The sequence below is a fragment of the Leptospira jelokensis genome, assembly GCF_004769635.1.
Lineage (GTDB): Bacteria > Spirochaetota > Leptospiria > Leptospirales > Leptospiraceae > Leptospira_A > Leptospira_A jelokensis.
Genome location: NZ_RQGH01000011.1, coordinates 62,672 through 120,342 on the forward strand (window position 1 = coordinate 62,672; position 57,671 = coordinate 120,342).

The following is a 57,671-nucleotide window of genomic DNA, read 5'->3' on the forward strand; positions in this document are numbered from 1 at the left end:
ATTGGCATAAACCGGATTAAAACTCCGTAGGGGTTTTACGGTTCCATAGACACAAGGTTCTGTTTCTTCCCGAAAGGTTCCAAACATCCGATCAAAGATGATGAAGATCCCCCCATGGTTTTTGTCGATGTAGATGGGGTTAATCGCATGGTGGACGCGGTGGTGGGAAGGGGTGGAGAGGAGGAACTCTCCAATCTTACCAATTTTACCAACGGCTTTGGTGTGCACCCAGAATTGGTAAATCAAATTGATTTGCCCACTGGCCAGGTACATCCAAGGGTGGAACCCAACGAGTGCGAGTGGCACATAAAAAATCCAAGTCACAAGTCCACCAAGGCCCGTTTGCCTGAGGGCAACCACAAGGTTGTACTCTTCGCTATGGTGGTGGATGACATGGCCCGCCCAAAGGAAATTCACTTCGTGAGCCAATCGGTGGGACCAGTAATAACAAAAATCTTGACCGACGATGCAAAGCACCCATGCCCAAGGGTTTGTCAGAGCAAATTCAAAAAAACGAAAGTGTTCGTAGATATAAAAATAGGCATATAACCCGATCCCTTTTTGGAAAAGACCCCAAATCTGCGAAATGATCCCCGTACTCAGATCTGCAATGGAATCATTCAACCGGTAAAGGTCTTTGTTTTTTCGGTAACCGATGTAGACCTCAATCCCAATCAGCAAAAAGAAAACGGGGATGGCAAAGGTAACAATTTGAGGGGCTTTGAAATTCTCGAACATAGCGGTATAGATTTGACATCATTTTGACAAAATGTCAAGCAAATGTTGACCGAGATTCAGAAATTGTTCCTGGTTCAATTCTTCGGGACGTTTGGTCGGGGGGATGCCAGAACGTGAGATTGCCAGAGCCAATGCCTCCCGAAACTTTGGGTCATCGGAGAATGGGGATTCTCGTAAACTGACTTGGATTTGTTTTCGTTTCCCCCAAAAAAGGGTTCGTAACATCCGAGACCAAATTGCCACTTCGCTTTCTGATTGGGGGGACCAATGGCTCCTACCAGTTTCCGATTTGGGTGTCAGTAAAATCAAAGCGGAGTGGATTTTAGGAATGGGGAAAAAACAGTTTTTGTGGACTGTCTTCAGGTATTTTACATCACAGAATGCAGACAAAAACACTGATAAGGAAGATCTTTCTTTCACCAGGCGTTCGGCAAATTCCTTTTGCACCATAAAGATCCCACCTTGGAACTTTCGGCAATGGATGAGAAGGGTATTGATGATTTCGGTTGTGAGGTGGTAAGGTAAGTTACCGAAGACAAACACTTGTTTGGGAAAGATATGGAATAAATTCTCTAATGCATCCCCTGCATGTAGATGGGCATTGGGAAATTTTGGTAAAATCTCCTCTTTTGCCAGTTGGATGTATGCAAAATCGATTTCGAAGAGATCGGTTTCTTTTTGTAGGCTGAGGATGGGGTAGGTCAATGTCCCAAGCCCAATCCCAATCTCTGCAAGTGAAACTTCTTTATCGATAAACAAAGGTTTTGCGATGTTGACGATGTATTCCACAATATTTTGGTCGATCAGGAAATTTTGACCAAATTTTTTTTGGGCACGGATTCCTTTTTTTTCAAAGAAAGTTTGGATTTGTGAGATTGTGGAGTAAGGGGATTTCAAAATGATCCTCAACGATGAAGATTTCCCAGGCGTTAGAAATCCCAAGTAGTTTTTGGTAGGTGATCCATTCTTTCGCTTCCTTTTTTTTCCAGGGAGGGAAATCCAAAACCAAGATTCCTTTCCAGTTTTTTTTCTTATTTTTTCTTCCTGTTTCGTGTAAGGTACGTAACAAGGATTGGATTTCCTTGGGATTGCCATCAAAACGGAAAATGCTCCTTTCACTTGTAATGGAGTCGCCAAGGCGAGAGGAAGTTTGGATTTGGATCCCTTCTTTCTCCAAAACTGATTGGAATGGTGAAGAGGATTTGTCATACCAAATGGTGTTCTGGACATTATGTTTCTTTTTTAGCCGAAGTACGGTTTGCAAACAAGATTCGGATTCAAATAAAATGGTATTAATTTTATCTTTAGTGGTGGGTAAATCCAAACGTTTGTAAGGTGAACAATTTCCGTAAAGAAAAAATTGATTTTGAATTGTAAGAGAAAAGTATCCTTTTCCTTTTTGGAAGGGAACTGGTAAACTCCTTGATTGCGGATAAAAATAAACCAATGGAAAAAATGAAAACACAAGGATGGATAATGCCCACTTTATCATTGTTTTTTGGCATAGGTTGTAACGATACACGAACCATAAGAAAAAAATTAACAATAGTGAAGCGATCACAAACGATTCTGTGAACTCTTGCCAAATTTGATAACCCCTCCCTTGAGCCGAAAGGGATTGAAAGAGTTTCAAAAAAAGAGAGAGTAAATACGAAGTTGGCGTCCAAATCCAACTAGAAATCAAAACTTCCAAACCACTTGGTAGGAATGCTTGGAGAAACATGGTGAAATAAAGGCAAGGGAGTAAAATTCCGGCCAATGGTACCAAACAATAATTGATCCAAATCCCACCAAATGAATAGGAATGGAAGTAGTATACAAGGACAGGGAAACTGCAGAGGGAACAAACGAATGTTAATGTGAAATTTTCTTTAAATAAAGATTGAGAATTTGGCAGAAGTATTTGGTCTAAACTTGGTTTGAGATAAAAAATTCCAAATACAGCCCCAAACGAGAGTAAAAATCCAATACTTAAAAAATCAGAAAATAAAAAAAATGCAATGCCTGCCGAAGAAATGATGAGTAGATCGCTAACAGCGATTTTGCGATAGAGAATAGAAGACAATAAGGTGAAAAACGCAAAACAATATGCCCGAACAAAAGAAACAGGGAAGTTCAAAAGATACAAATAATACCATCCCAGGGCCAAAGAAAGGAGAATCGAAATCCATCTCTTTTGGGTAAAGATCAGATTTCCAAAAAATTGAAGGCTACCAATAAAAATGCCCAAATGCAACCCTGAAGCTGCAAAGAGGTGTAAGATCCCTGATTCCTTGGCAATCTCCTTAAAGTCCTTTGGGATCTCTTTTGTGGAACCGGTTACAAGACCTATGACAATCCTTTGTTCCAGAGGAGAAAGGGGAGATTGTTTACACGTATCGATGAGGAATAAACGAAACCACGGTTTTGGTTGTCTTGGCAAAGAAATTTGTCCTGTATCCGCAAACAAAACAAAAACAAACGAAGCAATGGCAAACGTTAACAATCGGCTCTCCCATGTTTTCGGAAATAGAGGAGGGAAAACTAGTATGATGGAAAGAGAAAGTGTAACAAGCGAAAATGTTAGTAGGTAAAATCCAGGGATTTGGGTTCCAAATTTGAAGAGTGATGCCGTGACACAAATCCCAAAACAAAACCAACCAAAGGAAGAATTCGGAAGTAGTTTTGCATTCACTTTCACAAGTGAATGAGGTAATGAATTTATGTTTTGGTCTCTAGGAAATTAGTAAGGGTAAATGCCGAGAGTGGAACGCACTTCATCCAATTTTTTTTCAGCAACTTCCACTGCTTTTTCCTTTCCCAACTTCAGAACTGAATGCACATAATCTAAGTTTTGTGTGAGTTCTTCTCGTTTGGATCGGAAAGGGGCAAAGTGAGAGAGGATCGATTCTAAAAGGTCTTTTTTGAGATCCCCGTATCCAAATCCACCTTTCGTATATTTTTCTTTTTGGGACTCTTTTTCCGAGTTGGTTAAAAATAAGGAATGGATTTGGAAGATCACCGATTCCTTGGGATCTTTGGGTTCTTCGATGGCTTTCGAATCACTCACGATTGACATGACTTTCTTTTTGATTTCTTTTTCAGTTCCAAAGAAGTCGATGGTATTGTTGTAAGACTTGGACATCTTGGCACCATCCACACCTGGAACAATGGCTGTGTTTTCATCGATGTCTGGTTCGGGGATGGTTAAAACGGATCCAAATTGTGTGTTGAACCTTTCTGCAATATCACGTGCAAATTCCAAATGTTGTTTTTGGTCTTTTCCCACAGGGACCTTTTCTGCAGAAAAAAGTAAGATGTCACTTGCCATAAGGATGGGATACGTAAAAAGCCCCGCTCCCGGGACAAACCCTTTTGCAACTTTGTCTTTAAAGGAATGGGCAAGTTGCAATTGTGAGACTGTGATGGATTGGGAGAGATACCAAGTGAGTTCTGTGACTTGTGGAACATCACTTTGAACCCAAAAAACAGTTTTATTGGGATCAACACCTAGCGCAAGTAAGTCGATTGCACATCCTAAGGTATATTCTTTTAGATCTTCCTTCGAACGGAATGTCGTGAGTGCATGAAGGTTAGCGATAAAAAGAAATAATTCTTCTTTAGATTGGTAATCCAATATTTTTTTGATCGCTGAAAAATAATTTCCTAAATGTAATTTGCCGGAAGGTTGTAATCCAGTAAGGACTCTCAAGATTCGTCCTCCGCACCTGAGCCATCTACTAATTCGGAATTTTCTGTTTCACCAGAAACTCCTGTGGTTTCTGGCTCTGGGTTCCCACTATCCTTGTGAAAGGTAGAATAAGTTAACCTTTCATACTCTTTATTGAGTTTGATGAGTTCTTGTTCAATTTTTCTGTGAGCAGTGAGTTTGGATGTAGTGGTTGGATCTTTAAAAATCACAGCATAATTATACAAATACTTTGTAAATTGCAGAAAGACATCTTCGACTTTCATTCCATTGATCCGTTCTTTTGCAACCACTGCTTTGTCATAATGAGGAATGAACCGTTGGGCAATTTTAACTTCTTCAATGACTTTGTCTTTTGTAGAAGCAATTTTATCACTCGCTTTACCTTTTGATTCGGTTACCTTTGCCATCAAATGGTTTTCAATGATGATATTGAGTTTGCCTGCAAAACTTCCAAAAAATTCGGATGCTTCCTGGAGTGCCTGAACAATTGGCCCAGCGATTTGGTCATTTGCCGCATTCCCTGTGCTGTAATCCATACCATACTGTTGGAAACTGTATTGGAAACTAGGGAACTTTTTATTAAAATTATCAATGGTTCGCACAAGGGAATTGAGCTCATCGATTTCATTGCGAAATAAACCAGGTTGGATGATTAGGAGTTCTTGGTTTTGGTTTTTGTCACCTAACCGCACATACCCTTCAATTAAATTCACATATACAGTTTGTAAGTCACGGAGTAATAAATAAACAAGCCTGTGAGGTTGTGATTTATAACTATTTTTTACGGTTTGGCTTTTTGACGATTCTGGCATGTGGTGGGCCATATAGTCGTCCACCACTTGGTTTAAAAAATCAAAACTGATTTTGCCTTTGTCATCAATGGAAAAGTAACGTGATCTTAAATTTTGCAGTTCTTCTTTTTTGAACGTTCTAGTATTGATATCGTCTGAAATTTTAGCGACAGTGATTTCTACTTCTTTTTGGATTTCACGTGCCGCTTGGAATTTATGTTCTTGGATGGGTGGGACACGTAGGTCAGTGACAATTTCAGGCCAAGTGAACATTTTCTTTTTGGCAACAATATAAAATGCTGTAATGGCATCGGATAACTTGGGTTTGTTGTTTTCGAGATTAAGGGCATAGTTCACACCTTCCATAATTTTGTTTAGCTTTGGTGTGAGTTTTTCATCCATTTTTACGATGTCTGGTAAATTGGATAAAATAATATCTTTTGCATCATCTCGTTGTAAAAACCGTACATAAAACATCTGCATCTTAAGTGATCTTTCTAAAAAGATATCTGCAGAAATTTTATCCAAGATAAGAGCATCGAGTGAGGCAAAGGCATTAAAGAATTTATTAAAATTATTGATGATGTTGTAAACAAGGGGAGTCCATATCCTCCAACCTTGTTGTTCCGAAACACGAAGGGCTTGGATGGTTGGGATGAGGACATCTTCTTTCAGCCCACGAAAAATCTTTTCTACGTTGTTGGAAATGGATGGGTTACGGCCAAACAATCCGATCTCAATCGTTCCCGTCTCTTTCGCAAATTTTCCGATGGAACTATTGGCACTATTTCCTCCCCCAAAAAGACCAGCGAGTAGTCCACCACCTTGTCTTTGTTCGATGGCTTTTTTTCGGCCAGGGTTTTGTTTTTGTTTGGCACTGTCGATTGTGACGAGGTCACTCGAACGTTTTGGTTTGGGGTCGGGAGTGGCGGGCCTTGAGATCACTTCCCTTCGTGGTTGTTCCCTTTCTGGCAAACCTCGGTCACGACTGTCTTCTTTTTTTGGTTTGTTTTTGTTTTCGTAGTCTTCGTCAACTTTACGGATGAGGTCGATGCGAATGAACACATCATTCGATTTTAAAATCGCTTCATCAATGAGTTGTTGGTGTTCGGGTGTCCGGGTTTTGCGGTACAAATCCGCAAACACACGATGGGCTTCTGTACGCGAAACTGGTGTCACAATCACTCCTTTTGGTTGAGAGGGTTCTCAACAATCTGTGAGCTTGTGGGAGGTTGGAAATTAAAAAGTCCTGTTCCGAGACCAATATTGGTCGCAATGCCAGAGAAGGCAATTTCAGTGATTTCATCATCGGAACGTTTCATTTTGAGTACACGTGGGAGGTCGTTATCTGAGACGACCAAAATGATTTCATTATAACGTTTGGTGTTAGAAGTGAGGCGAAAGGTTCTGCCACTCACAGTTACGTTTTCGTAACCTGAAAGCAGTCCGCCAAGTCCACCAGAGACACCTTTTAGGTCTTGTTTCCCTGCAATTGAGGAATCTGGGTTATAAAACCATAAAATACGGCCATTGGAAGAGATAATCCTTCCATCACTAAACCGAACATGGAGTTGGTTTGGGCTTTTGTAGGAAACGACACCCGTTAGGCCACCATTTAAGGTCACAGAGGCACGGAAACTTTCGAGGGAGTTCATTCTGCCGATGACGGCGTTGAGACGGTCTCGTCCATCCTCTGCCCAAAGGGAAACCAATGGGGCAGAGAAAAGGAGAACAATCTGGAATTTGAGAAGGAAATTTCTCAAAGTGAGATGGTTCGTATTGGGAATTAACCCAATACTTTTTTGAATTCAGAAGTGAGTGCAGGCACCACTTCAAACAAATCAGCGACAACACCGTAAGTTGCTACTTTGAAAATAGGAGCATCTCCATCTTTGTTGATCGCAACGATGTATTTGGAAGATCCCATACCCGCTAAGTGTTGGATCGCTCCAGAAATTCCACAAGCGATGTAACAGTTAGGGGAAACAGTTTTACCTGTTTGGCCCACTTGGTGTGAGTGAGAAATCCAACCAGCATCTACAGTCGCACGGGAAGCGCCAAGAGCAGCACCAAGAGTGTCTGCTAAGTCTTGGATGATAGGCCAGTTTTCTGGTCCTTTGATCCCACGACCACCAGATACAATGATAGAAGCATCAGCTAACTGCACTTTGTTTCCACCAGAAAGGTCTTTGGAAAGTGATTTTGTTCTCACTTCACCAGCAGAAGCTCCTGATTTTTCAACTGCACCAGCTCCATCTTTTGGAGTGACTTCTTGTGAGTTTGCACGCACAGTAAACATTTGGATGTCAGAAGAAACTTTAAAGTTTGCGTAAGCTTTACCAGAGTAAATTGGTTTTTTCGCTACTACTTTTCCACCGTCAACAGAAAGTGCCACTGCATCCGCAACGATTCCAGCATTTGCTTTGATCGCTACTCTTGCAGAGTATTCTTTTCCTTGTGCGGAGTGTGGCATAAGAACCACTGCAGGTTTTTTCTCTTGGATCACGGCAAAAATACCGTTTGCATAACCTTCTGGTGAGAATTCACCAAGGTTTGCACCAATCACTGCATCAGCACCAACTGCTTTCAAATCACCAGCATACGCGTCCACGTTGTCAGTGATGATGAGAGTATGAACTTTACCACCGATTGCATCCGCAATTTTGCGAGCTGCAGAAGTGAGTTCTTTTGAGATTTTTTTAAGTTCGCCGTTTTTTAATTCACCAACTACTAAAACATCAGCCATGTTCGTCTCCTTAGATGACCTTCGCTTCTTCGCGAAGAGCTTTTACAAGTTGAGATGCAAAACCTTGTGCATCTGCTGCTTCCAGTTTTCGACCAGCGATACGTGGAGGAGGTGGTTCGAGAGATACTACTTCGAGTTTGGAACCAGTTGCACCGAGTTCTTCTGGTTTTTTCACATCTACTGGTTTTTTCTTCGCAGACATGATTCCTTTTAAACTTGGGTATCTTGGTTCGTTCAAACCTTTTTGTGCAGTCACTGCGAGAGGAGCAGAAGTTTCAACCACTTCCGTTCCACCTTCGATTTCGCGAGTGGCAGTTACTTTTTTACCGTCAAACTCAAGTTTGAGGGCCATTGCTACGTGAGGGACATTCAATCTCTCTGCAATTTGAACCACAACTTGTGAACTGTCAGTATCGATTGATTGACGACCACCGATGATAACATCTGCATTTTCTGCTTTGATGAAATTAGCAAGGAGTTCGGAAGTGTATGTAGAGTCAAAAGTTACATAGTCATCCACTTTTACATGAACGGCTCTGTCTACACCCATTGCGTAGGCAGTGCGAAGTGCTTCTACGACACGGTCCGGACCGAGGGAAACAGCGATGACTTCTCCACCGCTCTTTTCACGAATTCTAATTCCCTCTTCGATAGCGAATTCATCATAAGGAGAGATGATCCATTTTACGCCAGCTTCGTTGATCGATTTGTCACCGACCTTGATATTGGTTTCCGTATCCGGAACCTGCTTTACTAGAACAACAATTTTCATTCCTTAACCCCGTTTTCGTGGATTACCTTAAGACCAGAAAACGAGAGGGAAGTCATAAGGGAAGTAATTTATTCTCGAAAGAAGCTGTATTTGGACCAATTATAAGCCCAAATGATGCCTACAATGACCACAAGGACGTTTGCATCGGACCTAAGGTAGAACTGGAACCCAAGGGTGAGCGGGAGGAGTAGGAACAGTACAAAGGCAAGGAGGAGGACGAGGTGGGGTGTTTTTTTCCAATCTTTACTGGCATTTTGGACTTCTATGAGGAGATTCCCTTTTGGACCCTCAGCTTGGGAACGAAATCGGAACCAGTAGAGTGAGCTAAGGAGTAAAAATAGAAAGAGATGTACGAAAAGGAAGAACATAAACCCATGCTTATTTTTTAGGGGAGTCCAGAGAAGAAAAAAATGATTTGGGGCAAAAACATCGGGAGGTAGGAAAGTTCTGCCAAAGATTTGAGGGTGGTGGTGTTCCTTACAAGGAAGGTCGTAACGAAAAGCCATAGGTAGGAAAGGCCAAGTGCCAATCCAAAGAGGAGTGGGGTTGTCATCGAGTATGTCGTAAGGCAAAGGAAAAAAAATCCTACCAGAAGGAAAAGCCGTAAGAAAAACTGCATGGCATCATAGGAAAAAAATCGGCTAAAAACCAATGCATTTTGCCTTTTGTCTAGGTCTCGGTCTAGGTTGTAAGTGAACAAAACATTGGAGAAAGCATGGAGGAAAAAGAGGAAGGTGATTTCTCTAAGGCCATTCTCCCAGGGAAAGGGAAGGAGGATCCCCCAAGTATAAAAAAAGGAAACCAAAAGTTCCTTTGGGATGGGCGAAAGTCCTTTCACAACGAGGAGGAGGCTTATGGCAAACGAAAGGAAATAGGTAAGGTTATCGAATAAAAAATCCAATTCCCAGAATATGCCAAGTGAAACAGAAAGGAGAAGGGAGATTCCGATCCCCCATTGGATCTTTGTTTGGTGGCCTAGGTAAACCTGAGACCTTTCTCTTTTTGGATCCAATTCTCTTTTGGCATCCCAAAGGTGGTCCAGAAGGTACAATCCCCAAACCGAAACAAAATAAAAAAGAAGCAGTGGTATCCGTAATGGAATTTGGAAAAGGGTAGAAAAAAAACTGAAATTGGCAAAAACAGAAACGACAACATCCAACGATCCATAAGAGATCAGAAATTGCGAAAGAGACGTTCCATGATTTTGTTTTGATTGGAACATAGTTCATCTATCCTTTTTTGGGAATCCTTTGGCAAAAAGAAAATTCCCTTGCCACAAAATCTTTTTTCGTCTGAAATGTATGCCAATGTTTCGTTCGATTCGCAATGCCATCCAATCTGTTTATTGTATCCGTGACCAATTCCCTAAATACATGTCGGAACTTCTTTTCGAAGAAGAAGCCATGGGAGCATTATTTGCAGTTCGGTTTCGTTATGTAATCGGATTTGCTCTGATTGCAAGTGCCATTGCGAATGTAAGTAATATTGAAACGATTTGGGGGCATTTAGTCAACTTCATTGCAATCGCAGTTTATTTTACCAATACATTTATACATTTGCATATTCTGAAAAAGAAGGAGAGCAAGTGGAAAACAAAATACGACTACATTAGTCTACTTGTGGATAATGTGTTGATTACCATGACGATTCTCAATTGGTATTGGATTAAGGGAGATGGGAATCCAAATTTTTTAGTGAAAACTCCACTTATGATCTTTTATTTATTACCTTTGTCGTTATGCCTCTTCCAATACCGGTTTTCACTCGTGGTTTTTTCTTTTGTTTGTTTTTTGATTAGCTACTATGGATTCATCGCCGTCGCCCTTCATGATCCTGATGCCATTGTGAGTTTGGATTGGCATAGTTATGTGTTAGGTGATGAAATCATCCTTTTGGATGCCCTAGTTTCAAAACCTGTCATTTATTTGATCCTTGTGTTTGCCATCTCTTATGCCATTTTTCGGTCCTTAAGGATGTTGCTTAAATTTGCGGCTTCCGAAACTCAGAAAACCACTTTATCTCGTTACTTTTCCCCTGATTTGGTTTCTGAAATTGTTTCGGACCCTGAGGTTTTAGGCAAAGGCAAACGACAAAAGGTAACTGTATTATTCAGTGATATCCGAGGTTTCACTCAGTTTTCAGAACTATTGGATCCGGAAGAATTGTCGATTTTTTTAACCGAATTTCGTCGGCGAATGGTACGAGTGATTTTCCAAAACAAAGGCAGTTTGGATAAATTCATCGGGGATGCTGTCATGGTAACCTTTGGAACACCAATGCCTTCTGAAATTTTTGGTGAAGATTCCCTAAATGCAGTGAATGCCGCCAAGTTGATGTTAGAAGAGCTTAAAAACTGGAATGAAGAGCGAAAAACATTAGGACAGGTGGAAATCAAAATCGGAATTGGAATCCATTCGGGAGAAGTATTCTGTGGGAGCATTGGTTCCGAAGAAAGAATGGAATACACTGTGATTGGTGATACCGTGAACACTGCATCAAGGATTGAGTCTGCTTGTAAAACCATCGGTTCACCGTTACTGATCTCTGAAGCAGTATGGAATGAGATTGGAAAACCAAATGATTGGGTAAAAAATGAAGGGATATTGTTACCAGGAAGGGAACAAAAAATCAATTTGTATTCGTATCAAAACGAAGTTTGATTAAGAGTTTAGATTTAATTTGTACACTGCTTCGTGTAAGGCGGGGTTTAACTCTGGGTCTATCGTATAAATCACACGAGTGGTCCCTGCTTGTAAGGCTAAATCCATAATTGCTTTTCTGCGATCAATTTTGATGCTCTTTAGATCAAAGTCAGCAATTTTAAATTTGATCCCTTTTTGGAAAACAGGATTGATGCTACAGATCCTTTGGAGTTTGGGTCTTGTTTGGTATCGGCCTACATCTAAGACCAAACAAATATCAAAATGGGCACGCCTCTCTGAATCCACCGAAGCCGTAATCACAAAGTCACCAAAGTTGATGATATTTTCGTTATTTGTGAGGGAACTACCAACATAATCGAGAAGGTGGCGAATGTTTTTGTTACTATAGGAAAAAAAGGAATCATTTAAAATCATCTTGAGAGCCGTAGATGATTTAAATGCTGGCCTCCAAGGTTGGTTGGATGTGAGAGACGCGTATTCGCTTGCTAGGGACAAAATTGCGATGTCTTCCTCAAAACTTGATGTTGTGACATTGTTTTCTTGTAAATGCAATTGTAATTCGATGTCTTGTGTGATCCTTTCTTTTCCCACCTCACGGTTGTATTTATCGCGCACTGACATGAGTTTGGTGAAAAGGGATCTTGGGTCCGGAAAATTATTATTCACCCCATTGCCACGATAGGGTCTGTGATGGTTTAAGATGAGAGTCCTGACATGCGATTCCACTTCAGGTGCAGGCAGTGTCATTAGGTAACTGATGATTGGATGTTGTTGGACAACAGCGTATTCTTCTTTGGTGAGTTTCGGAGTTTGTTTGACCTCAAGTCTCGAATACCCTACATCCATCAAATAACTTGCCATCATAAGGCTTAAGTGGTCTTTTTTGTTGGATTCTTCTTTGCCTTCGTTGACGATCTTTCGTGTCCGAACCTTCATTCCCATGGCGACAACAGTTCTTTTTGTCATGAGTTCTGATTCTACCGAAACTCCTGCCACACTTAAGATTTCTAATATATTAAAGATCCCAAGTTCAAAATCAGGGTTACTTGTGAAGTCTGTGAGCAGTTCATTGACCGAGTTTTGGACAAAAACGGCCTGGTCAGAGGAAAAGGAGGTTTTTCGTAACTCTTCGATGAGCGCCTGTGATTGTTTTGCGAAGCGGGCAGTTTTTTCTACATCAAATAATTTTGTGGTCCTTCCAGGTTCCAAATACGGTTTTTCATTCCCGTTGGGTTTATTTTTTTTAAGTTCGGAGATGAGAAAATAAACCCCTTGCATTTCAAACTTTAGAAGTTTACCAAAGTCTGCTTCGGTTGGGTTTCTTTTTTTATGAATTAAAATTTGGCCGTCTTTATTGTACAAATCGAGAGGGATATTTTGGTTTTTCCGAAAACTATTTAAGGATTCTTCGGTTAACTCAAATTTGGCGAGCTTTTCTCTAGGTACTATATTGGAATCGTTTGTGCTCATGATTCGATACTCATTTGGATAAAAAAAACTTTCCGAATGTTTATGCGATGTTGGAGTAGATTCAATAAATTGTAAATTCATTCCTAATTTTTTAATTTCATTTTTATTCTTTAGGGAATTGCCGTAGGTAGTAATCCTAAACTATAGTAGTAGATGTTTGCTTTCGTGAATGAAATGTAATAAGTTTTAAAAAGATGTGTCAGGAACCAAATATCTTCTAATAGACGTTAGTTTATCTCCTAAAAAAAATGATTGGGTGTCCATACTGCGATCATGATGGCGTTCGTTTTTGAAACAAAATGATGCAAGCGAGTGCAATTCCCTTTGATTTTTTCGTTTACAGTTTCAGGAAAAGTACGAGAAAATCTTCCCTATGAGTATTGTTACGACCAAAAAATCCTCTTATGATTTATTCAATCCAACAGAAGACCACTTAAGCCTAAGGCAATCCGTTGCTTCTTTTGCAGAACGTGAATTGGATGACCAGGCAAAAGAAAATGATGAAACAGAATCTTTTAATGAAATTCTATTCAAACGTTTGGGTTCGGAACTTGGAATTTTTGGTATCACTGTCCCCGAAGAAGATGGTGGGCATGGACTCGATCCATTGGCTTCTGTGATCATCCACGAGGAGATGAGTCGTTTTGATCCAGGGTTTACATTATCTTATTTGGCTCACGAAGTTTTGTTTGTGAATAATTTCTTTTATAGTTCCAATGCCTCGCAGCGCAGTCGTTACCTCAGTAAGGTCATCACTGGGGAGTGGATTGGTGGGATGGGCATGACAGAACCAGGAGCAGGTACTGATGTTTTGGGTATGGCGACCCACGCAGTGAAAAAGGGAGATCGTTATATCATCAATGGTGTGAAACAATACATTACCAATGGTTCCGTTGGCCAGGTCTTTGTTTTGTATACAAAGTTAGATAAAAACGCTAAAAAGATGACTTCTTTTGTGATTGAGTCGTCTTACAAAGGTTTTTCGGTTGGGAAAAAAGAAGAAAAAATGGGAATGCGTTCCTCTCCCACAACACAACTTGTTTTCGAAGATATGGAAGTCCCTGAAGAAAATTTATTAGGGGAAGAAAACGGTGCCATCACTCATATGATGCGGAATTTGGAAATTGAACGTGTGACACTGGCTGCCCAATCCCTTGGCATTGCCCGCCGCTGTGTGGACATTATGTGCGATTATACAGTCCGACATAGAGAAGCCTTCGGGAAAAAACTAATGGAATTTGGTCAAATCCAGAGGCTCGTCGCTGAGTCTTACGCGGATTACCAAGCAGCAAGGGCCCTTGTTTACCAAGTCGCAAGTGAACTGGGACCAGATGTAAGAAACTCACTTGGTGCCGCTTCTGCAAAACTTGTTGCCACACAGATGGCGGAGCGAGTGTCTCGAAACGCCATACAGGTATTAGGTGGGTATGGTTACTGCCGTGAGTATCCTGTCGAAAGGCTCCATAGAGATGCAATCCTTTTAAGCATTGGTGGTGGAACCAACGAAGCCATGCAAAAAAACATCGCCAGTGATTTAAAAAAACTTTGGTCAGAGTGATTTTTAGATAAACCCGTAACAAAACGTTTTCCCATTCGATTTTCATGAACAGTCTACAAGTTACATGGAAAAAGAGTGGGATGTGATTGTCCTTGGATCAGGACTAGGGGGGCTATGTGCTGCTCTTTCGTTTGCAAAAAAAGGCAAACGGGTACTCGTCCTCGAAAAAGGAATTTCTCCCGGCGGGTCTGCCTCCAGTTTCCTAAAAAAAGGATTTTTGTTTGAATCAGGTGCCACCACTCTCGTTGGCTTTGAAACGGGTTTGCCCATGGACCGACTCACCAAAGAATTTGGGATCCAGTTTCCCATCCTCCCCATCAAACGATCCATGCTCGTTCACCTCAATGGAAAAACCATTGAAAGGTACAAAGATCGAGATCGCTGGACAAAGGAAGCCTTGCGTGTGTTTGGTGGAGGGCGACGGATGGTTTTCTTTTGGAAAATCTGTTTTTTGATTTCGGATAGGCTTTGGGATTTGTCCAGCCGATACAAATTGTTTCCATTTCGTACGTTCCGTGATGTCTGGATGAGTTTCAAAAGCTTTCGGCTTTTTGACATTCTTGTTTTTTGTTTTTCATTGGTATCAGTCCGTTTTGTCCAAAGGATTTTATTTTTACATCGAAATGAGGAATGGAATCAGTTTTTAGACGAACAACTTCTCATCACGAACCAAACAACGGCAAAGGAAACTCCCTTCGCCATGGCGGCCGCAGGTCTTACCTATCCCAATTTACAAAATTATATCGTATTAGGTGGGATGGTGGAACTTTCGAATGTTCTGATCGCCAGATTACGTGAGTTAGGAGGTGAGTTTTTAACGAAACAAGAAGTAAATCAAATCACAAAAAAATATTACTCGGAACAAACTGAATTATCCGGTTCAAAACCAAAGGACGCTGGTGGATTTTTATACCAAACTGGACCAACCTACTGGGAAGTGAATTCCAAAAATCGGGAAAACTCTTCATTCAAAGCTCCCATCCTTGTCTCAAACCTTCCGATTTGGAACCTTGTGGAACTGACAGATTACTTACCTCACCTGAAAACAAAAGCAAAGTCTATGGAAACTGGAATCTGGGGTGCGTTTACGATGGGAATCGCTGTGCAAGTGGAGATGGATGGATTGACTTGGAAAGAAGAATGCCTCCACCACCAAATCCATTTGGACAAAGCACTCCCTTATGGAGGTGGCCATTCTGTTTTTGTATCCTTGTCCCATCCTGAAGATAAGATTCGGTCCAAGGATAAAACAAGGATCCTTTCCCTTTCGACCCATATTTCCCATCCTGAAACTTGGAAACGAGATGCAAATTACCCCAAACAAAAAAAAGAAATGGAATCCATTTTGATTTCCTGTTTGGAAAAAACCTTTCCTTGGTTTATACGAGAAAAGATTATTTTTACTCACTCAGCAACACCTGTTACATGGCAAACATGGACAGGGCGAAAATGGGGGAGAGTCGGAGGTATCCCTTCTTCTTATTTTTTCAATCCCTTTCAAATGGTATCCAATCGATCGGAAGATCCAAATCTCTTACTAACGGGTGACACCGTGTATCCTGGCCAAGGCATCCCTGCTGTCGTCCTTGGGGGATTGCATGCGGTAGAACAATTCTTTGTGAGAAAGAGAGGTTGATTTTCGAACCGAATCTAAGAGCCTGGGCGAAACGATGGTTCGCCTACCTAAGATTCTCATCCAAGTTCCAGGGACATCCGCCAATTTAGGACCTGGTTTTGACCTTATGGGTCTTGCCCTTGGCATTCATAATGAATTTGAATTCCAGTTTTCTAAAGAAATTACAGAAACCAAAACAGAATTGAAAAATGGGAATCCTCTTCCCTTTACCAAAAAAGAAGATTTGGTCGAAGAGGCGTATCGATCCTATTTTACTAAATTTGTTCCAAATTTGAATCCTCCACCTTATCATTGTAAGATGACACTTTCCTTACCTTTAAAAGGGGGACTTGGTTCGAGTGCTTCAGCCATTGTTGCCGGTCTCTCCCTTGCGAGGGAAGTTCATAAACGTTTGGAAAAAGAATCTGTACCTTCGGAACAGGAGTTCACCCAATTTTTAGCAGAGTTTGAAGGCCACCCCGATAATACTTTACCTGCCTACCTTGGTGGTTTTGTCTTCGCATATTCTACGTTTGGTGAGCCAATTCGTTATTTTCGAAAAAAATTCCCTTCTTCTGTTGCAATGTTTATCCTAACTCCCGAATTTGCAGTCTCAACGGAAGAATCAAGAAAAACCCTTCCAAAGAACTATGTGACTGCTGATGTGATTTTTAATTTGTCTCGCATTGGGGCTTGGATGCATTTTTTGGACAAACGTAAGTTCGGTGATCTTTTGGTTGGGCTTGAAGATAAAATGCACACTCCGTATCGGATCCCCAGTTCTTCTCCTCTATTTCCTTTAGCGGATACATTAAAACAAGAAGGGATTGGATACTGTTTGTCAGGATCGGGACCAAGTTTACTTATCTTTTTAGAAAGGAAAACGTTAAAATCCAAACAAATTGAATTGGAAAAAAAGGTAACACAGGTAATGACTGGTGCAGGAATTCCGTTTCAATTTCGCAGAGTGAAACCAGACGGAATTGGCGTAAGGATCCAATTCAAATAAAAATACGGAAAGCAGAGTATGGAGGGAACGAAACAAAAACACCGCTTTGTTTAGTCTTCGTCGGCTCCTTCCTCTTTTCCAAATCCATACACATCACCCCGAAAACGAACCTTTCGGTTGATCCCGGGTTGGATTTTTCCCACTTCAAATGTAAATTTCATCCTTTCTTTACCAGAACGATTGAAGTAAAAGGAAGAGGTCAGAGAGATTTCGATAAAGTTTACCATTCGATCTTTTGTAATTTTATCGGAAATACGAAATTCTGCAGGATGGCCAATGATTTCATAAGAATCAAAACTTTCTTTTGATTCCATTTTGCCATAATGTTCCATTCGAGGGGGTTTGTAGAAACTTGGCCCATTTTTTAAAACGGTGATTGTATAATCTTCACTATCTCTACTTTTTTTGAACTGAAAGATAAGATGGTCTTCCGTAATCGCATTACAACGAGTTGCAAGTTGCCCTGTTTTGCAACCCACATGAAAACTGGCGAAACGAGAAAGTTCATCAACGACCAAATCGTATTTATCACCGGTTTGTACTGGGATATACCGATCTGATTCCTTTCTCATAAAAATGGGATGGATGAATTGGTTGTACACAACAAATCCCAGTCCCATCATGGAGATGGTTAACACCCCGCTGAGGACCAGGACAAAACTATCTAAAATGGCAATGCTTAAATACAAAATTACCTTTTTGTATCAACCTTATGGGATTTAGATTCCGGAAGTGGGGTCCTTGTCACAAGGGAAAGTAGGTCCTTCACTTCTTCGGGGGAGATGATTTGGTTTAGTTTTTCCTCCAGGGAAGCAGGTGTCGGTTTTAAAACCAAATCCTCTGGTTTTACCTTTGGTTCGGATTTCAGTTTGGCAATTTGTACAGCCACTTCTTGGTTTGCTTTTTTCGGAAGAGAATCCTTTCCATCCTCCGACTGTTTCCCTGTTTGGGTGGGCAAAGTAGGTGGGATCGGTTGGTGGACGTTCCCTTGGGTATTGATAGTATTCATAATTCCCAAACCTCCGTGTTCAGGATCGATCTCTTGAGAAAAAACTTTCCTTTTCCCTCCCTCAGATTTTCGGTCTTTTCCTGGTTCGCTTTAGCGAAAATCAAAGAATTTTTTGGGATTTTTCCGTTTGATTGCCCGCTTTATGGCCGGGAAGCTGGCAGAGATGGAAAATTATTTTAAATCTTGGATGGCTCACCCCATCTCCAAAATCTTCATGGCTACCAATTTTATCTTTGCCGTGTTATTCATTGTCAGTGTTCCTTCCTTTGTGAAAGAACACATCACGCAAGATGCAGTGAGCATCGGTGGAAAAAAATACGACATTAGTGATGTCAAAGAGTCCTCTCCCATTGCGTATTCCAAATTCCAATCAGAATACAAATCCCTTCTCAAAAACACGTTTGGAGAATTTGCCCAAGACAAATTATTTGAATTGGTTGCCAAAGATAAAAACTTAAAACCATCTGAGGTATTAACCCAAGGATTGGTGGTAAAAGAACCATCTGAAGAAGAAATCATCAATGTGTATATGGCAAACAAAGCCCAGTTAGGTGGAAAATCGCTTTCCGAAACGAGAGACAAAATTGTTGGATTTTTAAAAAACCAACAAGAACAAGAATTTAGCCGAAATCGTTATAAAGAAATCATTACCAAATACCCAGTCGATTTTTTAATCAAAGAACCAGATATTGTCCGGGTTACAGTTGCAGAAAACAACAATCCAAGCATCGGACCTAAAGACGCTAAAATCACAATCATCGAATTTTCGGATTTTGAATGTCCATTTTGCAAGCGAAGCCAAGAGGTAAATCGACAACTCCGTGAAAAATACAAAGGCCAGATCCGTTGGGTATTCCGTGATTTCCCTCTTCCTTTCCACCAAGATGCTATGTATGCCCATATGGCTGCCAATTGTTCGATTGAGGAAGGAAAGTATTGGGATGTATTCAATGTATTATTTGAGAACACTGGAAACTTAAGTAAGGGAAACGTTGATGCCCTTGTATTAAATACAGGTATTTCAAAATCCAAGTACCAAAATTGTATGAAAAACCAAACGAAACTCAAAGCTGAAATTGAGGTCGATATCCAAGATGGGCAAAAGGTTGGGGTGAGTGGAACACCTGCATTTTTTATCAATGGGATCTTTGTTTCTGGTGCATTGCCTTTCGAAAACTTTGATGAAATCATCCAAAAAGAACTTAAACAATAAAGATTTATAAAAAAGGAAAAATATTATGAGCAAAAAAGTAAAAGTTGCTGTAACAGGTGCTGCCGGACAAATCGGATACGCACTCTTATTTCGTATCGCTTCAGGACAAATGTTTGGACCTGACACAGCTGTTGAACTCCAATTATTGGAACTCGAACAAGCACTCCCAGCAGCAAAAGGTGTTATTATGGAATTGGACGACTGTGCATTTCCATTGCTCGAAAAAGTAACTGTTTCATCAAACATTGATGAGGCGTTCCGAGACATCAACTGGGCACTGCTTGTCGGTTCTGTTCCAAGAAAAGCAGGTATGGAACGTGGAGACCTTTTAAAAATCAACGGTGGAATCTTCACCACTCAAGGTAAGGCGATTGAAAAAAATGCAGCAAGTGATGTAAGAGTTCTCGTAGTGGGTAACCCTTGTAATACAAACGCACTGATTGCAATGAACAATGCAAAAGGTGTTCCATCTGACAGATGGTTTGCGATGACAGGCCTTGATGAAAATCGTGCGAAAACACAATTGGCGCAGAAAGCTGGAGTCCTTGTAAAAGATGTATCCAATGTAGCCATTTGGGGGAACCACTCTGCGACCCAATACCCTGACTTTTTTAATGCAAAAATCAATGGAAAACCAGCAACGGATGTGATCAGTGACCATGATTGGTTAAAAGGTGATTTTATCTCTACTGTGCAAAAACGTGGGGCTGCCATCATTGCTGCAAGAGGTGCTTCTTCTGCGGCTTCCGCTGCGAATGCTGTTGTGGATACAGTGCGTAATATTGTGACCCCAACGAAACCTGGGGACTGGTTCAGTGCCGCTTGCCATTCCAATGGTGAATATGGTGTGGACAAAGGACTTATCTTTGGTTACCCTTTGAAGTCCGATGGGAAAAAAGTAGAGATCGTAACAGGCCTTGAAATCAATGCATTCGGTAAGGAAAAATTTGACATCACTCACAACGAGTTAAAAGAAGAAAGAAACGAAGTGAAAGACATGTTAGGTTAATCACCTTCCCAATCTTTCTAAATCAGTTTTCAGGACTTGTTCCTTAGCAAAAGCTCACATCCATTTGGGATGTGGGCTTTTTTTATGGGATCACAAAGAGGAATTCCTTTGGCCTTTCATAAAATGGCAAATGCCCACACTCTTCGATCACAAATTTCTTCACACCAGGGAAACTTTGTAAGATAGGATCCCAAGTATAATGAGGAGCCACTTGGAAGTCATACTTTCCGAGAACAATTGTGATTGGGCATTTGATTGCGGAGAGGTAGTCTTCCACTTTGATTTCGACAAAAAGTTTCCCAAACAAATGGTCGAATGCGAGTTTGTTTGTTTTCACTCCTTCCCAAAGGAGAGTGGAATCAATCGAAAGATTATAAAAACCCAAAGCGTCTTGGCTCACACAATACAAATTGAAAAAATCCTCCAATCCCTCGGGCTCTCTTTGTATTTGCCTTTGGAATTTGTATTGGAGCCTTTGGTGTTTTTCTTTTCGTTCCACACTTGCCATTGTTTCAAAATAAGATTCTCTCTCTTGTAAAGGGGCCCCGTGGCTTGGTCCAGTCGCAACGAGGAGAAGTTGTTTCACAAGTTCTGGGTATTTTTTGGCATAGGCAAGTGCCATATAACCATGCCCAGAATGGCCAAGCACGAGACAGGGTGGAATCTCTAGTTGTTTTTGGAAAAAGGAAAAATCAGAAAGCAGAAGATCCAAGTCGTAACTGCTTTCCTTTTCCACATCGGTTCCCAATCGTTTGGCAAACCCTCTTTGGTCGACAATTGTGATCTTAAATTTTTTTGACAATGCTTCGGGGATTACCCTTGGGTAATAGAGGGCACTTCCCAACCAAAAGAGATTGGGACCCTCTGTATTGTTTTCTGCAATGAGAAAGGAAAATCCTTCCCTTTCGATTGTTTTGTATCTCCATTCCATACCATTCCCTCGTTTTTCTTTTTATCTGTGATAACCAAAATCAAATATTCATTTAGTTGTAATATACAACCATATAGTTGTAATTTGCAACTAAAAAACTTGCCAAAACCAATATAAATTTAAAATGGGAAGGATGTTAGAGATCACTTCATTACTCGGAATCCATTTTAGCCAGACCTTACTCCTAATGAGGAGGTATCTTTCCAATCAGTTTGAATTGGAAAACGTTGGGATGAAGTTTGAGGAATGGATCCAACTTCTACCCTTACAATCAAAAGAAAGTACCAACCAAAAACAATTAAGTGAGATGTTAGCAAAGGACAAAACCACCGTATCAAGGTTAGTGGATGGATGGGTGAAAAAAGGTTGGGTGAAACGAATCCAAATGGCAGAGGACAAACGAGTTTTTGTTTTAATACTCACCACAAAAGGAAAAAACATTTGGGAAAAAGGAATTCCTGTTGTGATTGCCGCAGACCAAGTTTTTAAACAAAATTTGAATGAAGGGATGGAGAAAGAACTGTATATGACTTTATTTAAGATCCAAACTGCGATTCAGTTTTCAGAAACAAAAAACGTTCCTTCTTAGAGCTATCTAGGATTCGTTGCGAAGAAACAAAACCAAGTGATAGGGCCAAATTTTCTAATTCATGGATATAACCTGGATGGGTTTCCATTAAAAACCAACCACCTGGTTTTAATCTTTGTTTGGCGGATAAAAACAGAGCCCTATGGAATTCGAGGATATCATTTACAAATAAAGCAAGATGAGGTTCATATTCCAAAACATCTGGCATGATTTCTTTTTTTTCTGTTTCTGGTATATAAGGTGGATTGGAAACAATGATTTCAAATTGTAAATCAGAGGGGAGTGATTCGTCCAAATTGGACACATAAAACGATACATCTGTTAATTGGTATTTCTCGGCATTCCTTTTGCTTGTGCCAATTGCCTTTTCCGAAATGTCAGATAACACTACGTGATGGGGACGGAGGAGTTGAGAAAGGCTTAGGCCAATACAACCACTTCCAGAACACAAATCCCAAATTTGAAACCCACCCGGAAACTCTTGGTTCAGAGTTTCTTTCTGTTTGTAAAGGTAATCCACGAGTTCTTCTGTTTCCGGTCTTGGGATGAGGACATCTTCGGAAACTAAGTATTCAAATTGGTGGAAACCTTTTTTGCCAATGATGTATGCCACAGGTTTCCGTTTGCTGCGTTCGACGATGCGTTCCCGATACAAATCAATTTCCTTCGGAGAAAGGGGCATTTCAAATTGGGAGTAGAGTTTGATGCGAGGGAGATTTAAGAGATCAGAGAGGATCCATTCGGCATCGACACGAGGGTTTGGAATTTCCTTTTTCTCCAGAAATTCTGTGGAACGTTTGAGATAAAAAAGTAAGGTTCCTGGTTGTTCCGCCATAATCTTTGCCCCCAACAGGATTCGAACCTGTGTCCCCAGTTTAGGAAACTAGTGCTCTATCCACCTGAGCTATGGGAGCTTTACGTAGGTTTACGTTTCTGATTCACTATCCTTTGGAAATCGGAGATATTGTGAATAACAATTTTATCTGGATAGAGGTCAAGTTTGCCTGTTTTTACATATTGCATGAGGACTTTTTGGACTTCACCCACAGGTTGGGCACACCAATTGGCAATATCATCCACAGTCGCAGAAAGTATGATTTCATTATAAACATCATTATTGTACTGTTTTTCGTATAACATCACAAAGACGTCACATACCTTTCCGACAATATCATCCATAAGGAGGATCATAAGCCTTCTTTTTTGGTCATAAATCCGAAAGGAAAAGATATGGAGTAATTTCATCGCAAGAGCTGGGTTTTTTGTCATCAGCATTTCAAAATTGGCACGATTGAAATTAAGGGCTTTGACTTCCGTAACAGCAATGGCAGTGGCAGACCTGGGTTGTTCTTCTAAGATTGCCATCTCACCTAAAATATCCCCCGCTTCCAAAACATCTAAGGTTTTGATACTGGTCCCAATGGTTTTTGTGATTTTGACCTTTCCCTCTTTGATGAGGTAAAAATCATTTCCCGGTTCGTATTCACAAAATAAAACTTCGTTTGGTTGGAATACCTTTCCAAATTTCCCAAACATTGCTTCTAACATTTGGTCGTTCACGATCTACCTCCTTTGAGTTTGGATTTGGCATCTTCTGAAATGCTGTCATCCATAGGAGGCATTTGGGTTACCTTTTGGAAAAGTTGTTTTGCCTTTTCTTTATCCCCTGAAGCTTCTGTGGCAAGGGCTAAGTGGTAGAGGTTTTCTTTTAATAACAAACCTTTTGGGTAACGTTTGATAAAATTGGAAAAATGAGAAATGGCACTTGGGTAGTCTTTGGCCTTGAAACTGGATTTTCCCATATAAAAGAGGGAGTTTTCCACAAATTGTTCTTCTTCTTGGGTGACGGAATCGGTTCGGTCCGAAACTGTTTTGAACATATCAATTGCTTCTGCATACTTTCCTGCATTCATGAGGGTGGATGCTTTGTCATATTGGGAAAGGATGGAATTTGGATCCACACTGGATGTTGTGTTGGAAGCCGGAACTGCCATTGTTTTTAACATTTCTTGCAGTTTGCCAGTTTGGGATCCAGGTTCTGGTTTATAAACTAACTCTTGTATGGTGAGTGGGAATGGGGTTTTTTTACGAGCTAAATCGATGAGTTGTTTGGCTCGGTCGATGTACATTCCGTCCGGATAATGTTGGATGTATTTTTCGAATGCATAGGCTGCATGTTCAAAGTTTCCATTTTTGTAAAATACTTCGGCCACATTCATGAGCTCAAACGCTGGGTTCTTTGCTTCCCCTTGTCCGAGGATTTCCCTAACCTGTCTGTGGACCTGCCGCAGTTGGCTTGAGAATACTTTTAACATTTTGATGATGAGATGGGTTTTGTCTGAGACAAATTTTTCAAATTCAGGGACTTTGAAGACAAGGACAGTCGCGGCACCTATGACCTGCGCTGTTTCTTCTCTGGGATAGCGACCGATGGCACTCTTGACACCGAAGAACTCGCCAAGTTTGACATCTTCTTTGAGCTCTACACCGTTGATGTTCGTGTAAGTTAGTACAACTCTTCCTTTTTGTAGTACAAAGATATCCTCTGCCTTATCTTTCTCGAAGTAGACAATGGAACCACCTTTGTAATTGCGTACTATAGGACCTGACAACTCATGCCTCGCTTGGGCTTCATTTTCAAAAATTAGGTAAAAAAGCCAAACTCTTTTTGTAACCGACACTGTCAGAAACTTGTTTCATGAGTTTTTTTGGAGAACCGGCAACCAACATGTTTTTCCCTTCAATCGAAAATTCTTCTGTACCCAATCCAAACTCTTGGAAGAGTGACAAAAATTCACTCGATCCATAAATAGGATAACCATCAATCACAACCAAATCAATGTGTTTCCAATGCAAATCTGATACATTTAGTTCGGAAGATTTTTTCCCATCATTCACTACAACAAAATCACACTTGAGTCCTGGCATAAGAGCATTTGGATTTCCCAAACGAAAAGCCTTTCTTGGATTTTCTGTGATCATCTTGAGTAATGTTTCTTCTGGAAGTTCTTCGCCATACAATCCAAAATAAATGGACTTCGTTGTCCTTAGCTCTTCCAATAAATGATTGGAGCCACTTGGGGATGAGTCAGTCCCCAAACATACGTTAACTCCTCGTTCTAAAAAGAGTTTGATATTGGTAGTTTTTCCAAATACATGTAGATTGGAAGTAGGGCACCATACAACGGATGCTCCTTTTTCTGCGATTTTATCTGCTTCTTTTGGACCAAATGGCAAACAATGCACTAAAACAGAATGTGGGCCGAGAGCATCCATCTTCTCTAAGTAACGAAGTGACTGTTTGGAATCATCATCCAAGCCCTCTGCTAAATGAGTGACAAAAGGAAGGCCTGCATGTTCTGCCATTCGGTATTCTAAGGCAGGGCCTTCTCCCCAATCCAAACTATAATTCCCAACCGAATGGGCTAAGGTATAATCTGAAATCAATTTGACAGGTAAAATTCCACGGAATGGATTTTGAACAAAATGAGGGATGTGATCGAAAACAGAAGTCACTCCCGCAAATAAATTTTTATAAGCCCCTAAGTAATATAAAATTTCAGGATCAATTTGTTGGCGTTCGGCAAACACACCGGAACTTTTATACAAATTGTCATAAGACAACCAAGACAAATGTTTTTCCCCGCCACCAACTTTTGGAAGGTAACTTGCGAGTAAATGATCGTGTGAATTGATAAATCCTGGATAAAGTTTTTTCCCTTGTAAGGAAACTGTAAACAAATCTTTGTTAGATGGAATGGATGGTTCTAATTTTGAAATTTTTTCTCCAGAAAAAAGAAGGTCCATGGTTTCCATTTTCCCATTTTGAAAGAGTGAAGCTTGTTGTAATAGAATGGGTTTTGTCATTCAGGCCCCCTTTCCAATACAGATTCTGGATTTAAAATGGATTTGTTTTGGTTGATTTGAAAATACAAACCTTTGTCTTTTGATAGGATTCCCAATCGGTCTTTTGCGTTCACTTGTTGTCCTTCTGTGACTTGGATCCGTTCCAAATTCCCATACACCGAATACAGTCCGTTATTATGTTCTAAAATCACAAAATTTTCGTATCCATCCATATAATCCACATGAACGACCTTTCCCCCTGCACTTGCTCTCACAAGGGAAGAATTCCCCCGTTTGAATTGTACTCCCTTGTATGGATCATAGGTAAGTTCGGAGAATTTTTTTTGTACTTTTTCCCTTATGGTGAGGGGAAAGAGAAACCGTTCTTTCACCTTTGTTTCTTGTGTTATGGATTTGGTTTCCTTTCCACTTGGGATGCGTAATTTTTCGTTTTCGTATAAATTTTCGTGAATGGTGCGGCCATTTAACTTTGCCAAGGCTTCTGGAGAAACCTGCATTTTGCGAGCGATGCCATACCAAGAATCCCCTTTGGTGACCCTGTATGTGGAAGTTTGGTTTTCCTTTCCCTTGGTTTTGGAATTTTGTTTGGAGATGAGAGGGGAAAAGAGAAGGAAAAGTCCGAGAGAAAGGATGATACCGTGATTTCGCATAAATTCCCTATGGCAAGTATCGACCAGAAAAAGGGAGAGGGCAATAAAAAAGGCGGGAGAACCCGCCTTTTCCAAAATCAGTCTGATTGAAAACCGAAGTTTTAATCTTCTTCTTTGTTATTGACTTTGTATTTTTTCATCAATTCTTCCGCCACGTTTCTAGGAACTGGAGCATACTTGGAGAATTCCATCGCAAACTCAGCCTTTCCTTGGGTAGAAGAACGAAGCACTGTGGAGTATCCAAACATATCAGCTAGAGGGACTTCTGCTTCAATTTTAGCATAACCATTCTCTTCTGTTGTGTTTAGGATCATACCACGTCTTTGGTTTACAGAAGCAAGGATGGCTCCTTGGAATTCTGTAGGTCCTTCTACTTCCACACGCATGATTGGCTCAAGGATGATTGGAGCTGCTTTTGCGAAACCTTGGCGGAATCCGTAACGAGCACCAATTTGGAATGCCATATCGGAGGAATCCACATCATGGTAGGCACCGTCATTGATCACACAACGAACACCAATGATAGGGAAGCCGATGAGCGATCCTCTTTCCAAACAAGAGCGGAAACCCTTATCACAAGATCCGATGTATTCACGAGGGATGGAACCACCCACGATTTTATCCACGAATTCGTAATCTTTTCCTTCTTCTTGTGGGATTGGTTCAATGTAACCTGCCACACGAGAGAACTGACCTTGACCACCCGTTTGTTTTTTATGAGTGTAATCAAACTCAGCAGATTTTGTGATTGTCTCACGGTAAGCCACCTGAGGTGCACCAGTGACAAGATCCACACCATACTCACGTTTCATCCGTTCGATGTATACTTCGAGGTGGAGTTCTCCCATCCCTTTGATGATGGTTTGGCCAGACTCTTTATCAATTTCCGTTTGGAAGGTTGGATCTTCTTTTGTGAAACGGTTAAGGGCTTTGGCAAGGTTTGGAAGTTGTTTTGATTCTTTACATTCAATGGTAAGTGAGATCACCGGGTTTGGAACAAACATTGACTCCATTGTGAGTTTTGTTTTTCCATCAGTGAACGTATCCCCAGAAGCACAATCGATTCCGAAAAGGGCAACGATGTCACCCGCTTCTGCTTTGGAAATATCTTCCATTTCGTTAGAGTGCATACGAACAAGGCGTCCGATATTATGGCGTTTGTTGTTAGAGGAGTTGTAGATCGTCATCCCTTTTTCGAGTCTACCTTGGTAAACACGAACATAGGTTAACTGACCGTAACGACCGTCTTCTAGTTTGAACGCTAAACAAACGAGTGGTTTTTCTGGATCGGAGTCCAAAACAAGTTCGTTTTCTTCGTTTCCGATTTCTTTGGCAGTGTTCTCCACGTCGTAAGGAGAGGCAAGGTAATCAGCAACTCCGTCGAGAAGTCTTTGCACTCCTTTGTTTTTGAAAGCAGATCCCATAAACACAGGGACAAACTTAAGCGCAAGAACACCACGACGGATCGCTTCTTTCACGCGTGCTTCCGATGGTGTTCCTTCTAACATCTCTTCCGTGAGTTCGTCACTGAAAAGCGAAACTGCATCAAGAAGAGCTTCCCGTTTTTCGTTTGCTTGGTCTTTGAGTTCCTCAGGGATGTCAGTGATTTTGATATCTTGTCCGTTTGGACCTTCAAAATAATACGCCTTCATCTCAACTAGGTCTACCACACCTTTGAGGTCGTTTTCTAGACCAATCGGAAGTTGAACGGCATGTGCATTCAGGTGGAGTTTTTCACGGAGTTGTTCGATCACCCTCCATGGGTTTGCACCAGTTCGATCGAGTTTGTTGATAAAGGCAACACGAGGAACATTGTAACGTTTCATCTGACGGTCAACCGTGATGGACTGAGACTGAACACCCGCAACCCCACAAAGGACCATAATGGCCGAGTCAAGAACACGAAGGGAGCGTTCTACTTCGATGGTGAAGTCAACGTGGCCGGGAGTGTCGATGATGTTGATGGTGATGTCTTTCCAAGTAGCGTAAGTTGCCGCTGATTGGATGGTAATCCCTCTTTCTCTTTCGAGGTCCATACTGTCCATAGTAGCACCCACACCGTCTTTTCCACGTACTTCGTGGATGGCATGGATTTTGTTCGTATAAAATAAAATACGTTCTGTAAGGGTTGTTTTCCCTGAGTCAATGTGTGCGGAAATCCCGATGTTACGGATTCTTTCCAATTTTGGATCACGTTTTGTTGCTTGCGTCGCAGAGGTCATATTTTCCTCAAAAATAAGGTTAAAGTTGAATTGATTCTACCAAAATCTGAAATGGACTGCGTTTGTAAAGTACTTGGGATTTTTGGTTAGAGGGAAAATCCTGGAGAAAGTAGAGAATAGGGAAATATGCCACTTGCTCGTTTCAAACGATTTTTTCGGACCTTGTCCTTTGCCCGAGTGGTCTGCCTTGGTTTTTTTGCGGCAATCTTCCTAGGTTCCTTTGCCCTCTACATTGCAGAAGCAGGGGAGTTGTCCTACGTCGATAGCCTTTACCTTTCGGCTTCCTCCATCTGTGTGACAGGCCTTTCTCCCATCCCCCTTTCAGGCCTCAGTCCAAGCACGCACTGGATCATGTTATTCCTCATCCAACTCGGGGGACTCGGGATCATCAGCTTTACTGTGATTGTAGGATTTCTCATCACCAAAGGGATTTCAAGGAATGCCAGGTTTAATGCCTTTGTGGGTGCGGCGATCGATAACCAATCCGAAACCGAATCCCTAGAAACCAGTGAAGTGAATCGCATTTTACTCTCTGTCATCAATATCTCCTTTTCCATCGAAATTTTGGGAGCCATTGGTTTGTACCTCCATATGCCAGAGGGAGTGGAAGGGGAGAATACAAGATGGTTTTACTCACTATTCACGGCAGTGTCTTCTTTTAATAACGCCGGTTTTTCGATTACGGATGACCTCAGTGCCTTAAGACTCGATCCATTTTCTCTTTATATTGTTTCAGGACTTGTGATCTTTGGTGGGATTGGATTTCCTGTGATCATCTTACTGGAGAAAGTATTACTCACAGTTTTTGTTCGCATAGTTTACCGCATCGAAGTATTGGCGGAAACGTTAATGATGGAGAAAGCATTAAAAACAGGAAATGTTCCCAGGTTTTTGTTATTACCCGCACAATTTTCTGCCATCTTGGAAAATAGAATTGAAGAATACAACAAACACTTACGCGGAGAGACCACAAGGATCCAATCCAAACTTTTGGTGTACGGATCGTTCGCCTTGCTGTTATTTGGTTTTGTTGGTATTTATTTTTTAGAACGTTCCAACCCACATACATTTCATAATATGGACGTTGTTGATAAAATCTCCAATGCATTTTTTATGTCGGTCTGTTCGAGGACAGCTGGTTTTTCCACAATGGACCTTGGGCATCTAAATGATGCCACTGTGATCATCATCACAGTACTCATGTTTATTGGTGGTGGCCCTCAAGGGACAGCAGGAGGTATCAAAATCACAACTTTTGTTTTGTTACTGGCGTATTTAAAAAACGTGATCCAACCTGCAAAACCAGTGATGTTATTTGGTGAAACGGTTTCTAAAAACTCGGTAGCCGTTGCCATAAGGGTTTATTTTTTAGCGACAGTGGCCCTTGCTTTTGTTTTTATTTTACTCGGTATTTTAGACCAAAACCAACATTCGCTCCATGTGATTTTTTTTGAATTGATCTCCTCTTTTTCGACAGTTGGTTTCAGTTTGAACCTTACGTCTCAATTGGGTGATATTGAAAAATTATTTTATGCTGCTGTGATGTATGTGGGCCGAGTCGGGATATTTACCGTTCTCATTGCAGCAACGGGCCACTCAGGGGTTCCCAAGATGGGAACTGTAGACGATGGTGTAAAAATCCAAGTTGGATAAAATGGATCAAAAAATCAGTTTTAGGAATTTTAGGCACAAGAAGGATTGGTAGTTGTGAAAATGTCATTCAAAGAAATATTGTTTTCGAAATGGAAATCCCCTGACTTAAGCGCAGAAGAAACGCAGTTTGAGGAAATCAAAAAAGAGAAAAAACAAAAATTAAACCAAATGGAATCTCGTTTGGAATCACTTGAGATTCTGATTTCCAATGACAAGTTAGAAGATGCCAATATTTTGATGAAATACCTGGTGTATGATATGGTGAATTTTTACCAATCACTCACTGGGAAAAACACCATTCCATTGGAAGGGGATTTGGGTGGGTTTTCCATCCCTGAATCCAAAACAAAAGCATTCCAATTCCTTTCTGGTTATTCCAAAGAAGGAACAACCGATGATTCAAAGTTAAACGATCTCTTTGAGTCATGCCTCGTAACTTATGATTTTTTATTAGGTGAATCCAAAAAACAATTCCGTACCAATTGGTTCACAACTTTGGACCAGTTCAAATCCGTTCGCAAAATCCGAATCATCCTCATCTCTTCCATCCTATCCTTGTCAGTGTTTGGCGTTTTGTATTACCAATACAAATTCCCAGTGATGAAAGACCAAAACATCAAATTGTATAGTTTCGCTGACAAAGAACACCCACAAACTTCCGAATCACAAATGGTATCCATGCCAGTTTCCAAACAAAAGATTGGGGAATGGAATGAGTATGTGTTTGCCTTACCTGATTCCATGGCAAAATTTGGTGGGCTTAGGATTGATCCATTAGAACAAAGGGGGATTCATTTTGTTTTGGATGAATTCCAAATTTTGGACGGGAAAGGGAGAACTCTTTATTCCAAAAAAATCATCGTAAGCCAAAACCTTCTCCCGGAAGATTACCAAGACTTCTTAAAGATCTCCGATATCAAAACAGCAGGAAAACAACAACCTGGTGAACTTGTGGAAATGGTGACAACGGGAAGAGACCCACAAATCCTTTTGGTTTTTCCACCAGTAGAAGGTGCAAAAACAATTAAAGTCAAAATGAAATACATCGAAGCACATAAATTAAAGAAAAAATGATTTACCTATATTTAAAACTCATGCGGATCCCACAGTGGATCAAAAATATCATCCTTTTTGCGGGACTCATTTTTTCAAAACGAATCTTTGACCTTCCTTCTTTGACAAAAGTATGTTTGGCGTTTTTGTTTTTTTCACTTGTTGCAAGTTGTCAATATGTATTCAACGATTTCCTTGACCAAAAAGAAGACGCGACTCACCCAGAAAAAAAACACAGACCTCTTGCGAGTGGTGATTTGGATTCGGGCATTGCACTTGCGATCACAGGTGTGATCCTTCCCATTGCACTCATTGGATCTTATAAACTTTCCCCAGTTTTCTTTTACCTTACGATTTTTTATCTCTTATTCAACATGTTGTACAGTAAGGTCTTAAAACACATCGTGATCTTAGATGTGATGAGTATCTCCATTGGGTTTGTATTAAGGGCCATTGCGGGTGCTGTTGTCATTGGTGTTGAGTTTTCCCATTGGTTATTGCTATGTACGTTTATGTTGGCTCTCTTTTGGGGATTTTCCAAACGAAGAGGGGAGATCAACATCCTCAAAACCGAAGCAGGCAAACACCGCAAAATTTTGGAAGAATACTCAATCGAATTTTTAGATTTGATGATGGCCGTTGTTGCAACATTAACTCTTGTTAGTTATGTGATGTATACAGTTAGCCCAGATACTGCAAAAAGTTTAGGGACTCCTTATATGGTGTACACAGTGCCCATTGTTGTGTATGCGATTTTTCGGTCTCTCTACATCATCTACATCAAAAACATGGGCCATAATCCCACGAGGGCCATTCTCACCGATGTGAGTGTTCTTGTTTCTGGTTTCATTTGGTTATTACTCATCTTATTTTTAATGTTTGGGAACTTATCCGGCCAACCACCAGTCTACCAATAGAGATGATGCGATTCTGGAAACAATTGCCGTATGGGTGGAAGGTCGTTTTTGCCTTTGTTTGCTTTTTTTCAACGACCTTGGGTTTTGCTTATTTCAAAGCCCGAGACACAAGTCCAGGCATCCCCATTGAGGCCCTAGCCACCACACCTACGGAAGCAAATTCCTGGAAGGGCCACCCCAAGGTGGTGTACTTCTGGGCCACCTGGTGCACGGTTTGTAAGGCTTATGCCCCTATCCTCGAGGCCAATTTGAAGTTTTTGCCGAAAGGGACCTTGTTTTTATCCGTTTTGGAATCCGAAGATTCAGAAGAGACAAAAGAATTACTCAGGAACCAGTGGGAGGAAAACAAAACTCCCCTTTACACCGCAGACTATCGGATGTTAAAGGAATGGAGGGTGACAGCCTATCCAACCACTCTCTTTTTGAATGGGGAGGGGAAAGTGGTTTTTTCTGATTCGGGGATTGTCAGTCCCATTGGATTTTGGATCCGCACTTTTCTTTTGCGTTTTTTTTAAAATGTCGATAGTATAACATGGACTCGAGCTTCAAACCCAAACCGCTTTTGAATAAGTCGGAACTTCGCCAAATCAAACGAAGTAAAACAAGGGTAGAAGGGAAAAAAGTCATCACCGATGACGTAAAGAAACTTAAGTCCCTCAAAGTCACACCAGAACTCAGTTTCCAAGAATCCATCGATTATTACAAAGAACCCATTTGGATTGAGTACTACATTCCCAAAGAATCTAGGTTCGCGTTTGAAACCAAATACCTGTTCATTTTACTTGTGGATCCAAAGATCACGGAGGAAACTTGTGATCTTGCACGGAAAGAAGCCAAGGAAAAGGGAGAGATTGTGGACATCTTTGCTTACATGGAATCACACCCTGATTCCATACGCCTTATCGAAGACTCTTACCATTCCACCATGTCGATGCATGAAACGATCCACCATATTTACCGCAATTACAAAGAAACGGGTGCCACAGAAGATTTAAAAACAGCCTGTTATTTGACAGAAGCTCTCCTGAAATATGAACCCACCATTGCAGGGCTGACCTACTTCCGGGATTATAGCATTTATAATTTGAATTTTTGGATCCGCACCCTCAATCGATTGAAAATCGATTTTGCACTTGAAGATGCCACAGTTTCCCTTCTCATCAAACGAAGGAATGAAATTTGGGAATTAGAAAACAGGGAAGAAGATGAGGACTTCGATTTACTCGCAGCTTTATTTTTTGAACAAGCATTTCCAAACCGGGGAGCCGGGGAACTATCAAGTGATGATATGTTGTTATTCGAATGATAGAAATCTTCGAGAAACAATCTCCGGTACATAGCAACCGAACGAAACGTTAAAATCCAAATTTATAAGGAAGATAACCAACGAAACAAATCGATGCGATGGAAATGCTCATCTTCGATGGGATTTGCTCTTACAATGATTGTTTCGATTTGTTTCATGGAAACAGGGATTCGTTTTTCCTGAAAGGTAAAACTTAGTTTTGTAGCGGAGTAAGAAGATTCTCTCCAGAGTTTTGTAGTGGCAACTTCGTCGGAAAGTGGAAAACTTTCTAAAAAAACATTCCAAAACTCTTTTATGCCTACAAGAACCTCCGATATTGCACCGATCCCCATCTTTAAATCCCGATACAAATGTTCTTTATCAAAGTCCTTGATTCCAATGGAAAGGAAGGGTTTTTCACCTTTGATTTTTTGTAAGGCCGGGACAAGAGTTTTTGCATCCAAATTGTCCCAATCCAAAATTAAAAAATGGCATGGACCAACTAACAATCTTTTGACTAGATATTCAGGGTTTGCTTCTATAAAAACTTGATACCCCAAAGATTTAAGAAAGGTATTAATGTTTTGGTCAAAATTGGGATTTTTTGTACAAACAATCCAAGTTAATTTTTTTTCGGGTAATTTTTGAATGGGAAAACTATGGATTTGGGAAAAGGGTTTGTCCCAATGGAGTGAAACTCCCGATTTTTGGTATAGGCCTTTTTCTTCCTTTGTGAATTTTCCGCATAAGATTGGTTCGATGCTCCAATCCAAAAGTTCTTTTGAAAGTTCAGGTGTTGGTTTGGAAAACACACGAATGGAATCTGGAAAGTCTTTCCAATTTTTGTTTGTACATTCTTTCACTACGAGCCCGTTTACTTGTAACCAAGAAATCAAAAGCTGTTTTTCAAGCTCTGGAAGTTGTGTCAAAACGGCACCGAATAGTGAGTCCATACGATTGTATTTTAGTTGACCCCCTAGGCTTGAAAGTCATTTTAAAAAGCATCTCCAATGAAGCTCCTCAAGCGATACGCAAACCGCAGGCTCTATGATCCAGAAACTAGCTCCACAATCACTTTGGAAGATGTGGCAAAGATGATCATCGGCGGTGAAGAGATCAAAGTCCAAGACAATCTTTCTGGCGAAGACATCACACCCAAAATTTTGGGGCAAACATTTTTGAAGGTGAGCCTTGGTCAAAGGAACGAAGACTTTTCCAATTTTATGTTAACCTCCCTCATTAGGGAAACTGGCCGTGACGTTTCTGGATTATTTGAACGATTGGTTTTGGGTGGGATCGGCGCCAACTACCTCACCCGCGAACGATTGGAAAAAATTGTAAATTCCATGGTGGAACTGGGGGAATTAAAAGAAGTCGATTTCAGCCTCTACCGAGAGGATTTACTCCGCAAAATGGCTTCCCGTGCCAGTGAAAAAAAGGAACAAATCCAAAAGGATTTGGAAAAATTCAGCCAATCCATTTTGGAAGAAGACAAGGCTACCCTTGGCGACCTATCTGAAAAATTAAAAGAAGTCGCAGAAAAATTAAAAGAAAATTAACCAAAATCGGTTATGATGTCCTCCTATTTCAGGGGGAATGAATGAAATTCCAATATGTTCTGTTACTCTTCATTTTGGGTAACATCGGATTGTATTCCGAAACAGATAGTACCTTTTTTGAAACACAAAGGAAACGACTCAACTCGTCTGACATTTTTGAAATCAGGGATGCCATTGATCGATTAACATTCATTAAATCTAGTCGTGGGGTAAGAGACATCCTTTCTGTTTTGGAAGGGAACCCCAATTTTCCGACGAGTGAAACCAATGCTCCTGCTGTTAAATTTTATGCAAGTAGGGCATTGGCAAAAGAAGGGGATAAAATTGCGGTTCCCATCCTCATCAAAACATTCCAAAATGAATCCCCGAAGTTAGTGGAACACAACCCTCCTAAACAAAGAAAGATCATTGATGGAGTGGCCGACAGGCATTCCAATTCCAGTCCTTATTTTTATGAAGATGGCGAAATTTCCATGGTTTTGGCTTGTGGTGAAATCTTACGGGCATTAGGTTCTTTGCCATTCTCAGAAGAATCTGAGAAAACTATCAAACAGGCATTGGCACACCCCAATTTTTATATCCGCAGTTCTGCGGCAGATGCAATGTATGAATCGAAACGAAAGGAATTTTTACCTTCTCTTTCGGAAGCACTCGGAAAAGAACAAATTCCGTATGCAAGAATTGCAATTTTGGCAGGGATTGTTGGGATCGAAAGACTTCCCAACCAAAACTTTAAATCGGTCACGGAATTCCTTTCCGATTTGGATCCAGAGGTGCGAAAAAAAGCATCCGAGGCTTTACGTCGTTTGGATCTCCGAATTGCAGCACCTTACCTAGAAAAGGCGATCCAACTGGAAAATCATCCAATCGTATTATCTCAGATGAAAGAGGACCACTCGTACCTGATTTCATTTCGTAGCCCCTAAGGGAGAATGAATTCATTGTGGACAAATCTAGATTTTTTTTAAAAATGTGATCTAAACGGAGAAATTATGAAATTTAATAGTATTTTAGATGCCATTGGCAACACACCACACGTAAAATTGTCTCGTTTGTTTGGAACCGATCATGAAGTTTATATGAAACTAGAAAGACAAAATCCAGGTGGGTCCATAAAGGATCGCATTGCCCTTGCAATGATCGAAGACGCAGAAAAATCAGGAAAACTAAAAAAAGATTCCATTATTGTGGAGCCAACATCTGGGAATACAGGGATTGGCCTTGCGATGGTTGCAGCTGTGAAAGGTTATGCGATCACTCTAGTGATGCCAGAACATATGTCTGTGGAAAGACGACGCATCATGGCGGCTTACGGTGCAAAATTTGAACTCACTCCGAGAGAAAAAGGAATGCCTGGTGCCATTGCAAAAGCACAAGAAATGGTAGCAGCAAATCCGAATGCATGGATGCCACAACAATTTGAAAACGAAGCAAACATCCAAGTCCACAGAGAAAAAACCGCCGAAGAAATCGCAAAAGATTTTCCAGATGGATTGGATTACATCATCACTGGAGTTGGTACTGGTGGGCATATTTCAGGTTGTGCTGAAAATTTGAAAAAACGTTTTCCAAAACTCAAAGTGTTTGCTGTTGAACCAGAAGGTTCTCCTGTCCTCAGTGGAGGGAAACCAGGACCACACCCATTACAAGGGATTGGAGCAGGGTTCATTCCTAAAAACTGCAAAACAGAATTGTTAGATGGAATCATCACAGTCGGAAAAGAAGAATCGTTTACAATGGCAGTCCTTGCAGCTAAAAAAGAAGGCATTTTCATTGGAACATCTTCTGGCGCTAGTCTTGCGGCAGTTTCTAAAAAATTAAAAGAAATTCCTGCTGGTTCCAAAGTATTAACTTTCTGTTACGATACAGGAGAAAGATACTTATCAGTAGAAGGACTTTTCGTTTAATCATTGTTTAGCGAGATTGTAAAATCACCAATTTATTAATTGTCGAATCACCAACAAAAGCAGCAACCATCAGTTCTTATTTAGGTAAGGATTGGGTGGTTGTTGCTACCAAAGGTCATATCAAAGACCTACCACCCAAATCTTATGGAGTGGACTTCTCCAACTCTTTTGAACCTGAATACGAATGGCTGAAAGGTAAAAAAAACCTCTTCCAGTTAATCCAAACGAAAGCAAAAAAATCATCTGCGATTTATATTGCAAGTGACCCTGATCGAGAAGGAGAGATAATCGCCAAACATTGTTTTGATGAACTAAAAAAGTTAAAGAAACCAATGTATCGATTGCGATTGAAAGAAATCACAAAAGACGAATTAAGTCTTCAATTACAAAAGAAAATGGGACTCGATTGGCAGTCCATTGAATCTCAAATTGCAAGGCGTGTGGTGGATCGTATATTTGGATTTGAAGTCTCACCTGATTTATGGAGAAAATTAAAAATTCCAACTCTTTCTGCAGGTCGAGTCCAATCAACCGTTTTACATTGGATATGCGAAAGAGAAAAAGAGATTCAGAATTTTTCTAAAGAAACGTATTACCAAATAAAATTGATTGGAACGTTTTTAAATCAAAACATAGAACTCAAATACCAATCCAAAGATAAATTGAAACTTGAAGATACCAAGCAAGTTTTAAAGGAGATTCAAATCCTTCCAGAACCTTCTAGGTTAAAAGAATTGGTTTTGTCTCATATCAAAATCAAAAAAATCAATCGAAATCCTCCGAAAGCCTTTTCCACAGCCAGTTTACTTGAATCTAGTTTTCGTAGCCTTAAATTTGATTCAAAAAAAACAATGAGGATTGCTCAAAGTTTATTTGAGGGAAAAAAATTACAATCGGGAGAAACAGTAGGTCTTATTACTTACATGCGAACTGATAGCACTCGTGTGTCAGATTCAAAACGTGAGTTAGGTGTAAACTTTCTAAAGAAACATTATCCAACTCTTCTCTTGGAAGGGAATCGTAAAAACCAAAAACAAAAAAAGTTTTCGCAAGATGCTCACGAAGCAGTTGTTCCGATCGATCCTAATCTGAGACCTGATTTGATCAAATCGTATTTAACTGCGGATGAATGGAAATTATACCAATTGATTTGGGAACGATTTTTGGTCTCGTTGATGAAACCTGAAATTGGACAAGAAGTGATTTATGAATTTCCCATTGGAAACCATCTGTTTTTACATTCCTTTGAAGCCATATCTGATTTTGGTTTTAAAAATTTTTACGGTATCAACGAAAAACGAGAAAAAAAGAATCTGTTAGGCAAAGTTGGGGATTCGTTTTTCTATGAAACACATTCCATAGAAGAAAAAGAAACAGAACCACCGACAAGGTACACCCAAGGCAAATTGATCCAAAAAATGGAAGACACGGGAGTGGGAAGGCCCTCAACCTATGCTACCATTTTGGAAACCTTATTAAAGAGAAAATACATAGTAGAATACCAAAAGAACATTGGTCCGTCTGCGTTGGGTATGAAAGTGGACGACTATTTGTTTTTAAACTTTGGAGAAATGATTGGAGAGTCGTTTACAAAAGACTTAGAAACTAAACTTGACCAAATCACGGAAAAAAAAGAATCAAGAGTGCAATTGGTTTCCTCCTTTTATCATCAGTTGCAAATAATTTTAAAATCTCCGAGAAAAATGAATGTTGGATCAATTCAAAAAAATCCAAACCAATCGGAAGATAAAAAGCAGAAAAATTCAAATTCAAATCAAAGACCAAGTGGAATCAATCACAGAAATATTGAAATCAATCCAGAACCAACTAAATCTAAGGTTAGTCTAAACACAGGATCGAATCAAACTTGCCCAAAATGTTTGGAAGGTTTTGTGAAAACCAAACTTGGGAAAAATGGAAAAACCATTTATTTTTGTTCCCGTTACCCACATTGTGACTACATCACTTATGACAAATAACATAGAGAAAACATTAATTTTAGTAAACTTAGGAGGGCCTAGGTCTTCAGATGAAATAGAAGTTTTTTTAAAAGATTTATTCTCCGATCGATTTGTCTTTGATTTGCCACTTCCTGAATTTTTAAGGATCAGGCTTGCTCGTTTCATCGCCAAAAAAAGGGCTCCTAAGGTAAAAAAAACTTATGATTCCATGGGCTTTGGAGGTGGTTCCCCTCTTGTAGCTGAAACGGAAAAACAAGCAAACGCATTGGAAAGAATCCTTACCCAACGTTCTGGAAATCCGTGGAAGGTAAAGGTAGCGATGGCATGTGGATTTCCTAATATTAGAGAATCTGAATTTACGAAACCAAATACAAATACTTTGTATTTACCTTTATACCCTCAGTTTTCACGTTCAACCGTATTATCCACACTTGCAATTTTAGAGGAGAAGTTTGGTGAATGCCCAGTAGGAAGTGGGGGGTATGTACCTCATTTTGGTTTAAAGGAGAATTTCTTCAAACTCACGGCACAATTTATTTATGAATTTTTTACCGACCAACTCAGAAAAGATCAATACTTACATTATCCAGAAGAGAAACCAAATTGTGATTGGAAGGATTTAGATATCGTGTTTTCCGCACATGGTGTTCCCATGCGACTCATTGAGAAAGGGGATCGTTACATGGAAGAGGTGGAGGCCTCTGTAAAAGGAATCGTGGGCGAACTTCGAAAATTTGGGTTTAGGGGATCATTTCATATCTCTTACCAAAGTAAGGTGGGGCCTGCAAAGTGGACAGAGCCAAGTACCATTCAGAAAATATCAGAACTTGCAAGCAATGGCAAACACATCGCAGTGTATCCCATTAGTTTTGTAAGTGATCATTTGGAAACTTTGGAAGAAATTGGAGAACAATTTAAAGAACTAACCTGGGAAAAAGGTGGAAAAACATTTGTTCGGATTCCCGCGTTGGGGGTGTATGAGTCTTTTTTAGATTTTTTAGCAGAAGAAGTGTTAGGTGCTGATTCCTCGATACAAAACTGTATCTGTAAGGAAAGGGGAGGTGAATCCTTAAGGCATTGTCGTTTCAAAAATTGATCTAAGACCAATTCCTTTTCTATAATTTCCAAAAAATTGAATGTCCAATCCTTGTTTTTTCCAATTGGCTTCTATTTCATCGAGTTTTTGGTTACATAAAAAAAGGTTTCGGTCGTATGCCGGGAAAACTCCTTCCCAAGTGGTTTTATAAATTGCTTTCGCCTTCTCTCTATTTTTTGTGATCACTTCTCTATCGGTTTCAACAATGGATTCCATTTCCTTATCAGTTGTAATCCCGTCTAACTTGGGATAAATCCACGTTTCTGAATGCAAATGGCCCGTAACTCGTCCTTCAAAAAGATCAGAATTACATAAAACCCCAAGTGCTTTTATCCCTTCTCCTTTTCCGAAAAGGACTCCAAAACATGGTTTTTTGGTTAACCTTGTCTCACCAAACCTGGTAACGGTGGAAATAGTGAGTAAATTTGGTTTTTCTTCTGGGTTTAATAAATTTCCGAGGATTGGCGTTAGTTTTTTTAAGGAGATACAGATTCGAACAGATCCTTTTTGTTTTTCTATTTCAGATATACTAGAAAGGGAAACTCCAGTTTGGATTTTGATTTTGGGAGATAAGTAGGCGATTAAATGGGATACCAAATCTCCCATTCCATTCGGAAATGATACAGTTCCATATGTTTTCATTTTGTTTTTTTTGATTTCTTTAAAAATCGTACTCGTTCCACTTCCATCCCACTTTGAAAAAACAGTTTCTGCTTGTAATTCATTTAATCGAGTTCCGTAGATGCCTCCTAATGCAGGTTCTATGATATTCTTTGTTACTGATGAACCAAATGTAATGTTTCCCCAGTCTTCAAAATTCAGATTTGGATAAAATTTTAATTTTTTTAGGAAAATGGAGTAAAGTAGTTTCGTGCCAGCGAACAGGGAAATGGGAAACTGGGATAAGTTTTTATTGATAAAAAAATACCTACGTTTGGAAGCCTTTTTCGGAAATAAGGTCTTTAGCCCTATGTCGTCTAACATCGTTTTGATATCCTTTGTGAGAAGGATACCGTTGGCAGCCTGTTCCACCAAACCTTCTTTTACTTTTTTTGTGGCGATGACTCCACCAAGTGTTTTGTTTTCTTCATAGAGAGTGACCGAGTCACCGCGTTTTACATGATGGTATGCTAAAAATAATCCAGTGATCCCTGCACCATAAATATGAATTTCTTCTTTCATATCGCTTTAGAGAATACTGGGCCTGTTGGTTTTGTATTTTGCAATTTTTCATCAAATGCCATGGCAACGATCCTTAAGTATGGTTTTCCTAAATTCGTTACAGTTAAGGTTCCATCGTGCCAGGTGACAAGTTGATCATTTTCCATTTCTGATAAAAACTCTTTTGTATGAGGTTGTAATTCATTTGGAACCTTTACTTGCCATGTTGTCATCAGTTCTAAGATCAATTGTTTTCTCAATTGGTCGGAGTGTGTGAGTTTGTGTCCCCGAAAGATTGGTAAACTATTTGCTGCAAGAGACTTACGATACTTCATCTCCAGTTTGATGTTTTGGAAAAAAAGATTGGGAGTTTCTGAAATTGCCGAAGACCCTAATCCCAACATCACATCTGTTTTAGAATCGCTATACCCCATAAAATTACGATGCAAAGTTTTATTATGAAAGGCCTTCCATAATTTATCATGTGGCAAAGCAAAATGGTCCATTCCAATTTCTCGGTATCCTTCTTTTTCTAAGATGGACCTTCCCAATTCATATAACTCACGTTTGAGTGTAGGGACAGGTAAATCTTCTTCTGTAAAAAGTCGTTGTGATGCCTTGATCCATGGTACATGGGCGTAGGAATAAAACGCTATGCGATCAGGTTTTAGTTCCAAGGTTTTATCCATTGTGTACTTCATGGAATCTAGTGATTGTTTGGGAAGGCCATAAATTAAATCAAAATTTACCGAATCAAATCCAAGGTTTCTTGCTTCTAAAGTTATATTTTCTGTGAGTTCGTATGGTTGGATACGATTGACTAGTCGTTGTACTTCGGGATCAAAATCTTGCACTCCGAGGCTTATCCGTTTGAACCCTAATTTATGTAAAAGTTTGAGTTGGGAAACTCTTGTCCTTCTTGGATCCACTTCGATGGAATACTGTGGATCTTTGGCTGGAGATAACTGATTGAATATAAACTCAATTATGGATTGAAGGTTGTAATCAGATAAATAGGTGGGACTTCCTCCACCTAAATGAAGTTCGCTTAGTTCTTTACCTTTTAAATTGGAAACATGTTTGGTATACAATTCAAGTTCCTTTTTGATGGCACTCACATAAGGTTCTTCAACTGCATGGTTTTTGGTGATAGAAGTATTACACCCACAAAATGTACAAAGTGTTTCACAAAAGGGAATGTGTAAATAAAGAGCAAGTTTCGATTCAATCGGAGCGAGGTATTTGTTTAAGGATTCGATACAATCTTCGGTGGAAGGTGAGTCTGTCCAATAAGGCACGGTTGGATAACTTGTGTATCTAGGTGCAGGGGTATCATATTTTTCAAGTAAGTGTTTCATGCGCCAAAAACCTTTCTTGTGGTTTCGATCAGTAAATGAACGGATGTTTCCGGAGTGAATTGTAAAACACCGTGTCCAAGGCCAGCAACCCAACCCACTCGGTCTTTGGGATCCATATCCTTCATCGGAGAAAGGTATTCATTTATTTTTTGTTTTAGCGTGGAAGGGTCAGCGAATAAAAGTTCTTGGTCAAAGTTCCCTTGTAAAAAACCTTTTCCACCAAATTCCTTGAGGATTGATTGCATGGAAAAACGATGGTCCACTCCAAATCCCACCAAGTTAGGGACGGAGTGGATTTGCGAAATTTGACTTTCGGTTGAATTTTTTGCATAATAACCAATTTGATTTGGAAATGATTTTGTGAGTTCTTTGATCGGATCTGTTACATAACGTCGGAAATTGTTTGGATCTAACATTCCGGCTGCAGTGTCAAATACCATCACTACTTCTGCACCACCTTGCAATTGCAATTCGATGTTTTGTTTTAAAAGTGGTAAAAGGATTTTATAAAATTCATCTACAAAGTTTTGATTGGTTTTGAGAAAAGATAAATTTCCATCATGTTTTCCTATGCTGGCATAAGTCATCAGAGTGAAAGGGCCACCTACAAATCCTATAAGAGATACATCTTTTGGTAAAACTTCTCTTGTGCATCTCACTGCTTCTTTTTGGAAATACAATCCTTCAATTGCATCTTCAACAGTTTTTAGTTTGTTTAGATCCGCCTCCGAAGTAAGAGAAAAGGATAGTTTGGGACCAGGATCGTATGTTAATCCCATACCTAAGGCTTCTAAGGGAAAGAGTAAATCGGAAAATAAAATACTGACATCAAATCCAAATTCTTTGACAGGGCCTAGTGCAACTTCTGCTGCAAGTTCTGGATTTTTGCACAAGTCCATAAAACTATGAGATTCTTTTAGTTTGCGATAGTGAGAATGGTATCGTCCCGCTTGGCGCATAAACCAAATGGGTGGGATATTTTGAGGCACTAAATGTATCGCATTCGCAAATCGTTCATTGTGGTATTTTGTTGTGATCATGTTTAGCCCTGTAATGCTTGTTTTGTTTTTTCAAGAGTGAGATCGATAATTTCTTTGGTGTGTGCTGATGATAGAAATCCCACCTCGTATCCGCTAGGTGCCAGATATACACCTTGTTTTAGGAGTTTATGGAAAAGGGTTGCAAAGTTTGATTTATGTGTATTTGGAATTTCGGAAATGGTTCTAATTGCTTTCTCGGTTTTTCCTTTCAGCCAAAACAAACTTCCAAAGTTGACAGCTTCCCAATTCGAATCACCGGATTGAGATAAAAGATTCAAAATTCCATCTGTTAACTGTTTGGTTGCCTTTTCCAAATTTGGGTATGGGTTTTCCGTCCAAGCTTTGGTGAGAGTTTTTAGTCCAGCTCGCATACCAATCGGATTTGCTGATAATGTTCCTGCTTGGTAAACTGGTCCACTCGGAGCCACAAGATCCATATACTCACGTTTTCCTGCATACGCTCCAACGGGGAAACCACCACCAATGATTTTTCCATAACATACAAGATCGGGTTCAATGCCTGTGATCCCTGCCATCCCTTGGAAGGAAACACGAAATCCAGAAATCACTTCATCAAATAATAAAAGCACTCCATACTTCGTAGTTAACTCGCGGCATTTTTTTAAAAATTCAATTCTTTGTGGGAGTAGGCCATAATTTGCAGGTAAAGGTTCAATCGCCAAACAAGCAATATTCGATCCTTCTCTTTGAAACAACTCTTCCAGTTTTGATTCATCGTCAAGCGGAAGGACCAAAGTGTTTTGGATGATTTCAGGACCAATGCCTTTGCTATCACTTGAACTTAAACCTGCAAGGCCAGATCCAGATTTAACTAAAAGTTGGTCGAGGTGGCCGTGGTAGCAGCCATCAAATTTTAAGATTTTATTTCGTCCCGTTGCGGCTCTTGCAACGCGAAGTGCACTCATCACTGCCTCTGTGCCGGAATTCACAAATCGTATTTTTTCTACCCATGGGATTCTTTCTGTAATGAATTCGGCAAGTTCAAGGGAGTAAGGTTCACAAGCACCAAAAGACCAAGCTTTCCTTACTGTGTCTTCTACCACTTCTTGTATCTCTGGATGGCGATGGCCAAATAAAAGTGGTCCAAAACTCAAACAATAATCAATATAATGTTTTCCTTCAACTGACGTGAGATAGGCGCCGTTTGCTTCTTTAAAAAAGATAGGTGTGCCACCTACTGAAGAAAAAGAACGAACAGGGCTATGTACCCCACCTGGAACAACTAATTTCGATCTTTGGAATAGATCTTCCGAATTCATGCATACATCCTTTGTGCAATCCTTGCACCATATGTGATGAGAAAAGAGGATCCTGCTCTTCGAAACACATCCCAAGTTTCTTTTAATCCATCTTCAAAATTTAAAAATCCTTCTTTGGCTAAATACACAAGGCTTGCATATTCGCCACTCACTTGGTATGCTCCAGTGGGAAGACCAGTTTTTTCTTTGATTGGGCCAATTAAATCAATCGCTGTCATACCAGGTTTCACCATTAAAAGATCAGCACCCTCTTCTTTATCGCGGATCGAAGTGTGAATGGCTGTGTCTCTATCTCTCACATCCAATTGGTATCCACTCCTGTCACCAAACTGTGGTGAGGAGTCAGCAGCACCTCGGAAAGGTCCGTAAAAATTACTTTTAAATTTAGTTGAATAACTCATGATGGGAACATGTGAATGGCTGTTATCATCTAAGATCTTTCTATGCGAAGCGACTCTGCCATCCATCATATCACTTGGTGCAATTCCATCAGCTCCTGCATCCGCATAAATCAAAGCAAGTTCTGACAATCGTTTTAATGTTAATTGCAAATCAATCGTCCCTTGTGGATGGAAATGGCAACAATGCCCTGTAGTTGTGACCGAACAAATACAAGTATCTAACCATAAAAACATTTCCGGAAATTCTTTTTTTATGGCACTGATATTGGTTTGGTAAAACTCTTTTGAAAAATTTGTATCTGACTTAGCACTAGGAACCATAAATAATAAAAATTGAGACACACCTGATTTTAAATCAGATTCAATCTGAGTGAAGATGGATTTGTTTGTTTCGCGATACACATCAGGTAAACCTTTGATTGGTTCTTTTTCTGTGAGCCCTTCCACAAGGAAAAGTGGTTGGATCATTTTATTTGCATTTAAGGAACCGGACTCACTCAAATGGCGAAGGAACTGATTGGAACGTAAACGTAGAGTATGTTTTTTCATGGTTTGATGTACCTTTCCACCCAAGATTCAAATGATAAGGATACAAAAACTTTGTTTTTTGAACCCTCTTCACCTAGCGCATGTTTTATTTTTCGGAATGTGGAGCCAGGTCCCACAAAATGGACTACATTCAATAGTTCAGGGTATCTTTTGGTAACGATATCAAATTCAGATCCACTCCTCCAGTAGGCGGCTTTGATTTTGGATGGATCAAAGGGGATCGGAATTTCAGGAGCAGATACAAAATAAGTTGGAATCACGGGATACACACTTGAATTTTTATCTGAATCCATATGTGTGAGTTTCACAAAATTTGGTTTTCGACCAAGGATAACGTCTATTTCTGGAGGTTCACTTTCACCGAGTCCATCACAAGTTCCATTCACCCAAAACCCACGGAGTGCCAAGTCCTTCCATGTAGATAGTCCTGCTGACCATAGGATTTGGTTACTTGGGTTGACTGACAAATCCAATGGAAATGCATAACCACGCGATACGAATACATCAACATCTTTAGGAATTGAATAGGTTAATCTTTCACGTTGTCTTGCCGCCATTTTCGCATTAGGTGGCCAGACTTCTTCTTTTGAAAAGGACAGGTTTGGACTTCCTGATAGTTCTTTCGTTTGTAATACCTTCCCATCTTCAGTTATACCACGAACAAACGTGATTTTGCCATAATCCCTCTCTAAAACCGTTACACCTATTTTTTGGTGGCATCCTCCGCCATACTTCGATAAAATTTTTCTCTCTTCCATAGCAGTGAGAACTGATTCTTCGTCTGAGATTTCTTTTAGTATGGATTCGAGGTGTTTGTCATCTTTTCTGATTTCAGCGCATAACGCACCTTGTGCGGGAGCACTTGGGAAAATGGAAGAAGGTAAAACCATAAATAAGGATACATTTAAAGTATCGCGGATGAGTTGTTTGGTTTCTTTAAGTTCTGGTAATTGGTTCTCTTTGTCTTGGAAATTTAGAATTCGATCTAAGGCAGCTTTTGCAACAAGGATGCCTCCCGATTCATGGTCTAAATACTTTCGAAGTCTCGTTTGGATATTGCCACGAACTGATTCGATTTTGATTTCAAAATTACTGATGGGTGTAGGAAAATAATTTTTAAGAAATTCTTTGATATGGTATTCCCTTCTTGGTGAGGAAGTTAAAATCGTGATTTCATTCGGTAGATTGATCCATTTGTTTTTTTTAAAAAGTAAAACATCTCTTACATCTTCTCTTGGCAAAACTGGAATGAGAATTGTGTCCTTTCTTTCTTTTAAGTCCATATCTTTAAAGGAATGGATGACGATATCAACTTTCTGATTGAGTAAGTCTTTTTGTAAATCTTTGGTAAATATCCCTTGTCCAGCAAATTGCCAAAGTGGGATTGTTAGATCTTTGTCACCCGATGATTCACGAAAAAAAGTTTCAAACTGAAGGTTTTTGTTTTTTTCTTTTAGAGCATTGGTTACAGTGTGAATTTGAATACGAGAAAGTAGAGAGGACCTACCTCCTATTTTAATTGTTTCAGACAAGTAAGTCTTCCCATCCATTTAAGATATGCAATTGTTCTTCCTCCCTTTCCCTTGTGAGTTCCGTAAGAAAGTATTGTAAGTCCATTTTTACAGTCTGGATCTGTTCATCTGTTTCTTGTAGGTCATTGAGGATTTGGGAAAGTGGAATGTAATGGTTGTATCCAGTATATGTTCCAGAGTTTTCTCGAAAGTCGAGTATGATGGATGCGGATCGGATCATCTCATCCCAGTTAAACGGTAAAAAACTTGAAGCAATGACAATCGCTTCGTTTTTTGGTTGGTAATCTTCCCAATGGTAGGTCGTGATGTTTGGGTAGAGTTGGTTAAGTTCTAATAAACGGTTTTGGTTTCTACCAATGAGTTTAACTTGTTTTTGTTTGGAAACAAGGTATGGCAATATCGAATCCACAAGTTTTCCCGTTCCAAGCAGAGTGACTTCTTTGTGATTTTGTAAATAGGACTCGGTGACACTACCGTAAGTTTGCCTTCCAATCCCAGTCAGGTATTTGGAACGGATTTGTTTTGTCTGTTCTAAGATTTGGTCGCGGAGTCTGAGGAGAGAAAGAGCAAAGTTGGAACCATTGGTATTTTCTTCGCGGAAACGATCTCGAAACTGTGCCTGGATTTCCGATTCCCCAAAAAGTTTGGAACGTAAACCCGCTACCACTTCCAATAAAAAGCGATAGGCATCGTAGCCTTGGTAAACTTCCCAACCATCAAAAAACCTTTTGTTTTCCTCTTCCATGGGAAAGATCCTCTTGTCCGTGAAGGCAAGTGTCCTTTGGCATGTCTGCCACACCTCAACGCGAGAATCGTCTAAGATTTGCGTTTTGGGATCCGTTGCATGGAGTAGAATCAGGTTTGACCACATAATTTTATTCTATCAAATACAATCTCGTAACTGTCACAAGATTGTCAGTTCCTAAAAAAATAAAATGTGATATTGATACTAAATCTCAATTACTAAAAGGAGAATGAGGATGGAAAAACAAAATTGGAAAGAAACTCTCACGCCATTACAATACCAAGTGACTAGAGAAAAAGGCACCGAACGGCCGTTTACTGGCGAATACTATGCACACAAAGAAAAAGGAACCTACCTTTGTGTCTGTTGTGGTGAGGCATTGTTTTCTTCTGATTCCAAATATGATTCCGGTAGTGGTTGGCCAAGTTATTATGAACCAGTGAGATCCGATGTGATTGCCACTGAAACAGACAAAACACATGGCATGGTCCGAACTGAAATCATGTGCCAAAATTGTGGGGCTCATTTAGGACATGTTTTCCCAGATGGACCAAAACCTACGGGACTCCGGTATTGTGTGAATTCTGCTTCTCTCAAATTTCAAAAATCAGAATAGAAACAAAATAGAGGGAACTAATTTGCAGTAAAGAAACAATGGATTTGGTAAGATTTTCCCTCCCTTTAAAATCCAATGGGAGGTAAAATGAAATGCAAAGGAATGCTTTGATTTCGGAGAATCTTTTACCGCGAAGAGTTTTTTAGTGCGTGAAAAGATCCTCTTTCGCGAATGATTTCTGTTGTAACGAGGTTCTATTGAATGGATTGCAGCCTTATTCTTGTAACCATGAAATTTCTTCACAGGATTCCCACTTCCCAATAGAACCACCTCGGTTTTGAGAAATCTTTGAATCGTCGGAACGAAGGCTCACCTTTTTCACAATTTGTTTGGCTAGGGAAGTGTAGTGGAGGGCATCACAACTATGTCCTAATTTTGTTTCCAAGTTGGCCATCTGGAATAACAACTGGGCATTGCCTTCCGATTCTTTCATGCCAATGGATTGTTTGAGTAAAATGGCTTTTTTCAAATCCTCTCTCGCACCGGTATAGTCCCCTGATTCTACTTTTTTCTGGGATCGTTCTTCTAATTGGGTGATGACGGTCGGAATTCGTGACAAACGAGTTTGGTCGAGGATTTCTGAAACTGATTGGTCTAAACTAGGTTCTGCCACTAAACCACTGGAAATGATTAAAAATAATGCAAAATAGGTAATCTTCATACGTTGGGTCCTTGCCGTTTTCAATTCATTGTTTAAATTGCATAAATTGTGCCAAAGTTTCGAAATACTCCTCGACGGTGCAGGATTCTAAGATTCCATGAAAGAGACTCTGGCCGAGCGATCGCCTTTTTCTTTCCCTCTGGAAGGAAGGGGGAGGAAAGTCCGGACACTAGGGGACAATCGGACCAAGTAATGCTTGGGCTTTTCCTTGTTAGCAATGGCAAGGAGGGGACGGAAAGTGCAACAGAAAGGATACCGCCTACGTGAGTGGGTAAGGGTGAAATGGTGGGGTAAGAGCCCACCGCCTTGTTTGTAAAAACAATGGCCGGTAAACCCTCCGATGTGCAATCTCAAGTAAACAACCGTTATGAGCCTGTCCCGCCAGGTTGTGGGTAGAGAGCATTAGATAAATGATCGCCTAAAACAGAATCCGGCTTACGGGCCAGAGTCACCTTTTTTTAAAATGGTTTGGATTACATCTTCTTCGTTAGGTGGATAGAAAACACAAACCAAACTTCTGATCTTTAAAATGGTTTCTGCCAATATCGTTTTGGTTTCATTAAGGTTCCAGTTTTCAAAACCTATCAAAATTCCACATGTTTCTTCCATACCCGCAAAATCTACGCACGAATAATGGCGCATTTGGTTTTCTTCTAAAAATTGTTTTAAACCATATTTTTGGATCGATTCTTCTGACTGATACAAAACAACAATTTCATCATTTTCGATCTCTAATACTTTTTTTGCATAACCATAACACCATCGAATTTGGTCTGTTAGATCTTCATCTGTTTTGATGAATTGGATGTCCGACAAATTATTTTGTACAGGTGATTCTGAAAAGTCATTCAGTAAGGTGTTTGCAAATGCCAGAATTTCTGGAGAATTACGAATGTTTCGTTTGATATCCCAAATGTGGACAGGCAATGATTGTAAATAATCTAAGAATGGAGTTGAGGTGTACTTCAATCTTCTCGAAACAAAGAGAATCCATTCTTTTTGTTCCCAAAAGAGTGGAGAGAGATACAATTTTATATCTGAAAGGACTGCCTCATGGAGTATCTCTTCGATACCATCTGCAATGAGAATGTCGATGTGGTTATGGTTGATTTCATTCAACCTTGAAATCAATTCGATGTTGTTTTTTTCAGGGATTTGGGAGAGTTCTTCCTTCCAAATTTCGTATAATGCTTTTGCACCTTGCCATAATAAAACTTTTTTTCCTTTCCTTGCATACTGCAAAGCAAGTTCCCCACACAAGATGGACTTACCAGATCCGGGACTTCCGTAAATTAAATTATGCGAATATTTGGTAATACCTTGTACAAGAGAAAATTGTTCTTTTGTAAAAAACAATAAATTCTCTTCTTCTTTTTCTTTGTGAGATCGAAAGGTTTGGAAAAAGTTTAGATTTTTTTTGATGATTTCGTGGGCTTTGACAAGAACAGATTCTGGTAATGGTTCTCTTCCGCTACGATAAAAGATAGATTCTAAAATATCGTTTAAACTAGTTTCATCTCCTACTTCTTTGCCGCCAAAAACAAATAAATTTTGGTCATTGGGTAGGTGGAATTCTTTTCGTTCATTTTTTAAAAAGAAAATTGCACTATCGTAATATTCTTTTGGAAACAAATCCACAAGTTGGTTGTGGTTTTTAAAAAATTCGCGTATGATTTCTCGTTGTGTGGTGACTTGTTCAATTGGATTTTTATACGATTTTCCGGTAACAGGTTCCCAATCCCTAGCGCGAACATTGTAAAATTCCCAATCTCCTTTTTTTTGCCTCCACTTCCCATTTTTTAATTCGATGGTGATCACTCCATAAGGTGATACCACAAGAAAATCAATTTCCCTCATCGGAACATCAGGTGTGATCAGGGTGAGTGAATAATAGATATTGCAAGGGAGTTGGATTTCCTTAGAAAAACGGTGGTAATAATGGGATTCGAGTGAGATGTCTCTCGTTTTTCCATGAAACTGTTTGGGATAAATCATTTTTTTGTTCTGTAATCTTCGCTTTGTTTCATCTAATGGCGATATGAAACGGATACCACAAACCATATTTTTCTGCCTATTGTTTTGTGCCTGCGCAGGTGGGAATATCAAAATAAAGATCAAACCCGATCACTCAGGTGACTTGGTCATTTACCAAAAAACGATCACAAAGAAACAAAAAGGAAATTTTTTAGGTTCAGGTATCAAAGATACAGGGGAAGTTGTGGTTACCTTCAAAGAAAGGTCATACCAATTTGGAAATTTTACCCAAATGTCTCCTCCTGGGTTTCGTTTCATTCAATTTACGGAAGAAGATGCGATTCAGATCCAACTTGCCATTGATACAAGTAAGAACTCTCCGCTTTTAAAAGCCCTGGAAATCAACCCAGAAGAGATCAGTTCGATTTTAGCGGAAGCGAAGTTACGAGATGACCTATTGCGATTTAATACCCTTGTGGAATTCATCCAATTCGAAATCCAATTCCCTTATTCCATAAAAAATGTAAAATTTTCAGAGCCAAGAACGGCGGGTGAGTGGACAGTGCGCCTTGATAGTAAAGACAAGATGGTTGTGAACATTCCATTACATTCGATTTGGGCAGGCGAACATCCGTTAACGATTGTTCAAATTTTTCCAGAATGATGTTTAAGGTTTATGAAAGTATTCAGAATTTAATTTTTGGATGATACCTTTTAAGACCTTTCGTCTTTCTTCTTGGTTGGGAAGTAATTCCTTTAAATTCCTTCTCATGATAAAAATGGTTTCCAAAAGTTCGTGGTCTTCTTCTGGTAAAACTTCTTCAAATAATTTGCGAAGTGTAGAAGAAACACCGGCAAACATTCCATCGGTGGAAATCGCAAACTGGATAGGGCCAACTGTCACTGTGGAAGAAGAATAAAAATCACAATTTTTAGGATCATCTACAGAATTCACCCATATGCCTTTGTTTTTGGCTAAAGTCCGAAACCTTTGGTTTGTTTCTGGATCACTTGTGGCTAAAAAGATAATGTCTCTATGATTTAAATCTTCCTCGATTACCGCGCGCGTTTCCCTTTTGATTTGTGGGTATCTTTCTAAAAAACGAATCACCTCATCGCTATATTCCAAAGAAATCAAGTGGAGGTTCGCCCCAGTGTGCTCCAATCCCATTAATTTTTCAAGGCAAGCACTTCCTCCTCCCACGATGAGGATTTTCCTTCCTTCTAAATTGAGAAAGATGGGGTACTTTTTAGGGGTCATAGAGATTCCAAAATGGAGGAGGGAGACGGGACTTCCTCTAGGACTAACCTTTCCCCTTGCAAAAGGGAACGGAACACCTCACCTACATATAAGATTCCTGGTCCTTTTGATTGTTTTTCTATGCCGTTTAACATCGTATTTGCGAGAGTGGAAACTGTATGAGTGACATTACTCTTTCCAACATTTTCTGAAAGGACAATGGGAGTGTTTTCTGAAACTCCTTTCTGGATGAGTCTTTCAGCAAGTTCTTTTGTTTTTTGGCTTCCCATAAGGATAACAATTGTGCCTGGAAAATTTTCCATTCCCATCCAACTGCGTTCATCTTCTAAAATGGTATGCCCATCGAGGATGATGATTTGTCGAGCTAACCCGCGTACGGTGAGTGAGATACCCAGGTCCGAAGCTCCTGCAGTTACCGAACTCACACCAGGAACAACTTCATAATCAATGCCAAACGATTCTAAACTTTGGATTTCTTCGGATAACCTACCAAAGATGGAAGCGTCACCACCTTTTAGTCTTACGACTCGTTTGCCTTGGGTGGCAAATTCCACGAGGAGAGAATTGATTTCAGATTGTGTTCGGTAGTGTTCTTTCGCACGTTTTCCCACATAGAGGATTTGGGCAGACTCAGGGAAGATGGAGAGAAAACTTGGATCCAGTAGGGCATCGTACAAAATGACCTCGGCGGATTCGATCCGAGATTTTCCACGGAGCGTGAGTAGGTCAACGGGGCCTGGGCCACCACTTACGAAACTCACAAAGCCCTGTTCTGTCTTATTGGAGGACATATCTGTTATACCTTGCAATTCTGCTAGAAATAGTCAAGTGATTGGCTAATTATTTCTACAAAATCTCCATTTTTTTAGTTTACTCGTCTCTATCCTTAGGAAAAGATTCAATTTATAAGACTTTTTGGATGTTTTACTGGAATCCAACACAAGCATAGGTTTTTATGTTATCCGATGAGAAACGCAATCGATTTTTACAATTACTAAAAGAATCCACAAAAGACGAATGGGTATGGATGTCGGGTTACCTTTCTGCCCTCACCCAGGCAAGCATTGGTGGCAGTGTGGATGTTTCTTTGAGCCCACCTGTTAGCATCTCCTCCAATGATCCTTCCCATGGCAATTTAAAAGCCGCACCCATCCAATGCAGTGTGGTGTATGGAACAGAAACGGGGAATTCGAAAAAACTGGGAACTGAACTTGTCAAAAAGTTAAAAGAACTCGGTGTCCAGGCCAAATTAAAAAGCACTGATACCTATAAAGCAAAAGACTTAAAAGAAGAAGAATACCTTTTTGTTGTTGTTTCCACTCATGGAGATGGTGAACCTCCGCAGGCGGCAAAACCTTTTATCCAAATTTTATCGGAAACAAAAGATTCCTTATCAAAAGTAAAATTCGCCGTTCTCGGGTTAGGTGATACAAGTTACCCACTATTTTGCCAAACGGGAATTGATGTGGACTCAATGCTAGAAAAACTCGGAGCAGAGCGAATCCATGAACTTGGAAAATGTGATGTTGATTTTGAAATCGTTTCCAAACCTTGGATGACTGAACTCATTTCCAAATTGAATACAATTTCAAAAACAGCGACCACACAAGTTTCCAAACCATCACAAACGACTACACCAAAACCAAGTTCTGGTGGTAAAGTTGTATATGAAGGGACAGTTGTCACCAATCTTGTGTTAAATGATATTGGGGCAACGAAATCAACAAGGCATATTGAAATTAAATCCTCAGTCCCTGTCGATTATTTGCCTGGAGATAGTGCAGGATTTCTCGCATACAACCGAGAAGACGAAGTCAATCGAATATTAGGATTATTGGAAGCGGATCGAGAAACACGAGTAACATACAAAGGGGAAACCTGGATGTTGTATGATTTGCTCCAAAAAAAAGTTTCCATTCGGTTTTTACCAGACCGAGTGATCCAAAAGTATGTGACACTTTCAAAAAAAGAGATTCCTTCAGGAAAATTGGATTTAGATGTACTTTTAACATTATACCCTGCCGAATCAAAATTAGAAATACAATCCCTTATCGATATTTTAGAACCAATCGTGCCTAGGTATTATTCCATTGCCTCGAGTCCTTCGGCTCATGGGGAAGAGGAAGTCCACCTAACAGTAGCAGAAGTAGAAATAGAAACCTTCACAGGTTTAAAATCAGGTTTTTGCTCTGGTTATTTGGCAACACTCAAAGAAGGAGACAAGGTTCCATTTTTCATCCAACGAAACAATTCGTTTCGATTGCCAAGTCCTGATACCGATATCATTATGATTGGGCCAGGAACAGGGATTGCACCATTCCGCAGTTTTTTATTTGAAAGAGAACAGTCTGGTGGAAATGGAAAAAATTGGTTATTTTTTGGAGAACGAAACTTTGTTTCCGATTTCTATTACCAAACAGAGTTATTGGAACTTATGGATACTGGTGTATTGCATAAATTGAATACAGCATTTTCTCGTGACACCAAACAGAAGGTATACGTCCAAGACCGTTTAGGGGAAAATGCAGTGGAACTTTTGAAATGGATCGAAAATGGTGCAGTCATTTACCTTTGTGGTTCCAAAGATCCAATGAGTAAAGATGTGGATCGCAAATTGGTCGAAATTTTAGCGGATAGAACTTTTGACACTGGAAAAGAAGCTTCTGAATATTTAAAAGAATTAGAAGAATCTGGCCGTTACATCAAGGACGTTTACTGAGGAAATCATGGCAGAAACTAAAAAAGAAACACTCGCTGAAAAGGTAAAAAGACTAAGCCGTGGCCTTCGTGGTACACTCGCAGATAGTTTAAAAGACGAACACACTGGTTCTTTACGATCCGATGACCAATTATTGCTCAAATTCCATGGGATGTACCAACAAGATGATCGGGATAGAAGGGATGAACGGGCGTTAAAGAAACTTGAGCGATTGTATTCCTTTATGATCCGCCTTCGGATTCCAGGTGGGATGATTGGTCCTGTTCACTGGGAAGCCTTGCATAATGTAGCTGGTGAAAATTCCACTGGAACGATCAAAATCACAACAAGACAAACAGTCCAACTCCATGGGATTTTAAAATCCAAAATCAAACCGACAATCAAGGCCTTTGATTCTGTATTTTTAGATTCTATCGCAGCTTGTGGTGATGTAAATCGAAACGTAACCTGTACATCGAATCCAGCGGCAAGCCCACTCCACAAGGAAGTGTTTGGTTATGCGGGGGAAATCAGTCGTTCTCTCCTTCCTAAAACAAGAGCCTATTATGAAATTTGGTTAGATGAAAATCTAATCGCAGAAAAAGAAGAACCAGAAGATCCTTTGTATAAGGACGTTTACCTGCCTCGAAAATTCAAAATTGCAATTGCAATCCCACCTTACAACGATGTGGATCTATTCACCAATGACATTGGGCTCATTGCCATCATTGAAAATGGGCAACTATTAGGTTTTAATGTTGCAGTTGGTGGAGGACTCGGAACCACTCATGGGAATCCTGATACTTACCCGAGAGTAGGAACAGTTTTTGGTTTCATTCCTAAAAAAGACATACTCAAAGTTGTGTATGAAATTGTAACCGTCCAAAGGGATTTTGGAAATCGGGAAGACCGAAAGTTATCTCGTTTGAAATACACATTAGACCGGTTAGGTGTTGAATTTTACAAACGAGAAGTGGAAAAACGTGCAGGAATTAGTTTTGAACCAACAAAGGATTTTCAATTCACTCAAAGGTCAGATGATTTTGGTTGGAAACAAGATGCGGCAGGAAACTGGCATTATACCGTATTTGTTGAAAATGGAAGGGTTTGTGATGAACACGGATACAATCTAAAAACAGCGCTACTAGAAGTTTCTAAAACAAGGCGTGCCACGTTCCGATTCACTTGTAACCAAAACTTGATTTTGTCTGATATCTTTCCTAAAGATAAAGACCTGATTGAATCCATTTTAGTGAAATTCGGTGTCCATAGAAAAACAGCAGAAGTATCTCCGATCAGAAAAAACTCGATTGCATGTGTGGCATTGAACACTTGTTCTTTGGCACTAGCCGAAGCACAACGTTACTTACCAAGTTTGATTGATAAAATTGAACCCATCCTTTCCAAACATGGTCTGGCTTCGGAACCAATTTCCATTCGTATGACAGGTTGTCCCAATGGATGTGCAAGGCCATACATTTCCGAAATTGGACTTGTGGGAACATCGTATGGAAAGTACAACCTCCATTTAGGTGCCGATGCGGAAGGTTACAGACTGAACAAAAAATACAAAGAAGATTTGGATGAGTCGGCCATTTTGCAAGAGTTAGATGGACTATTTGGAAAATACTCGAAAGAACGAAATGGAAAAGAATCGTTTGGAGATTACATCAATCGAATTGGGATTCTGAATTAGGATTCAAAACAAAAAATAAACAATGGTCTGTGAAAATCGGCCATTGGATTTTATGATGCCTAACTATGGTATTCTCTTTTCCTTTAGGATTATGAAATTGTATCATTTATCATTCGAATGGTTTTTCTGTGATATGCGATCAATCGAATAAATGATCAAATCTGTTGAAGCAGAATAAAAACCGGGATTTGGATTCGGCCAGGAAAGGAAAAAAATGCAAAGGTGGACAGGTATCCCTAAAGAAAGATAAAGATTTAGGAATTTGGATTGAAACTCACTTTTATGTTTTCTGCATAAAAATCTACAAATTAAGATTGATGACCAAATTTGAAATACCAGAGAGAAACAGAAATACACGAACAGATTCAAAATCATCGCAAATCCACCCGCTGGGAATTCCGAGACGGGGAACGAACCAGCAACTAATAGAGACCGAATCAAAACAGAAAAATAGACCAATACAATTGGCCTATTTAAGAAATGCTGAAACATTATGTGAAATTGAATTTGATTCTATATTCGAATCCAATCCTCTACAATAACATACCTGCCGCAACGGTTTGGTTTGTACCTTCATCCACCAAAACAAAACTCCCTGTACCTCTGATTTTACTGTAAGGGTCGTAAGCAACGGGTTTTGCCGTGCGAAGGGTAACCTTTCCAATTTCATTCAGACCAAGATTGGTTTGTTCTTTTTTTTCGTGGGTGCTTGTTTCCACTCGGTA

General features: G+C 40.0%; 53 protein-coding genes, 1 tRNA gene, 1 other RNA gene and 1 pseudogene (2 of these 56 running past the window's edge). 22 read left to right on the forward strand and 34 right to left on the reverse strand.

Going from position 1 to position 57,671, the window contains the following annotated elements:
* From EHQ62_RS04785 to EHQ62_RS04830, 10 genes are all read right to left on the reverse strand, one after another.
* Positions 1-738, reverse strand: the 5' portion of a protein-coding gene (locus EHQ62_RS04785) for a sterol desaturase family protein (RefSeq protein WP_135641090.1). 507 nt of this gene lie to the left of the window's left edge; 738 of the gene's 1,245 nt are visible here — the first part of the coding sequence; its start codon is at positions 736-738; its stop codon lies off the left edge, out of view.
* Between the two features lie 18 nt (positions 739-756).
* Positions 757-1,635: a 16S rRNA (adenine(1518)-N(6)/adenine(1519)-N(6))-dimethyltransferase RsmA gene (rsmA, locus tag EHQ62_RS04790; RefSeq protein ID WP_135641091.1), complete on the reverse strand. Its 879-nt coding sequence runs from the start codon at positions 1,633-1,635 to the stop codon at positions 757-759.
* The gene (locus EHQ62_RS04795) at positions 1,589-3,412 is read right to left on the reverse strand and encodes a ComEC/Rec2 family competence protein (RefSeq protein ID WP_341866964.1); all 1,824 of its coding nucleotides are present in this window, start codon (positions 3,410-3,412) and stop codon (positions 1,589-1,591) included. The genes rsmA and EHQ62_RS04795 overlap by 47 nt, the downstream gene beginning before the upstream one ends.
* A 48-nt stretch (positions 3,413-3,460) precedes the next feature.
* A complete protein-coding gene (gene trpS, locus EHQ62_RS04800) occupies positions 3,461-4,429 on the reverse strand; it encodes a tryptophan--tRNA ligase (protein ID WP_135641093.1) in 969 nt (322 codons plus the stop codon).
* The gene (locus EHQ62_RS04805) at positions 4,426-6,399 is read right to left on the reverse strand and encodes a hypothetical protein (RefSeq protein WP_135641094.1); all 1,974 of its coding nucleotides are present in this window, start codon (positions 6,397-6,399) and stop codon (positions 4,426-4,428) included. Before EHQ62_RS04805 ends, trpS begins: the two co-directional genes overlap by 4 nt.
* A 2-nt stretch (positions 6,400-6,401) precedes the next feature.
* Entirely contained in the window at positions 6,402-6,983 is a 582-nt protein-coding gene (locus tag EHQ62_RS04810) for a LolA family protein (RefSeq protein WP_135641095.1), read from the reverse strand.
* 23 nt (positions 6,984-7,006) lie between these two features.
* Positions 7,007-7,966, reverse strand: a complete 960-nt coding sequence (locus EHQ62_RS04815; protein ID WP_135641096.1) for an electron transfer flavoprotein subunit alpha/FixB family protein — start codon at positions 7,964-7,966, stop codon at positions 7,007-7,009.
* A gap of 10 nt (positions 7,967-7,976) precedes the next feature.
* A complete protein-coding gene (locus EHQ62_RS04820; RefSeq protein ID WP_015677893.1) occupies positions 7,977-8,738 on the reverse strand; it encodes an electron transfer flavoprotein subunit beta/FixA family protein in 762 nt (253 codons plus the stop codon).
* Positions 8,739-8,806: 68 nt separating this feature from the next.
* Entirely contained in the window at positions 8,807-9,106 is a 300-nt protein-coding gene (locus EHQ62_RS04825) for an LIC10362 family protein (protein WP_135641097.1), read from the reverse strand.
* 17 nt (positions 9,107-9,123) lie between these two features.
* A complete protein-coding gene (locus EHQ62_RS04830) occupies positions 9,124-9,960 on the reverse strand; it encodes a prenyltransferase (RefSeq protein WP_135641098.1) in 837 nt (278 codons plus the stop codon).
* 85 nt (positions 9,961-10,045) lie between these two features.
* Here EHQ62_RS04830 and EHQ62_RS04835 point away from each other — a divergent pair, with 85 nt between their 5' ends.
* On the forward strand, positions 10,046-11,398 hold the full coding sequence (locus EHQ62_RS04835) for an adenylate/guanylate cyclase domain-containing protein (RefSeq protein WP_208720622.1): 1,353 nt from the start codon (positions 10,046-10,048) through the stop codon (positions 11,396-11,398).
* Here EHQ62_RS04835 and EHQ62_RS04840 read toward each other — a convergent pair whose 3' ends face one another.
* Complete coding sequence (locus EHQ62_RS04840) at positions 11,399-12,871, reverse strand: HD domain-containing phosphohydrolase (RefSeq protein ID WP_135641427.1); 1,473 nt, start codon at positions 12,869-12,871, stop codon at positions 11,399-11,401. It lies immediately after the preceding gene.
* A 373-nt stretch (positions 12,872-13,244) separates the two neighbouring features.
* On the opposite strand from EHQ62_RS04840, the gene EHQ62_RS04845 reads away from it, so the two are divergent.
* The 3 genes from EHQ62_RS04845 to thrB all read left to right on the forward strand — a co-directional run bounded on the left by EHQ62_RS04845 (position 13,245) and on the right by thrB (position 17,053).
* Positions 13,245-14,429 (forward strand): acyl-CoA dehydrogenase family protein, encoded by a 1,185-nt coding sequence (locus EHQ62_RS04845; protein WP_135641099.1) that lies wholly within the window; start codon positions 13,245-13,247, stop codon positions 14,427-14,429.
* Between the two features lie 64 nt (positions 14,430-14,493).
* Positions 14,494-16,065: a phytoene desaturase family protein gene (locus EHQ62_RS04850; protein ID WP_135641100.1), complete on the forward strand. Its 1,572-nt coding sequence runs from the start codon at positions 14,494-14,496 to the stop codon at positions 16,063-16,065.
* A 34-nt stretch (positions 16,066-16,099) separates the two neighbouring features.
* Positions 16,100-17,053: a homoserine kinase gene (thrB, locus tag EHQ62_RS04855; RefSeq protein WP_135641101.1), complete on the forward strand. Its 954-nt coding sequence runs from the start codon at positions 16,100-16,102 to the stop codon at positions 17,051-17,053.
* A gap of 50 nt (positions 17,054-17,103) precedes the next feature.
* Here the strand turns inward: thrB and EHQ62_RS04860 are convergent, their stop codons facing one another.
* Both EHQ62_RS04860 and EHQ62_RS04865 read right to left on the reverse strand, forming a co-directional pair.
* Positions 17,104-17,742: a hypothetical protein gene (locus tag EHQ62_RS04860; RefSeq protein WP_135641102.1), complete on the reverse strand. Its 639-nt coding sequence runs from the start codon at positions 17,740-17,742 to the stop codon at positions 17,104-17,106.
* A 2-nt stretch (positions 17,743-17,744) separates the two neighbouring features.
* Entirely contained in the window at positions 17,745-18,062 is a 318-nt protein-coding gene (locus tag EHQ62_RS04865) for a hypothetical protein (RefSeq protein ID WP_135641103.1), read from the reverse strand.
* A 163-nt stretch (positions 18,063-18,225) separates the two neighbouring features.
* On the opposite strand from EHQ62_RS04865, the gene EHQ62_RS04870 reads away from it, so the two are divergent.
* Positions 18,226-19,275 carry a DsbA family protein gene (locus EHQ62_RS04870; RefSeq protein ID WP_135641104.1) on the forward strand — a complete coding sequence of 350 codons (1,050 nt, stop codon included), beginning with the start codon at positions 18,226-18,228 and terminating at the stop codon, positions 19,273-19,275.
* A 25-nt stretch (positions 19,276-19,300) separates the two neighbouring features.
* A complete protein-coding gene (locus EHQ62_RS04875; RefSeq protein WP_135641105.1) occupies positions 19,301-20,284 on the forward strand; it encodes a malate dehydrogenase in 984 nt (327 codons plus the stop codon).
* An 82-nt stretch (positions 20,285-20,366) separates the two neighbouring features.
* Here EHQ62_RS04875 and EHQ62_RS04880 read toward each other — a convergent pair whose 3' ends face one another.
* Positions 20,367-21,215 (reverse strand): alpha/beta fold hydrolase, encoded by an 849-nt coding sequence (locus EHQ62_RS04880; protein WP_167482843.1) that lies wholly within the window; start codon positions 21,213-21,215, stop codon positions 20,367-20,369.
* Positions 21,216-21,348: 133 nt separating this feature from the next.
* Between EHQ62_RS04880 and EHQ62_RS04885 the strand changes: the two genes are divergently transcribed.
* Entirely contained in the window at positions 21,349-21,804 is a 456-nt protein-coding gene (locus tag EHQ62_RS04885) for a MarR family winged helix-turn-helix transcriptional regulator (RefSeq protein ID WP_135641106.1), read from the forward strand.
* Here the strand turns inward: EHQ62_RS04885 and prmC are convergent.
* From prmC to fusA, 7 genes are all read right to left on the reverse strand, one after another.
* Entirely contained in the window at positions 21,752-22,639 is an 888-nt protein-coding gene (gene prmC / locus EHQ62_RS04890) for a peptide chain release factor N(5)-glutamine methyltransferase (RefSeq protein WP_135641107.1), read from the reverse strand. The two genes, EHQ62_RS04885 and prmC, sit on opposite strands and share 53 nt — an antisense overlap.
* 6 nt (positions 22,640-22,645) lie before the next feature.
* Positions 22,646-22,718 (reverse strand) — tRNA-Arg (locus EHQ62_RS04895).
* 1 nt (position 22,719) lies between these two features.
* On the reverse strand, positions 22,720-23,352 hold the full coding sequence (locus tag EHQ62_RS04900) for a Crp/Fnr family transcriptional regulator (RefSeq protein WP_039928954.1): 633 nt from the start codon (positions 23,350-23,352) through the stop codon (positions 22,720-22,722).
* Between the two features lie 8 nt (positions 23,353-23,360).
* Entirely contained in the window at positions 23,361-24,416 is a 1,056-nt protein-coding gene (locus EHQ62_RS04905; RefSeq protein ID WP_135641429.1) for a tetratricopeptide repeat protein, read from the reverse strand.
* Positions 24,417-24,441: 25 nt separating this feature from the next.
* Positions 24,442-25,671, reverse strand: coding sequence for an amidohydrolase family protein (locus tag EHQ62_RS04910; RefSeq protein ID WP_135641108.1), 1,230 nt, complete (start codon positions 25,669-25,671; stop codon positions 24,442-24,444).
* Positions 25,668-26,321 (reverse strand): LIC_10271 family cell wall hydrolase, encoded by a 654-nt coding sequence (locus EHQ62_RS04915; protein ID WP_135641109.1) that lies wholly within the window; start codon positions 26,319-26,321, stop codon positions 25,668-25,670. Before EHQ62_RS04915 ends, EHQ62_RS04910 begins: the two co-directional genes overlap by 4 nt.
* Before the next feature lie 101 nt (positions 26,322-26,422).
* Entirely contained in the window at positions 26,423-28,543 is a 2,121-nt protein-coding gene (gene fusA, locus EHQ62_RS04920) for an elongation factor G (RefSeq protein WP_135641110.1), read from the reverse strand.
* A 126-nt stretch (positions 28,544-28,669) separates the two neighbouring features.
* Between fusA and EHQ62_RS04925 the strand changes: the two genes are divergently transcribed.
* The 5 genes from EHQ62_RS04925 to EHQ62_RS04945 all read left to right on the forward strand — a co-directional run bounded on the left by EHQ62_RS04925 (position 28,670) and on the right by EHQ62_RS04945 (position 33,472).
* Entirely contained in the window at positions 28,670-30,196 is a 1,527-nt protein-coding gene (locus EHQ62_RS04925; protein WP_135641111.1) for a TrkH family potassium uptake protein, read from the forward strand.
* A gap of 60 nt (positions 30,197-30,256) precedes the next feature.
* Positions 30,257-31,270 carry a hypothetical protein gene (locus tag EHQ62_RS04930; protein WP_208720623.1) on the forward strand — a complete coding sequence of 338 codons (1,014 nt, stop codon included), beginning with the start codon at positions 30,257-30,259 and terminating at the stop codon, positions 31,268-31,270.
* Positions 31,267-32,166: a decaprenyl-phosphate phosphoribosyltransferase gene (locus tag EHQ62_RS04935; RefSeq protein ID WP_135641113.1), complete on the forward strand. Its 900-nt coding sequence runs from the start codon at positions 31,267-31,269 to the stop codon at positions 32,164-32,166. Before EHQ62_RS04930 ends, EHQ62_RS04935 begins: the two co-directional genes overlap by 4 nt.
* Before the next feature lie 77 nt (positions 32,167-32,243).
* Entirely contained in the window at positions 32,244-32,681 is a 438-nt protein-coding gene (locus EHQ62_RS04940) for a TlpA family protein disulfide reductase (protein ID WP_244241640.1), read from the forward strand.
* Between the two features lie 17 nt (positions 32,682-32,698).
* Positions 32,699-33,472 (forward strand): hypothetical protein, encoded by a 774-nt coding sequence (locus EHQ62_RS04945; protein ID WP_135641114.1) that lies wholly within the window; start codon positions 32,699-32,701, stop codon positions 33,470-33,472.
* A 62-nt stretch (positions 33,473-33,534) separates the two neighbouring features.
* Here EHQ62_RS04945 and EHQ62_RS04950 read toward each other — a convergent pair whose 3' ends face one another.
* Positions 33,535-34,404: a hypothetical protein gene (locus tag EHQ62_RS04950; RefSeq protein WP_135641115.1), complete on the reverse strand. Its 870-nt coding sequence runs from the start codon at positions 34,402-34,404 to the stop codon at positions 33,535-33,537.
* Positions 34,405-34,461: 57 nt separating this feature from the next.
* Here EHQ62_RS04950 and EHQ62_RS04955 point away from each other — a divergent pair, with 57 nt between their 5' ends.
* The 5 genes from EHQ62_RS04955 (at position 34,462) to hemH (ending at position 39,974) form a co-directional block, all read left to right on the forward strand.
* A complete protein-coding gene (locus tag EHQ62_RS04955; RefSeq protein ID WP_012388157.1) occupies positions 34,462-35,010 on the forward strand; it encodes a polyhydroxyalkanoate synthesis regulator DNA-binding domain-containing protein in 549 nt (182 codons plus the stop codon).
* Positions 35,011-35,051: 41 nt separating this feature from the next.
* A complete protein-coding gene (locus tag EHQ62_RS04960) occupies positions 35,052-35,936 on the forward strand; it encodes a HEAT repeat domain-containing protein (protein ID WP_135641116.1) in 885 nt (294 codons plus the stop codon).
* A gap of 66 nt (positions 35,937-36,002) precedes the next feature.
* Positions 36,003-36,917, forward strand: a complete 915-nt coding sequence (gene cysK, locus EHQ62_RS04965) for a cysteine synthase A (protein ID WP_015677941.1) — start codon at positions 36,003-36,005, stop codon at positions 36,915-36,917.
* A gap of 68 nt (positions 36,918-36,985) precedes the next feature.
* Positions 36,986-38,896 (forward strand): type I DNA topoisomerase, encoded by a 1,911-nt coding sequence (gene topA, locus EHQ62_RS04970; protein WP_244241667.1) that lies wholly within the window; start codon positions 36,986-36,988, stop codon positions 38,894-38,896.
* Positions 38,886-39,974 carry a ferrochelatase gene (gene hemH / locus EHQ62_RS04975; protein WP_135641431.1) on the forward strand — a complete coding sequence of 363 codons (1,089 nt, stop codon included), beginning with the start codon at positions 38,886-38,888 and terminating at the stop codon, positions 39,972-39,974. Before topA ends, hemH begins: the two co-directional genes overlap by 11 nt.
* Here hemH and EHQ62_RS04980 read toward each other — a convergent pair.
* From EHQ62_RS04980 to EHQ62_RS05010, 7 genes are read right to left on the reverse strand one after another with little or no spacing between them, the layout of a single operon-like run.
* A complete protein-coding gene (locus EHQ62_RS04980; RefSeq protein ID WP_135641118.1) occupies positions 39,948-41,156 on the reverse strand; it encodes a protoporphyrinogen/coproporphyrinogen oxidase in 1,209 nt (402 codons plus the stop codon). The two genes, hemH and EHQ62_RS04980, sit on opposite strands and share 27 nt — an antisense overlap.
* Positions 41,153-42,493 (reverse strand): oxygen-independent coproporphyrinogen III oxidase, encoded by a 1,341-nt coding sequence (gene hemN, locus EHQ62_RS04985; RefSeq protein WP_135641119.1) that lies wholly within the window; start codon positions 42,491-42,493, stop codon positions 41,153-41,155. The genes EHQ62_RS04980 and hemN overlap by 4 nt, the downstream gene beginning before the upstream one ends.
* Positions 42,490-43,533, reverse strand: a complete 1,044-nt coding sequence (locus EHQ62_RS04990) for a uroporphyrinogen decarboxylase family protein (protein WP_135641120.1) — start codon at positions 43,531-43,533, stop codon at positions 42,490-42,492. The genes hemN and EHQ62_RS04990 overlap by 4 nt, the downstream gene beginning before the upstream one ends.
* 2 nt (positions 43,534-43,535) lie before the next feature.
* Positions 43,536-44,813, reverse strand: a complete 1,278-nt coding sequence (gene hemL, locus EHQ62_RS04995; protein ID WP_135641121.1) for a glutamate-1-semialdehyde 2,1-aminomutase — start codon at positions 44,811-44,813, stop codon at positions 43,536-43,538.
* The gene (gene hemB / locus EHQ62_RS05000; protein ID WP_135641122.1) at positions 44,810-45,763 is read right to left on the reverse strand and encodes a porphobilinogen synthase; all 954 of its coding nucleotides are present in this window, start codon (positions 45,761-45,763) and stop codon (positions 44,810-44,812) included. The genes hemL and hemB overlap by 4 nt, the downstream gene beginning before the upstream one ends.
* Positions 45,760-47,295, reverse strand: coding sequence for a hydroxymethylbilane synthase (gene hemC / locus EHQ62_RS05005; protein WP_135641123.1), 1,536 nt, complete (start codon positions 47,293-47,295; stop codon positions 45,760-45,762). The genes hemB and hemC overlap by 4 nt, the downstream gene beginning before the upstream one ends.
* Positions 47,288-48,166 carry a glutamyl-tRNA reductase gene (locus EHQ62_RS05010; protein WP_135641124.1) on the reverse strand — a complete coding sequence of 293 codons (879 nt, stop codon included), beginning with the start codon at positions 48,164-48,166 and terminating at the stop codon, positions 47,288-47,290. The genes hemC and EHQ62_RS05010 overlap by 8 nt, the downstream gene beginning before the upstream one ends.
* Positions 48,167-48,275: 109 nt before the next feature.
* Between EHQ62_RS05010 and msrB the strand changes: the two genes are divergently transcribed.
* Positions 48,276-48,656, forward strand: coding sequence for a peptide-methionine (R)-S-oxide reductase MsrB (msrB, locus tag EHQ62_RS05015; protein WP_135641125.1), 381 nt, complete (start codon positions 48,276-48,278; stop codon positions 48,654-48,656).
* A gap of 214 nt (positions 48,657-48,870) precedes the next feature.
* On the opposite strand, the gene EHQ62_RS05020 is transcribed toward msrB, so the two are convergent.
* Positions 48,871-49,317 carry an LEPBI_I1174 family sigma 54-regulated protein gene (locus EHQ62_RS05020; RefSeq protein WP_135641126.1) on the reverse strand — a complete coding sequence of 149 codons (447 nt, stop codon included), beginning with the start codon at positions 49,315-49,317 and terminating at the stop codon, positions 48,871-48,873.
* Between the two features lie 105 nt (positions 49,318-49,422).
* On the opposite strand from EHQ62_RS05020, the gene rnpB reads away from it, so the two are divergent.
* An RNA gene (rnpB, locus tag EHQ62_RS05025) (RNase P RNA component class A) lies at positions 49,423-49,771 on the forward strand.
* 1,151 nt (positions 49,772-50,922) lie between these two features.
* On the opposite strand, the pseudogene EHQ62_RS18810 reads toward rnpB, so the two are convergent.
* Positions 50,923-51,378 (reverse strand): annotated as a pseudogene (locus EHQ62_RS18810) (nuclease-related domain-containing protein); the annotation flags it as partial.
* Here EHQ62_RS18810 and EHQ62_RS05035 point away from each other — a divergent pair.
* Entirely contained in the window at positions 51,356-51,955 is a 600-nt protein-coding gene (locus tag EHQ62_RS05035) for an LBF_1134 family protein (RefSeq protein WP_208720624.1), read from the forward strand. The pseudogene EHQ62_RS18810 and the gene EHQ62_RS05035 overlap by 23 nt on opposite strands.
* Before the next feature lie 3 nt (positions 51,956-51,958).
* On the opposite strand, the gene EHQ62_RS05040 is transcribed toward EHQ62_RS05035, so the two are convergent.
* Together EHQ62_RS05040 and cobA are read right to left on the reverse strand one after the other, a co-directional pair.
* On the reverse strand, positions 51,959-52,552 hold the full coding sequence (locus EHQ62_RS05040) for a precorrin-2 dehydrogenase/sirohydrochlorin ferrochelatase family protein (protein WP_135641127.1): 594 nt from the start codon (positions 52,550-52,552) through the stop codon (positions 51,959-51,961).
* Positions 52,549-53,343 carry a uroporphyrinogen-III C-methyltransferase gene (gene cobA / locus EHQ62_RS05045; protein WP_135641128.1) on the reverse strand — a complete coding sequence of 265 codons (795 nt, stop codon included), beginning with the start codon at positions 53,341-53,343 and terminating at the stop codon, positions 52,549-52,551. The genes EHQ62_RS05040 and cobA overlap by 4 nt, the downstream gene beginning before the upstream one ends.
* A 164-nt stretch (positions 53,344-53,507) precedes the next feature.
* Between cobA and EHQ62_RS05050 the strand changes: the two genes are divergently transcribed.
* On the forward strand, positions 53,508-55,271 hold the full coding sequence (locus tag EHQ62_RS05050) for a diflavin oxidoreductase (RefSeq protein WP_135641129.1): 1,764 nt from the start codon (positions 53,508-53,510) through the stop codon (positions 55,269-55,271).
* A 7-nt stretch (positions 55,272-55,278) separates the two neighbouring features.
* Positions 55,279-56,946, forward strand: coding sequence for an NADPH-dependent assimilatory sulfite reductase hemoprotein subunit (locus tag EHQ62_RS05055; RefSeq protein WP_135641130.1), 1,668 nt, complete (start codon positions 55,279-55,281; stop codon positions 56,944-56,946).
* Between the two features lie 533 nt (positions 56,947-57,479).
* On the opposite strand, the gene EHQ62_RS05060 is transcribed toward EHQ62_RS05055, so the two are convergent.
* Positions 57,480-57,671: the 3' end of a sulfate adenylyltransferase subunit 1 gene (locus tag EHQ62_RS05060; protein WP_135641131.1), read on the reverse strand. Its footprint extends 1,041 nt past the window's final position; 192 of the gene's 1,233 nt are visible here — the last part of the coding sequence; its start codon lies beyond the right edge, outside the window; it ends in the stop codon at positions 57,480-57,482.

Bases quoted from the DNA above. Each gene is read 5' to 3' on its own strand.
- EHQ62_RS04960 (WP_135641116.1), top strand. From the start codon at position 35,052: ATGAAATTCCAATATGTTCTGTTACTCTTCATTTTGGGTAACATCGGA.
- hemL (WP_135641121.1), bottom strand. From the start codon at position 44,813: ATGAATTCGGAAGATCTATTCCAAAGATCGAAATTAGTTGTTCCAGGT.
- EHQ62_RS04835 (WP_208720622.1), top strand. From the start codon at position 10,046: ATGTTTCGTTCGATTCGCAATGCCATCCAATCTGTTTATTGTATCCGT.
- EHQ62_RS05055 (WP_135641130.1), top strand. From the start codon at position 55,279: ATGGCAGAAACTAAAAAAGAAACACTCGCTGAAAAGGTAAAAAGACTA.
- EHQ62_RS04850 (WP_135641100.1), top strand. From the start codon at position 14,494: ATGGAAAAAGAGTGGGATGTGATTGTCCTTGGATCAGGACTAGGGGGG.
- prmC (WP_135641107.1), bottom strand. From the start codon at position 22,639: ATGGCGGAACAACCAGGAACCTTACTTTTTTATCTCAAACGTTCCACA.
- EHQ62_RS04910 (WP_135641108.1), bottom strand. From the start codon at position 25,671: ATGACAAAACCCATTCTATTACAACAAGCTTCACTCTTTCAAAATGGG.
- EHQ62_RS04825 (WP_135641097.1), bottom strand. From the start codon at position 9,106: ATGTTCTTCCTTTTCGTACATCTCTTTCTATTTTTACTCCTTAGCTCA.
- EHQ62_RS05050 (WP_135641129.1), top strand. From the start codon at position 53,508: ATGTTATCCGATGAGAAACGCAATCGATTTTTACAATTACTAAAAGAA.
- EHQ62_RS05040 (WP_135641127.1), bottom strand. From the start codon at position 52,552: ATGACCCCTAAAAAGTACCCCATCTTTCTCAATTTAGAAGGAAGGAAA.
- EHQ62_RS04925 (WP_135641111.1), top strand. From the start codon at position 28,670: ATGCCACTTGCTCGTTTCAAACGATTTTTTCGGACCTTGTCCTTTGCC.
- EHQ62_RS04820 (WP_015677893.1), bottom strand. From the start codon at position 8,738: ATGAAAATTGTTGTTCTAGTAAAGCAGGTTCCGGATACGGAAACCAAT.
- cobA (WP_135641128.1), bottom strand. From the start codon at position 53,343: ATGTCCTCCAATAAGACAGAACAGGGCTTTGTGAGTTTCGTAAGTGGT.
- EHQ62_RS04865 (WP_135641103.1), bottom strand. From the start codon at position 18,062: ATGAATACTATCAATACCCAAGGGAACGTCCACCAACCGATCCCACCT.
- thrB (WP_135641101.1), top strand. From the start codon at position 16,100: ATGGTTCGCCTACCTAAGATTCTCATCCAAGTTCCAGGGACATCCGCC.
- EHQ62_RS04990 (WP_135641120.1), bottom strand. From the start codon at position 43,533: ATGATCACAACAAAATACCACAATGAACGATTTGCGAATGCGATACAT.
- hemH (WP_135641431.1), top strand. From the start codon at position 38,886: ATGACAAATAACATAGAGAAAACATTAATTTTAGTAAACTTAGGAGGG.
- EHQ62_RS04830 (WP_135641098.1), bottom strand. From the start codon at position 9,960: ATGTTCCAATCAAAACAAAATCATGGAACGTCTCTTTCGCAATTTCTG.
- EHQ62_RS04935 (WP_135641113.1), top strand. From the start codon at position 31,267: ATGATTTACCTATATTTAAAACTCATGCGGATCCCACAGTGGATCAAA.
- EHQ62_RS04875 (WP_135641105.1), top strand. From the start codon at position 19,301: ATGAGCAAAAAAGTAAAAGTTGCTGTAACAGGTGCTGCCGGACAAATC.
- EHQ62_RS04885 (WP_135641106.1), top strand. From the start codon at position 21,349: ATGTTAGAGATCACTTCATTACTCGGAATCCATTTTAGCCAGACCTTA.
- hemB (WP_135641122.1), bottom strand. From the start codon at position 45,763: ATGAAAAAACATACTCTACGTTTACGTTCCAATCAGTTCCTTCGCCAT.
- EHQ62_RS05035 (WP_208720624.1), top strand. From the start codon at position 51,356: ATGAAACGGATACCACAAACCATATTTTTCTGCCTATTGTTTTGTGCC.
- EHQ62_RS04840 (WP_135641427.1), bottom strand. From the start codon at position 12,871: ATGAGCACAAACGATTCCAATATAGTACCTAGAGAAAAGCTCGCCAAA.
- fusA (WP_135641110.1), bottom strand. From the start codon at position 28,543: ATGACCTCTGCGACGCAAGCAACAAAACGTGATCCAAAATTGGAAAGA.
- msrB (WP_135641125.1), top strand. From the start codon at position 48,276: ATGGAAAAACAAAATTGGAAAGAAACTCTCACGCCATTACAATACCAA.
- EHQ62_RS05010 (WP_135641124.1), bottom strand. From the start codon at position 48,166: ATGTGGTCAAACCTGATTCTACTCCATGCAACGGATCCCAAAACGCAA.
- EHQ62_RS04900 (WP_039928954.1), bottom strand. From the start codon at position 23,352: ATGTTAGAAGCAATGTTTGGGAAATTTGGAAAGGTATTCCAACCAAAC.
- EHQ62_RS04930 (WP_208720623.1), top strand. From the start codon at position 30,257: ATGTCATTCAAAGAAATATTGTTTTCGAAATGGAAATCCCCTGACTTA.
- hemN (WP_135641119.1), bottom strand. From the start codon at position 42,493: ATGAAACACTTACTTGAAAAATATGATACCCCTGCACCTAGATACACA.
- EHQ62_RS04980 (WP_135641118.1), bottom strand. From the start codon at position 41,156: ATGAAAGAAGAAATTCATATTTATGGTGCAGGGATCACTGGATTATTT.
- EHQ62_RS04945 (WP_135641114.1), top strand. From the start codon at position 32,699: ATGGACTCGAGCTTCAAACCCAAACCGCTTTTGAATAAGTCGGAACTT.
- EHQ62_RS04955 (WP_012388157.1), top strand. From the start codon at position 34,462: ATGAAGCTCCTCAAGCGATACGCAAACCGCAGGCTCTATGATCCAGAA.
- EHQ62_RS04845 (WP_135641099.1), top strand. From the start codon at position 13,245: ATGAGTATTGTTACGACCAAAAAATCCTCTTATGATTTATTCAATCCA.
- EHQ62_RS04950 (WP_135641115.1), bottom strand. From the start codon at position 34,404: ATGGACTCACTATTCGGTGCCGTTTTGACACAACTTCCAGAGCTTGAA.
- EHQ62_RS04880 (WP_167482843.1), bottom strand. From the start codon at position 21,215: ATGGAATGGAGATACAAAACAATCGAAAGGGAAGGATTTTCCTTTCTC.
- EHQ62_RS04815 (WP_135641096.1), bottom strand. From the start codon at position 7,966: ATGGCTGATGTTTTAGTAGTTGGTGAATTAAAAAACGGCGAACTTAAA.
- EHQ62_RS04915 (WP_135641109.1), bottom strand. From the start codon at position 26,321: ATGCGAAATCACGGTATCATCCTTTCTCTCGGACTTTTCCTTCTCTTT.
- cysK (WP_015677941.1), top strand. From the start codon at position 36,003: ATGAAATTTAATAGTATTTTAGATGCCATTGGCAACACACCACACGTA.
- EHQ62_RS05020 (WP_135641126.1), bottom strand. From the start codon at position 49,317: ATGAAGATTACCTATTTTGCATTATTTTTAATCATTTCCAGTGGTTTA.
- EHQ62_RS04870 (WP_135641104.1), top strand. From the start codon at position 18,226: ATGGAAAATTATTTTAAATCTTGGATGGCTCACCCCATCTCCAAAATC.